Below are 51394 nucleotides of genomic sequence, written 5' to 3'. Positions count from 1 at the left end.
GCGCTCTATAGCATCAATACCTGCGAGCTGGTGCAAGATTCTCGCGGCAACTGGTATGCCTGTATTACGGTTAAAGATTTTCCAACGACTAAATGCGGTACTGGTAAGGTTGGTATTGATTTGGGCTGCAACGGGACGTTAATGGAGCAAAAAATATACTCGCGGGCGGGCTTGGTCGTCTTTAGTAGGAATCCCCTTCACTTTTATGGAGGGGAGGATGTCAAATAAAATATATGTTGCCCGACTAATTAGCCAAGCCAGTAAGTTTATTAATATATATCAAAACGTAACTATAAATAATTTTTAATATTTATTTTAAGTTTTATAAATTATAAAAGTAGCAATATTAGAGTGAAAAGTGGTCTATAAAAAACGGCAAAAAAAAGCCCTTTTTAGATAATTAAAAAGGGCTATCAATTATTTGATAATTTCTAGTTATAACGTATAAGTCTTTCACCATTGATCATGTGGTTTGCGGCTACAATAATTTTATCAATAACCGCGTCCGTAGCTTTAATCATATTTGATAGATGGTAGTGCATTTCATTATAGCTATCGCTCTTATGCACTTTTACAGCAATTAGTAGATTATGTTTATAGCTAACATGACCAGTGTGAGCATCGATTAGACGCGCCAGCTCATTATATATTTCAACTTTGGATAATGTTTCTTGAATATCGTCTAATAGCAGATCATGACAAAATTGATTGCTTGCCTCAAATTCTTGTTCCGTAAGATCACGCTTACCACCTGATGTCTGCTTAACTTTATAAGGGGTGTCTTGGTTCTTATAGAATACTTGGAAAAAGGCGTCAGAACTTTCGACTGTTACTACAACCAAATGGTGGTTACCATCGGCACACCCTAGTTTTAGGTGGCTTGGATTTACAGTTTTCAAGTGCTTCATTAGTGATATTTTCATGCCAACCTCTTCGTATTTATATTTTCACAGGACCCTCTTTGTCTAGGGCCTTTATATTATATCTAAAATATGAGAATACGATAAGTTTATGTTGTGAAATTAATATAAAACTAAGTTAGCGTGTAACCAAAGTACATATGCAAGCTCTCTTGTGAGTGAGCTATGCTGAAGAAACCGTACAGTTAAACTTGGTAAACTAATCGTATTAATCGAAGTTTATCATGGTCAAGAAAATCAGAACCTATAGCACAGAATTTAAAGCTGAAGCCGTCAATAAGATAGCAGACAATAATGGCAATATCTCAGCGACCGCAAAGCAGCTTGGCATCGCCATGCAGACCTTATCTAATTGGCATAATAAAGCCAATCAAGGCAAGCTTATCGGCACAGAACAATATGACCCTGAGCTTATGGCAGCTATTCAGAAGATAAAGCAACTCAAACGACAGCTTAAAGTAGCCGAAGAGGAACGAGAGATATTAAAAAAGGCCACGGCGTACTTCGCGAATGAGGAACGTTAAAAAACAGTTTGGGAGACTGTTTTAGTGACGCAAGTCGAAGGGCTATGCTCGCAGTGACAGTTAGTGAGGTACGCCTTTATCAAAAACAACGATTTTTTCTTTAGCATCACTACTATGTGTCGTGTACTAAAGGTTAAGCATTCTAGCTACTATGACTGGCTGAGTCGTGATATTAGTGAGCAACAGATACACCGTAATCAGTCTGAGCTACTGGTCAGAGCGGCACATAGTGAAACAAAATCACGTTATGGTGCTGATCGACTGCATGCAAAGCTGATAGAGCAAGGGCACGATATTAGCTTGTATATGGTCAGAAGCATTAAAGAAGAACACGGCATCAAATGCCGTCGCCACAAACGTTTTAAAGTCACCACGGACTCCAATCACAATAAGCTTGTCTATCCAAACATACTAAATCAGCAGTTTAATGCTAAGCGCCCTAATGAATCGTGGGTCAGTGATATTACTTATATCTGGACCAATGAGGGCTGGCTGTACTTAGCAGGTGTTAAAGATTTATACACCAAAGAGCTTGTTGGATATGCCATAAGTAAGCGCATGACCGCCGATTTAGTCTGTCGTGCACTCAATATGGCAATCAAAAATGAAAGTCCAAGCCAAGGATTGATTGTGCACTCTGACAGAGGCAGCCAGTATTGTAGTCATGCCTATCACAAAATCATCAAGCAGCATCATTTTAAAGGCTCAATGAGTGGTAAAGGTAATTGCTTTGACAATGCGCCAATAGAGAGTTTCTGGGGCATATTAAAGAATGAGGTTGTATACCATCAGGATTATAAAACAAGGTTTACAGCGACCAATGAGATCACACAGTATATAGAGCTGTACTATAATCAAACTAGAATTCAAAAGGGTTTAGGCTATCGATCGCCAAGGCAGGTGTGGTTTGACTTTTACCGTCAGGCTGCGTAACTAAAATCTCCCAAGTTTAACTGTACGGATTTGACGGCAGGGATCAAATGTCTACTAATTTAAAATCAGAGTTAAATTTTTTTGATATAGATTTTTATCTTTTTTTTCTCTAGACTGTCCTTCTGAACATTTTAGTATGGTTCTTGTCATACTAAAATAATCTGTGGTGTGCATAAAAATTATGCTACCTATGAAAGTCAAAATAAGAAGAGATATCTTGAATAAGTTATCGCTAGCCCTGACGACTCCATTAGTACAAGTTAATGAACTGGTGCTTTAGCGAAAAATCTAAGGAGTCCATACTTGGTTATCAGACTCTAAAAGACTTTCAAGGTATCTAAAGTTATTTAAATATTGATCAGCATACTTTTTAATACATCACCAAGTAGTCAACTCCCTTACTCAGTTAATTATATATTACACGTCATAAGAGAGACTTGATAAACCATCATACATAAATTGTATTTATAGGGAAGTAATATGATTACCAATGGTTTTTCATACGTCGCAATTATCGTGTTTTTTGCAGGTTTAGTTATTTTTACAGAGAAAAGCACTAAACTTAAATTTTTTGAGTATATCCCCGCTATTGTTGTTATCTACTTTGGCGTCATGATTATGTCTTCAATTGGTCTTTGGGAGCGATCAGGAGAAATCGCAGATTCTTACGATGCACTAAAACATGCCATTCTTCCTGCCATGATTTTTTTAATGCTACTCAAAGCAGATTTAAGACAAATCGTCAAACTTGGACCAAAGATGCTTATAGCATTCTTTGCTGCTTCAATTACTATCGGTATTGGTTTTATTGTTACTTACGCCATATTCAAAAGCATGTATCCGCCTGAGGCTTGGAAAGCATTTGCAGCCCTTTCAGGAAGCTGGATGGGTGGTACTGCTAATATGGTAGCAATTCAGGGAGCGCTTGAGATTAATGATGCCGATATGGGTTATACCCTGCTCATTGACTCTATTGATTATGCTGTCTGGGTTATGGTTCTTTTAGCCTTAGTCCCTTACTCAAAAGTGTTCGATAAGTTCACAAAAGCGGATAGCAGCACGCTTGATCAGGTTGCTAAAAACCTAGAAAAAGAAAGTGCAAAGCATAGACAGGAGATCGAATTTTCTGATCTTATGATGCTTACTGGTACAAGTCTTATTATTGCTGCTGGTGCATGGTATCTTGCTGACTTACTCCCTAGCACTAGCTTTTTGAGTGGTACGACTTGGGCGGTCATCATTGCCTCAACTATCGGTATTGCATTGGGTATGACCAAGTTCGGAAAACTTCCAGGTTCGAATCAGATTGCAAACGTCATGCTTTACACCCTAGTTGGTCTCATTGCTTCAGGAGCAAAATTCTCTGAACTGACAGAAGCGCCACTTTACATTTTATCGGGCTTCATGATACTTGGCATACACTTGGTATTGATGATAATTGTCGCCAAAATCTTCAAACTGGATCTGTTCAGTTGCGGCGTCGCCAGTCTGGCAAACGTAGGCGGGGTTGCCTCTGCGCCCATACTTGCAGCCGCTTATGGAGAGGCATTAATTCCTATTGGAGTCCTGATGGCGATGCTTGGTTATATTGTAGGTACCGGTGGTGGACTATTGGTAGGTAGTATTCTCTCAATAATATAATCAAAAGGCATCGTTATGATAAGTTTGTATGATAGAAACACAGTATATGTAGTAGGAAACGGCAAAACAAATCTTGATAATGCTATTACCGAGAGATATAAGATATTTTTTATTGGTTTTGTCATCGATATTACTGATGACAAAATCATTGATCTTGGTTGTTCTACTACCGTTGATATTACCTCAAGCTTTATCAAAAGCATTTTTATAGGGAAAAGCTTTGATGGCTACGATTTTGAGATAGAAAAAGACATAGTGACGAGATATTTTGGAAGCTCGCAAAAAGCCATCATTATTGCCTATAAAGATGCTGTGAAAAAATACACTAAGATAAAAGCTAATATATGAATTCAGCATAGCTAAATAGATATGTTGAACTTATTTATCAAGCACTTGTAAGGAAACGCAATGAAAATTACAGATATAAAAATAGGGTATATATCAGTACCCTTAACTACACCATTCAAAACCGCACTTAGAACCGTTAAAAGTGTCAATGATGTTATCGTTGAAGTACACACGGATATAGGAAATATAGGCTATGGTGAAGCCGCTCCAACAGGCGTTATCACAGGTGATACTACAGGTGCCATCGTTGGCGCTATTGAAGACCATATAAAAAAGGCGCTTATAGGTTTAGATATAGAAGACCTAGAAACTATTATGACCAAGCTTGATAATTGTGTCATTAAAAACTACAGTGCAAAAGCGGCAGTTGATATCGCTATCTACGACCTATTTGGTCAACTCTATAATGCACCCGTGTACAAACTACTTGGTGGCCATAGAAAAGAGTTAACCACAGATATTACGGTCAGTATCAATGAGCCTGATGAGATGGCACAAGATAGTGTTAAAGCGGTTAAATTAGGCTATAAAACGCTGAAAATAAAAGTAGGTAAAGACGGTAAAAAAGATATGTTAAGAATGCAATCTATACGTGATGCCGTCGGTTATGATATCGACTTGAGGATTGATGCCAATCAAGGCTGGAGTCCAAAAGAAGCAGTTAGAGCCCTAAGGAAGATGGAGGATGCTGGACTCAATATAGAGCTTGTTGAACAGCCTGTTGTGGCGCATGATTTGGCAGGATTCAAATACGTAACCGATAATATAGATATTCCAACGGTGGCAGATGAGAGTGTGTTTGGGCCTTATGACGCTTTGAAGATTATGCAACTGGGTGCAGCAGATATCATTAACATAAAGCTTATGAAAACCGGTGGTATCCATAATGCGCTAAGGATCGTCTCTATGGCAGAAGTCTACGGGGTCGAATGTATGATTGGTTCTATGCTTGAGTCAAAAGTCAGCGTAACGGCAGCCGTTCATCTAGCAGCTGCCAAGAGTGTAATCACTAAGTTTGACCTTGATGGACCTATATTATGCAGTGAAGATCATGCTCATGGCGGTGCTATATATGACCATTATAAAATCACGCTAAGTGATGCACCAGGTTTTGGAATTACGGGCATTGATGGCATAGTCTACCAAGACTGAAGAAGTCAAAAGAGCTGGGCAACTATTTATTTAACTTTTAACAATTGACTGATTAAGGTGATGAGTAGTTGTCAATTTTTTAGACTACTAGCCTTTAAAATAGGCTGTCTTAGATTCATCTTTTATTTTGGGTTAGTCAGTGTCTTTATCTCACTTGAGTGTGATTGATTACTCTACATAACCCAATTAAGGAAATATTATGCATATCAGTGCCCATTTCGATAGCGGTAATATCGAAGTTATTAATTCAGATGATAAAAATAACATCCAGTTAGCTATTCGTCCAGACGTCGGTGGTGAGTTCTTTCAGTGGTTTAACTTTCTTATCCAAGGTCAGGTGGGTGAGCATTATGTGCTCAACATCGTTAATGCTGGTGGAGCCTCATACCTTGAAGGCTGGGAGAGCTACCAAGCGGTTGCCTCATTCGATCGTGATTATTGGTTTCGTCTGCCCACCTCATATAAAGACGGCACCTTGACCATAGAAGCGGATATGGAATACGAAACGATGCAGATTGCCTATTTTGCCCCTTACAGCTATGAGCGTCATCTGGACCTGTTGGCATCAGTGCAGTTGCATCCGCTAGTGACTTTAGAGCATTTAGGGGAGACGCTTGATAAGCGTGATCTGACAGTGGTAAAAATTGGCGATGGTGATAGTAATAAGCGGAGTATTTGGATTACAGCGCGTCAGCATCCAGGCGAAACCATGGCTGAATGGTTAGTCGATGGACTGATTCATAGCTTACTTGATAATGATAATGCTAGCGCTAGGTTATTATTGGACAAAGCTAACTTCTATATTGTGCCTAATATGAACCCTGATGGTAGTGTGCGCGGACATCTGCGCACCAACGCAGTCGGTACTAATCTTAATAGAGAATGGTCAAACCCAAGTTTAGACAAAAGCCCTGAGGTCTTTTATGTGATCAATAAAATGCAGCAGACTGGTGTTGATCTATTTTATGATGTACACGGTGACGAAGCCTTGCCCTTTGTATTCCTTGCAGGCTCACAAGGTGTGCCAAGTTATAACGACCGCCTATCACGTTTGAGGAAGAGGTTTTCAGAAGTGTTAAAGTTAGCTAGTGCCGATTTTCAAACAGAAAAAGGTTATGAAGTTAATGCACCGGGCAAAGCGAATATGAGCCTCGCTACTAACTGGGTGGCTGAGCGTTTTAATTGTTTGGCTAATACATTAGAGATGCCTTTTAAGGATAATGATAATGTACCTAATGTAGCTACAGGCTGGTCACCAGAGCGTTCAATTAAGCTAGGTGAAGCCTCGTTAGTTGCAATGCTGTCGGTCGTGGATGATTTACGTTAGTTAATGATTTAGACCAACTAATTTAGGTAGATTCTTAAGCAATTAACAATTCAAACCCTAGTAAATACTTCTTGCTAGGGTTTGAATTGTTATAGGACGAAACTAAACTACGAAGTTTAATTCTATTTGGTGATGTTTCACTGCTTACGACTTTTTGTGCGTTATCTATCACTAGCTATGATGGTTACGATAAAGATGAAGTTGTATATAGAGTTGGTGATATCAGCAAGAAGGATGTAGGTGCTAAAATAGGTATGTCTGGAGAGCAAGTGCTAAATAGGACTTACTGGGGAAGACCAGATAACACCTATATTGAGATTGATATGAATAACAAATTTGAATTATGGAATTCTCAGATATATGGAGAGAGAGAAACGGAGTAACACAGAGTATGGGTCTCATTTTTTTCATAAATGGAAAGCTAACTCATATAATAGACCTCTTGCAAAAGTATCAGAGAATTTTACAATAACTCATACATTCACAACTGGCTAGGAACCATGCCAAACACAGATAAGCTTCTCAAACAAAGCAATGCAGGCTTTAAACGCTACACGGGCATTCATAAAGCCACCTTTTATGAAATGCTTGAGGCCATGAAGCACAAAAGACCAAATCAGGTAGACCAAGCGCGCTTAGTCTTGAGGAACAGATATTACTGGCACTTACTTATTGGCGTGAATACCGAACGCTGTACCACATCAGTATGGACTTTGGTATTCATGAGTATTCTGCTAGCCGTATTATTCGAAAAGTAGAAGACATACTGGTTGATTCAGGTAAGTTTGAATTGCCCAAAAAGCTCCCTAGTAGAGTCGATGACGACATCAATTGGTCAGTCGTCATTGTCGATGCAACCGAAGCCCCCATTGAGCGTCCAAAAAAAACCAAAGAGACTACTACAGCGGCAAGAAGAAACAACACACCTTAAAAGCGAAGGTTATCGTTCATTGGCAAACCGGTTTGATATTAGATGTTCAAACGTCTAAAGGCTCTATTCACGATTTTAAGTTGTATAAAGACACTTGTCCTTATTGGCTTACTGACAATGCTAAATTACTAGCAGATAGTGGCTATCAGGGCATTTCAAAGTTACATGAACAGAGCTTCACCCCCCTTTAAAAAGCCTCGTGGGGGTCAGCTGTTAGACCTTTGCAAACAAGCCAATCACTACCTGGCTAAGTTTCGCATTATGGTTGAGTATAAAATAGGCTTAATCAAACGGTACAAAATCGTGGCTCATAAATATCGTAACCGTCGACAGCGCTATGATCTTAGGATGAAGCTATTCGCCAGTATTGTTAATTTCGAGCTTGGTTTATGACTTTTGCATGAGGTCTAATAGTTTTGAAGTTATTAATTATGAAACTGAGGTTAGATTGAGCATAGATTCTCATTTACCTACCTCAGATAATACAATGATACTAGGAGAGCCTGGCTCTGGCAAAATTACATTATTGCGTTATCCTGTATTAGACTTATTATCTACGCATCCCAAACTTGAAAATATAACCAAGAAATGGGGTGACTTACTGAGACCATCCTAAACTCTGTGTGACTGCCATTTAGATTAAATGCCTGCTGATGCGGTCATCAAACATAATCATAAAGCGATGAAGAGCAGACGTCCAGTTACGAATGGGCACTGACCACTTTTTGGACGCATGCTGTGTTGCTAGATAGACCGCCTTGGATGCCGCCTAACTAGACGGGGAAAAGCCGTACAAAAAAGAGGTGATTACACAAGAGTAATCACCTCTATTATTCTACTCATTTCAAACAAATAATCTATCTCACAACTCCGTCGAGGTAAATGCTCCGTAGCTATGAGCAAGTTCATTATCGGGAAGCACAGGCGCAATCGCATCCCACAACTCAACCACATAGCCGTTCTCAACACGCCACAGCTCGCAGAATGAATGGCGCTCACCGCCGATAGAGCCTTCAGAATGTGTCAATATAAAGTTACCGTCGGCAACAGTACGATGCAACGTGTCATAAGTCAGTACGCCGTTGTCCTGTTTAAGATTCTCCAAAAACTCAATCATGTTCGTAACACCATCAGCGATATCACCGGAGTGCTGCGTGAATGTGCCATCTGGTCGAGCAAATCCGATCATAGATTGATAATCTTGTGAGTGGAGGAAAGTGTGCCAAACTTCCTTAACAAGTGTACGATTAGTCTCAGTGTTTGCTGATCTATCGACCTCAGTCGGTCCGTCTAATTGTGTGTGTCCAGAATCATTGGGAGTTGTCTCGGTAACCAGTCCATCCCAATGTTCAACGATCTTGCCATCAGCAACACGGTAAATATCGAAGCCGACGTACAACTCATCTGGATCTAGCCCTGGGTAAGAGCCGTGTAAGGCGACCAACCCATTCGCCTCATCCACTAATACACGCGCCACGTCATGGCGCATATTTGGAGCGCCAGCAACAAGATCTCTCAAACCTTGTAATCCATTAGCAACGAGCGGTGAATGCTCAACGTAATCAGGCGAGAAGTTGCGATCTAGAGTGGTCACATCGTGTTCAGTAAATAATTCTCGGTCGGCAGTAACCACGAGTTCACGAATATCAGTCATGTCCGTCATGTCGATTTTCTCCTTCTATATAATATTCTATATCACATTTGCAGTTATTCCATTGAACTCATGACGTGCTTGAGTCGGGTATACTCCTCTACACCATACCTAGACAAATCCTTGCCGTAGCCAGAGTTTTTAAAGCCACCATGAGGCATCTCTGCGACAAGGGGTATATGGCAGTTAATCCAGACACATCCAAAATCTAAGTCTCGCGATACTCGCAACGCTCTAGCATGATCCTTCGTCCATACTGAAGACGCTAAGCCATACTCTACGTCATTGGACATGCGTACCGCCTCTTCTTCCGTCGAGAACGTCTGCACTGTGATAACGGGCCCAAAAATTTCGTCCTGAATGACCTCGTCGTCCTGACGCAAACCATCGACCACAGTAGGCTCAAAGAAGAAGCCTGACATATCTTTGGCTCGCTTACCTCCAGTTACTATCTTAGCATGGTCAGGCAGACGCTCTAATAAACCCTCAATCCGCTCAAGTTGGCTTGCATTATTGAGAGGCCCGTACAGAATATCTTCTTTCTCAGGTGTTCCGTAAGCCGTAGCTTCGGCGGCCTCGACTAGCTTAGCGAGGAAGTCATCATGGATTGATTCCTGAACGAGGATTCGGGTGGACGACGTACAGTCTTGACCAGCGTTGAAGAAACCAGTCTCAGCGAGTTTAGTGGCGGCGGCGTCAAGGTCGGCGTCATCAAAAACCACACACGGAGCCTTACCGCCCAACTCCAAATGCACTCTAGTCAGATTCTTCGCTGCAGCTGCAGCGACTGCCATACCTGCTTTGACTGAACCAGTAATTGCTACCAGTCCAGGCACCTTCGAGCTTGATAATAAAGCACCGGTCTCGCCATCACCTAGTACTACGTTAAACGTACCTTCGGGCAGGAACTCTGCTGCAATCTCCGCCATCAATAGCGTGGAATCAGGCGTAGTATCTGACGGCTTTAGAACAATCGTGTTTCCGGCCGCAAGCGCAGGCCCTATCTTCCATATTGCCATCATAATTGGATAGTTCCATGGAGTAATCTGCCCAACAACGCCGATTGGTTCGCGACGAAGTGCTGAGTTAAAGCCTTCTAAGTACTCACCTGATGGAGCACCATTGAGCATACGTGCTGCACCCGCAAAGAATCTTAATTGGTCAATACCAGTATCTACTTCCTCCGAAGCAACCAAATACTTTGGCTGACCAGTATTGAGCACTTGAGCCTCTACTAGGTCATCACGACGTGCCTCTAGAGCATCAGCGATTTTTAGCATTGCTGCTTGCCGTTCCGAAGGAGTAGTACGTCCCCATGTGGCTGTAGCAGCTTCAGCTGCAGCGTATGCTTCCTCGACGTCTTGTTTATTGGAAATCGGAGACTTACCAATGCTCTCTCCGGTCGTTGGGTCAATTAAATCGAAGTTCACTGAGCTATGTGACTTAACGTATCTGTTGTTTACGAAGTTCTGACGCTGACTCATTATGTGCTCCTGATATATATGATTAATAACATCAAAGCTAGCACGGTTCATATAGAGTTGCAAACGATAGTCAGACATACTAAACCGTCCCGACTATTTCGGAGGCTATTTATTTCAGTTAGGCCACTTGGGCTAACTGACTAAGGTTATCATAATACTGTCTTTCAAATTCAAAAGGTGACACATAACCAATTATTCTATGCAGTTGTATTTTATTGAATCTGAAAAGTGTTAAAAATCGATTTAGCTTTGCAAAACGAAGAATGATCTCAAATAGGCCGCTTAAAACAATCAGCGTACTTTTTAATGTGAAATGACTCTATTCTTACTGTTTAACTAGTAGCTAAAAATTATTGAAAATAAGAGTGCCCTTAAACCACAATGTTCACGCCGATTGCTATCAACACTAAACCGCCCAAAGCTTCCGTCCAACTGCCTAGCCATGTTCCTGACTGGCGTCCTGTATAAGCGCCTAAAACACTTACAACAGCCATTGTGAGTGCGATAATTAAACAGTCAACATAAACATTAACAGCCAGCAGGTTTAAAGTAAACCATGCTGCCATGGCATCGAGACTCGTTGCTATAGCCAACGACAGCAATGTTTTATGACTTAAATTGATCCGAGTCTCATCATCGTTAACAGAGCGCGACTCATAGAGCATCTTGATACCAAGCGCTACCAATATAATAAAAGCAACCCAAGCGAGCCTTTTCCAAAAAGTGTGTAACTACTTATCTCGCCGAACTATTTAATTTATAAATTAAACCTGTACGATTATTAACTTGTTTTTTCTCATACATATTTCTCAAATGTTTCTTTACAGTATTAATAGTAATAAATAACTGATTTGCAATTTCTATATTCGAGTGTCCTTTTACAATCAACCGATAAATTTCCAACTCTCTGTTCGAAAGTATAGTTTTCGGTTCTGCGTCCGAATTAACTAGCACATTAACAGTGGCAATGTCTTTGATGCGCATCGAATTTATAACTAAGTGCTGCATATGTGTAGATAGTGTCTGTAGAACAGCTTTATCATTTCTCGTAAAAACTCTTTCTCCTTTAAATCTGACAAATCCTATTCCTGCATAAATAGCAGTTGCCGTAGAAAGGTACATAACCATCTGATCGATAATTTCATGACGCTCGATAAACTTATGATAAGAAGAGCTTATCAGCTGCTTTGGTGTTGCCACCTCTCCTATTAGATATACAGACTCTTTGCTACATTTTAAGTTAGGCAAATGCTTTTTAGGATGCATCACATCATTCATGCTGTGAGTCTCTTTATAATCAAGAATCAGTTGTTCGCTGAAATTATAGAATTTCAAGCTATGCATATTACACTTTTCGTCTGCATACCAAAGTAACGAATGATGGAATTGAAAGAGCTCAGAAAATAACGGTTGAATCTGCTTGTGATCGGAGAGAGAGCTATTAATAAAATGTATGATGTTCCGATAATCTGCTTTCTTTATATTCATAAGTCATCCTCACATCTTGTTATCAGGCTACAAGTTTGCTCGTTAATATCGATGCTTCCAGTGCAAAAGAGCTGAAAACCTATCTTTTAAAATTATCCTTTTAGGTAATATACAGTAGCCTAATAATTTGGAATGATAGGTTTCAACATTCATGCTACAGAGCTTAAGACAAGGAAGTCAAATGAAGAAAACAGGTTTTATTTATGATGAAAGCTATTTCTGGCACGATAACGGCTCAGGTGCATTGCATTTAGCGTCAGGTGGTTACGTACAAAGTCACGTATACGGAGAAGATCCTGAAACGAAAAGACGTTTTAAAAACTTGATGGATATCTGTGGTTTGACTCCTCAGTTGGAGTCGATAGCTCCGGAACGCGCTACAAGAGAAGATATCGAGTTATTTCACCTGCCAAGCTATATTGATAAAGTGAAAGAATTAAGTGACGCAAACGGTGGTGATGCAGGACAAATTGCTATTGTAGGTAGAGGCTCTTATGAAATTGCTCTCCTATCTGCAGGTGGAGCAATGACTGCTGTGGATTCTGTTATGGATGGGAATGTGCAAAACGTTTACGCATTAACAAGACCACCAGGTCATCACGCTGAAGCACAAGAAGGGATGGGATTTTGCTTATTCAATAATGTAGCAATCGCAGCAAAGCATGCTAAACGAAAGTATAATTTAGAGCGTATTCTTGTACTTGATTGGGATGTCCACCATGGTAATGGTACAGAACAGGCATTTTACGAGGATGACAGCACATTATTCATCTCCTTACATCAAGATCGCTTATTCCCTGCTGAGCGCGGTTATGTTGAGCACACTGGTGAAGGCAAAGGTGAAGGCTATAATGTCAATATCCCATTGCCAGCTGGTACTGGCAACGCTGGATATATGAATGCATTTGAGAAGGTTGTTGGTCCAATTGTTGATCAATTTAAACCTGAGCTTATCATAGTATCCGCAGGACAAGATCCAAACTTCTTCGATCCATTAGCACGAATGATGGTGACAGCAGACGGTTTCGGACGCTTTGCAAATTTTATGAAAAATCTTGCTGAAAAACATTGTGATGGCCGTTTAGTATTGTGTCATGAAGGAGGATACAGCGCTGCATACGTTCCTTTCTGCTCATTGGCTATTGTAGAAGCAATAAGCGGAATAAAAACAGATGTAGAAGATCCATTCATGGAGGGCTTCGGTTGTCCAGTTGAGACTTTATTTCCCCATGAAGAAGATGCTGTTCAAGCTGTTATTAAACAACAATCAAAATACTGGAAATTTGAATAGCGTAATATCTTCTTATGTTCACTTGGTACTAAAATATACATGATTATTAGTGCATATATAGATTGCTCTATAATGAAGAAGTCGTTGTAAAAATCGGTAAGTATTCGATTTATTTTATTTATTAGAGGCCTTATGGTTAGGATGATTACCGAGTTATTACCTGTAGAGACTATCATTTTTCTTTAATATATTTATTTTCTTTTTTAAAATATTTATATAAATAGATGATGCTTTCCGATTCACTTCGGAAAGCATCATATTTCGTGCTTAGCAATATTTTAATGCTGCAAATGGAATTCAGCAAGAGAGTCAAAAAAAACAACCAAGGAGAGGGATTTTATGACTTATCAAAAATTAGACAATGAGTTGTCCGCAAGCCAACAAGTAACTAATTGGCTGCAAGATTTTGATCAAGCTTTGAATACAAAGAATATAGACAAAGCAGTTGAGTGTTTTGAAACAGAAGGCTACTGGCGTGATTTAGTCTCATTTACTTGGAATATAAAAACGTTAGAGGGGCAAGATGACATTAAAGAGATGCTTTCACACACCTTGGAAACTACTGAGCCGTATGAATGGCAGCTTGATGGAGAAGCAGTAGAAAATGATGGTGTAGTAGAGGCTTGGATTAGCTTCAACACTAAAGTAGCTAGAGGGTACGGCCACTTGCGCTTGCGTGATGGTAAAGCTTGGACGTTATTAACCACTATGACTGAGCTTAAAGATTTCCCAGAAAAGCGTAAGAAATTACGCTCAAAAGGTGCTGAGCATGGTGTTAATCCTGATCGTTTAACGTGGCAGCAAAAACGTGAGCTTGAAGAGAGTAATCTTGGTTATAGTGAGCAACCTTATTGCCTAGTTATTGGTGGCGGACAAGGTGGTATAGGTCTAGGAGCTCGCCTACGGCAACTAGAAGTGCCTACGATTATTATTGATAAGCAACCAAAGCCAGGTGACACTTGGCGTAACCGTTACAAATCATTATGTTTGCATGATCCTGTATGGTTCGACCATATGCCGTATATTCCATTTCCTGAGAATTGGCCAGTATTTACGCCAAAGGATAAGGTTGGTGATTGGTTAGAAATGTACACTAAGATTATGGAGTTAAACTACTGGGGATCGACTGAATGTATCAGTGCTGCTTTTGATGAAGAATTACAGCAGTGGAATGTAGAGGTTAATAGAGCGGGTGAACGTTTAGTATTACATCCTAAACAATTAGTCTTAGCAACTGGTATGTCAGGATTACCAAATGTTCCTAAAATTCCTGGTATGGAGGATTTTTCTGGAGAGCAACAGCACTCTAGCCAACATCCAGGTGGTGAAGCTTATCGAGGTAAAAAGTGTATTGTACTAGGTGCAAACAATTCGGCGCATGATATTTGCGCTGCCCTTTGGGAAAATGGTGCAGATGTCACCATGGTACAACGATCATCGACGCATATTATCAAATCAGATACCTTGATGGATGAGGTATTGGGTGGTTTATATTCGGAAGAAGCAGTTGAGAAAGGAATTACCACTTATAAGGCAGATCTAACTTTTGGCTCTATTCCTTTTAAAATCATGCCACAATTTCATGAGCCTGTTTACCGTAAAGTAGCAGAGTTAGATGCTGACTTTTATCAGAAACTAACCGATGCAGGCTTTATGCTCGACTTTGGTGAAGATCATACCGGTCTATTTATGAAATATTTGCGTCGAGGTTCTGGTTATTATATCGATGTCGGTGCTTCTGAACTTGTAGCAGAAGGGAAAATAAAGCTTAAACCAAAAGTAGGTATTGATCATATTAAATCTCATTCAGTGGTACTAACTGATGGCACAGAACTAGAAGCTGATCTAATTGTGTATGCCACTGGATATGGGTCCATGAATGGTTGGGCCGCAAAAATAATTTCACAAGAGGTAGCCGATAAAGTCGGTAAGTGTTGGGGCATGGGCTCAGATACAGCCAAAGATCCAGGCCCTTGGGAAGGTGAGTTAAGAAATATGTGGAAACCAACGCAACAACAGGCGTTATGGTTCCATGGCGGTAACTTACATCAATCTCGACATTATTCTCAATACTTGTCGCTGCAGCTCAAAGCGAGAATGGAGGGTATAGAGACCCCTATTTACGGTTTGCAAGAAGTTCATCACTTAGAGTAAGTTTAATATTACTGCTGTGAGTAACTTATAAAAAACCATAAATTTAATGGCCGTACTGGTTTTGTTCAGTACGGCCATTTTTGTATTAGCAACTTTATGAAGAGTTTTGAAATAAATATCTGGGACTTGATATTATGTACCAAATCTCACATTGTCATAATGAATATATGAGTGAGAGGCAGTTTGGACCTCCCCGACTATATCGGAGGCTGATTTACTTTAGTCAGGCAGCGATGCCTGACAGGGTTAAATTATCATAATATCGTCTTTCAAACTCAAAAGGTGACACATAACCAATCATGCTATGCAAACGCTTTAATCATGAACAATCTCGAATTATAGAACCTTAACTCTAGTTCTCATCATTTGTGCTATATTTCTTATTATTAAACTCAAATTTGAGCTGTATCCACTCTAATTGAAAATGTTTGCACCTCAATAAATATAATCAGATGCATGGATCAGTAGTAGCTCACTTCAAAATTTTAAAGCTTAGTATTAGGGAGTTATGCTGATATTTTGGTTTAAAACGCAGATAAACTGATAAGATTCGAAGTACTTAAAATAGGATGTACTTATGCTAGAAATGCACGAAGCCCAAAGTATCGACAGTGTGACTACTGAAGAGCAGCGTCTAGATATTAGTGATAAAGCTCTTTTTGACTCAGAATTTTTCCAGACTGCCAAAAATAAGAATAAGCTATTAAGAGTCGCTCTATTAAACAGTTACTTGAAAGGACAGAGCCACCTTATTGAGGTAGATAGTAATACTATCCTTACTGGTCGTAACAGCGCAGGCAAGACTACCTTGATGGGCGCTATCGTACCTTTTTTTGGTACCAAGCTTAGCAGTATCTCTAAAAAGTCAGAGGTGCATAAAAGCTTTGTGGAATTCTATCTGCCTTATGCCAACAGCTATATTGTTTACGAATACATAAGAGATGGTCAAAAGAAGTGCGTATTAATTAGGAATAGCGGCGGCGTTCAGGTTTTTAACTTTATTGATTCGGAATATCAAGAGAAATGGTTTGTCAGTCTTGACGTGCAGGGTAAGCGCTGCTTTCATCAGTTTGAGGCTATAAGAACAAACATTGAATCAGATGGAATCTTTATCTCTAAAAACGTACGCCAATTGTCATACGAAGCCATTATTAGTAACTGCCCTCCTCATCGTGTTAAGGCATCTATACGCTCAACTGACAGCCTCAGAAGTATATCCGCCCTACGCAATGACTTTTCATTAGCGACAGGAAAAGGGAGCTTTTATGGTTTTGCTTCAATTGCCAGCAACATACTACAAACCAAGCTAGAATTTAATGAGATATGTGAGTTTTTAGTAGAAGCGATGAAGGCCGAGAACAAGGTTAGAGACAATGAGATTATTATCGACTCTAAGGGTGTTGATACCGCTAAGTGGGTACGCCAACGTGATACTTGGGGCAAGATAGAAGTACTAAGACCACAGTTTGACCGCCTATCCTTAGCAGTCAAGATGAACGCCTCCAACCAAAGTGAATTATCTGCAGATATCAGCATCATGACCGGTCTACTAACTGAATTTAATAACAAAATAAGTAGCAACAAAGATTTATTGAACCAGTATCAAAACTCTATTAATCTGCTTAAAAGTGATATCGAAGAGGTAACGGCTCAGTGGAAGCGAGATAAAAGTGATTTAGTAACCCAAATAAGCCATCTAACTTCGGATATTAATAAGCTTGAGACGCGCAGACTTGAATTTGAAAATGGCATTACTGGCAATCACCTACCTATAAATGAGTTAAAAGAGCTGTCATCCCAGATACAAGCTCTCAATACTCAAAAAGAGCATCAAGAAAGCCTGTTAAATGATTATGAAGATAAAGAGCGTGAGGCTGCCGCAGTCATCAAACAAATAGAGGCCATACTACAGAAAGAATTGTTGGCAACTGAAAACACTTTGGCTCAGAAACTTGCCAGCATCGAACATGAGATTACTAAGGCAGACGGTGTTTACGAGCATGCCTATTCTGAATTAATGAAATCAGAATACGCTCATATAGAATCGATTCACAGCAACGCCAAAATTCAGATAGATAATATCCGTGACAAGCTACAACAACTAAAAATAGATAAAGCCCTTCTTGATCAGTCTGTCACCAGTATTGATATCAGCCCTAAATATAAGCAAGATTTGGCGCAAGTTGCCAGCGAGATACGAGTTAGACGAGAGCAGTTAAGTCAAGATATAGAAAACGAAAGCGTAGCTAAAGATGAAGGACGCGCCGCACAAGCAGAAAATAGCACCCTGCAAAGTGAGCTTGTTGAGATTTCACGAAGTATAGAGAAGTTTCAAGCGGATCATAAAAACCTTCAGGACTTATTAAAAGGCGATACCTTATTTAGCTTTTTGCTACAAAGCGAAGAGAATCCGGGTTTAGTTGCTACCGTAGATCAAGTGAGACGAGCCATAGATCCTGCACTACTTAATCGTACCGACCTAGAACCTTCATGGTTAGATATAGATATTAAAGACAGGCATATCGAAACTAATGATTCTTTATATGGCCTGATTATAGACACATCAAAAATAGACAACTCAAAAAGTCAGTCTCGCCGTGAAATTACTCAGCAGATGCTCAATATTGATACTCAGATCTTAGACAAACATGAGCAGAAAAAAGTAATTGAGTCTGAGCTACTTGTCAGCCAGAAAAGAATAAAACTCGCAAGAGATGAGAGCTATCAAGCTAGCGTCAATACGACTAAAACTAAAGAATCTATAGAGAGTCTTGAGCAAAGTAGTAAACAGCTAGAGCTACGGGCTAAAGCAGATATTGAGGATAGAAAAACTAAGCTTGCTCAGCAAGTAGCGGATTTAAGCAGCGAGATTGCTGGCAAGCAAAATGAGCTGACTAATATAGAGCGCGATGTTCAGCAAGATATTGATGATATCAAGCAACAGGATAAGATTAAGCTTGAGCAATTAAAAACGACTAAAGCCCAAAGAAAAGAGCAACTCGATCAAGACAAAAAGGCCGCTACCGATAAGGCGCAACAAGAGAGTACTAATGCTCGCCAGCGCCGAGACAATGCTCTTAATGCTAACGGCTATGACGATAGTGTGATCATTGGTGTTAGGGATACTATCAAAGATATTAACGCTCAGCTCAAACGTGCTGAAGCTGCAAAGTTGCGCGTTGGCTTATATAAAGATTTTCTAACTGAAGAGTACACACAAGCTAACGCCTTTATGCTCAAACGCAGTGAGATTGAGTCTATTATTATCACTAAAACTCAGTCCTTTGATGAAGCTATTGAGGGGAAAACCAAAGAAGCTACTCGTTTGTCGGAGGAAGCCTCTAGCATCGAGCAAGACTTAGCAGCAGCTAACTCTGATTTTGAGCGATTAGAAATCACCCTTAAAGCCGCTAATAACACCTTTATAAGTACACTCGTGCCAAATCAGCCAACACCCGCAGAGTTTGCCTCAAAAACCCTATTTGAGCTACATGATACTGCTCTATCCGTACTTGATAAATCAAAAGAGACCATTGAGAATACTAGGAATACCATAAAAGAAGGTATCGACATACTCACCGCTGTAAAATCACCTTTTATTAATAATGAGAGCATGTTTGAGACTCTACTTGCTAATGACAGTACGATAGGACGTCCTGATGACTATAACTGGTTCATACAAGCGCGTATTTTTACTGAGTATTTAAACAATGAACATGAGACTAGAAAAGAGGTCATCATCAATCACTATCTGGTCGAAGCTCATAAAATTCGCGATTTTAAATTCAAACTCGACCAAGCGCATCATAGTCTAACCACATTCTCAAACCGTATTAATCGTAGCTGTAGAGAAGTCTGTGATAAGTTAGGCGCTTTGGCTATTGAGAATCTGAAGATTACGCTAACCTCTAGTATTAGAGATAACGAATGGTATTCGGTACTCAATACCTTTACTGAGGCATTCGAAGAATGGGTTAACAAGGATATTCATGACAGGTATCGCATGCCTGATGAAGATCTTTTAATGAAGCTCGACCAAGTACAAAGCTATATTGGTCAAAATAAAATGAATATCAAACTCTCAGAACAGTTCTTTGTCAGCTTAACAGTGAAACAAAGAGGTAAAGAGGAGCAGCATACCGACCGCGCCAAGTCTTTCCCAGACATCGGCTCAAATGGCACCATGCGTATTGCGCAGTTGATCATTTATATTGCCCTACTTTCAGTCATATCTACCACCGACACCAGTGAGCTCAAGTTCTTTATTGATGAAGTGGGTGTGCTTGACCCTACTAATACCCAAGAGCTACTAGGCTTACTACAAAAACTTGGTATTTCAGCCATGTGCGCTGCTCCAGAAAACCCACATGATGCTGTGATTCCCCTGTTCTCTAACAACATTGGCTGCGCTTATGATGTTAATACCTTTAGGTATGAGCTATCACAGACAGATGATATGTACTCGCTAACTCAGGACCATCAGTTAGAGCAATATGGAGTATTCGAAGAATGAAAGAACATGACATATTAAGAATGATAATGCAGAACAAGCTTATCTGTCCTGTCAGCGAACCTGAAGCCTACAAGTGGTTAAAAGATAGTGAAGATAATTTCAATCGTATCTCAAACCATCTTAAACCCTTTGGCGTTAAGCTTATTTCTATGTGTGATGGCGATGTTTTTGCTGGCTTGAACACCGTACCATCTGAGTCTGACAAAAAGGCAATCTCTAAACAGTTCCATGATATATACAACAACATTGGACCAATTATTGAGATGCTGACTTGTCTTGCCAGCGCTGATGAGAATAATAACGCCTTGGTAATGGGTGACAAACTTAAACAAGCTGAGTTAGTACTGGCTGCTAATGACAATAAACATTTTGAGAGTATGCTTAATCAAGTCTCTGAAATTACGGGTGCTACCAAAAAACCCAATGATCAACAGGTAGAAGCACTGCTTGAGCGACTAAGGAAGCATGACATTGTCATCTTGTCCAATAGCGCTCAAAAGATATACCGTGTTACTGGCATGATTAGTTATATTAGCAAAATCTTTGAATACATCACCGAAAACCTTTTTGATGATTTTGATGAAGAAGAGATTGAACTGCAGCAAGGGCTCGGATTATGAGCGAGGGTATAAAACTTACCGAGGATAAGATAAAAACCTTGGGCCGAGCAATTACGGATAAAGCCGATGTGCTCTTTGAGGCTTACTCTCCTGAAGGGTGTTACGGTGCCGTAAATACAAGCTCCAAACAGTATAAAATTCTTCGTGATAGTGGCATCATAAGCATTAATGCCAATAGTATTACGCTTGGATCTAGTTTTAGGGATATTTTGAGAACGGCTGATCAAAAGTCTTACCGTACTCACACTATGCCAGACGTAGAGGACTGGAAGCAAAATATTCACCATTCTATTCAAATGGCACAAGCTGCGTCAGACTCATTTGATGAAACTCATGATGAGATGATGCACTTAGCGAATATCCGAGATGAGGCCAATATGCTATCAGAGGCTTTAGGCCGCGAGATGGCAAATATAGAGTACATAATTAACTCAGATCTAAATAATACCCCTAACATAAAAGCTAAGCGTATTATCCTTGAAAGTTTAAATAAAAAAATTAAATCACAGATTCAAAAAACAGCTATTTTGGGTCGTGAAGAGCTTTATAAACTTCATGGCGACTATACTAAAGCTGCTGTCATACTAGATGAGTATCTATCCGACTCTATCGTTAGATTTAACCATGAAATGGGCGTTCATCTAGATAAGACTATCCTGCTTATCGACAAACTAAAAAAAGATCAGAACCGCCAGAATAAGATACTTTGGCAACTGCATAAAGCACTCAGAAACGAGCAGTTTATCCCAAAGCAGATGGGGCTTGAGTTAAGAGATATTGAGAGCATAGGCTTGGCATTTGGTGGTATAGACGTCAGTGATAATCTTTATAACATTGAATTAAGCGACGACAGCTACTTACTCGCGACCATCATGGGTAAACTTGCCAGCAGCAAACCCATTACTCAAGGTAGAGATATTAAGGTTTATGATGGCGAATATGTTGAATCAATAGATAGGGTTGAACAACAAAAACCCTCACCTGAAAAGCTTTGGGTCTTAAAATATCTCTCCAATAATAATACTGATGATCTAAGCAAATCTTACTCGGTTAGAGAGTACTGGCAAACTGCAGGCTTGAGCCATGTCGTGGAATACAAAGCCTTTTTAGCTTTAGTGCTTAAAGTCTGTGGGAGCAACTTCAAGAACGATCATATTATTAAGAAAAAAGACACTTGCTACTGGAAGCTTTATCTAAAAAAGAGATGGCTGTCCGATACTTGTGACACTCTGTATATAACAGATGCCAAGTACGTCAGATGCCATACCACCTCTACCGAACCTAGTGAAAACGAATTATGGACGCCAAACTCGCTCAGCGCTTAGAGAGTAGTAAGACTTTGCTTGATATACAACAAAAGCTACAGGCTGGCGAGGATACCATCGCTTTTAGGACACCTAGCAATGTCTTTGCGCTACTGGTCGTTTATGATGCAGATATAGGTCACAAAATAGGACGCACTATACATATAAAGCCGGGTGGCTGGAACCGTATTGTTAGCCTAATAAAAGCACATACCAAGATAGACATCACGCACGACGATATAGCAGCAATGAAAACCAAAGATCGTGTCGACAACAGCTTGACTATGTCCAATGAAAAGATGCTGAGTAAAGCCCCCACAGAAGGATTCTTCGAATTACGACTTTTAGGTTCTGACGATGATTTGGTCATTGCTACCCAGAATTATATCCATAGAGCCTCTAAACAAAATGCCTATCTCGGTGTTCACAGTGATGATTTGATGCAATGGAATATTGATAATCTTATTGTCATAGAGAACTTCACTAGCTTTTGTCGTTTTACTGAGCAAGACTTAGCATTAATAGAAGGCTGGCATGGTCAAACTACCGCTTTAGTCTATAGAGGCCATAAGGCTGGTAATGCCGCTTTAATTTATGAGAGCCTTAAAAATATTAAGTGCTGTAAATATGTATTTGCTGACTACGATTTTGCTGGTCTAAGTATCGCGCAATCCATCGGGGAGGCAGTTTTAGCTAATGGCGTTATTCTACCTAAAGAGCCTTGGTTAAAGAACAATGAAATGCTAGATATGAATAAAAAGCAAACTAGGTTGGTGCAGGCTCATATCACCGTTAGCCACCCTGCTCTGCAGCCCTACTATAACCATCTAAAAGATAATTTCTTAGCAATAACTCAAGAAGCCTTAGTCGCTAGATCGATACCTTTAACCGTTGTTAGTGTTTGAATTGAATTAAATTATAACTATATTGTTAATTTAAACTATAACCTATTAGGTAGTAGCTCCCTCAACATTATGCTGTTCGAAACATCATTGATATCTAGACTTGCTACGAATTTATTTAACTCTGATGAGTCGAAAAAGCTCTATATTCTATTAGGGCGTGTCCTCATTTTGAAAATAAGGTGATAAAAATGAGGTAAATTGCAGCCAAACAAGAAAAATAGTGCAGTTGATATCGAGATATGAACCAGCTATTTGACGCAGTTTGGCAAAGATTTAACCGTTTTTAGCCCATTTAAAGTTTCATGCTCAGATTGAAGACACGCCCTAGTTATATAGTGTATAGGGTTGAGGTATAAACTCTATTTTTCTCATGTGGCGTCGTCAATATCGGGGGTTTGATTAATTTTACAGGTGATTATGATCAGAATAAAAATGTTCCCCGCTAAGAACGGTGATTCCTTCTTGATTCAGACTGGAACCATGCAGAACGATTATATTCTTATTGATGGTGGTTACAGTTCAACCTTTACTAACTATATTAAGCCAGAGTTAATGAAGTTAAATGAACAGAACTACAAACTAGGATTAGTAGTCAACACTCATATAGATGAAGATCACATTAAGGGAATAATTAAGTTCGTTCAAGACAACGGAGTTAGCACTCATACTAGTGTTATTCCAATTGAAAAATTTTGGCACAATAGCCTTAGATCTATAACTAATACTATTAATTCGCCAAGTCAATACAGTAAACCCGATAAAGAGTTATTAGCTCAAATATCTACTATGGGTTATTCAAATCGCGATGCAGATGATAGTGAGATTAGTGCCAGACAAGGCAGCTCTCTTGCAAAATTCTTGGTTCAATATAAGTATAACTGGAATTCAGGAGAAGGCTATCAAAGTATCAATACTCAAACCATGCCTACATTCTCACTAAAAGACAATGAAGAAGTGAGCATTAAAGTGCTTTCTCCAACTCCTGATGCGCTTGAGCAATTAGGAAATAAATGGAAGAAAGACTTAAAAAAGCTAGGTTTTGCAGGAAATGCTTTAAATCAAGAGTTTGATGATGGTTTCGAATTTTTATTATCTAAAAATCAAGCTAACAAAATTTCCAACCTAATTTCATCTAGTGAAAAGGAACTAGAAGATATATATATACCTGATACATCCATTACAAACCGTTCTTCTATAAGCATTATTATTGAGTGCGAAGGAAAAAAGTTGCTATTTCTTGGAGATTCTTGGTCAGAAGATATTGAAAGCTCATTAATAGCTTTATATGGTCACGACAAGCAAATTATCTTTGATGCCATTAAAGTCTCTCATCATGGTAGCTTAAATAATACAAGTCCTAGACTTCTATCTTTAGTAGACTCCCCATTATATTTCATATCTACTAATGGTAAAAAGCATAATCACCCTGATATGCCCTTGATGAAGGCTATCATACAAAGGCCTTCAGATTTTAATAGAAAAATATATTTTAGCGAAAAAAATAAAAATGCTCAATCTCTATACCCACTTCAAAAAGAGTTTGATTTTGAGGTCATTGAGCAAGCTAACGAATGGATTCATATCTAAGGATAATTATGCTTGAAAATATCTTACAACAAATAGTCTGTAAAATCGTATGCGGTACTGATAACGGTACAGGCTTTCTAATATCAAAAAATAAACTGCTCACTGCTAGGCATTGTATTTCTGACTATATCGATGAGCAAAAAGAAATTGAAATATTTTTAAATAATGAAAAGATAGACACTAATGTTCATCTACTTTACAACGATGCAGATATTGATGTTGCCATACTCGAAGTAGATTCAAATTTTGACGTTGAGCAAATTTGCTTATCGGCTATCAAACCTCGACAAAAAAAGCAGTGGACTTCATGGGGTTTTCCTGATGCTAAAACTTATGGTCAGTTCACATACGGTCAAGTAGCCGATGTACTATCAACTACAGTTGCTCGGTCTGATATCGATTTAACAATAAACCCTGAATACTCTCTTTCTGATTACTCCGGTTTATCAGGAGCACCTGTTATTGTAGATAATAAGATTGTTGGTATATTACGTTTGCAGACAGATAACTCTCTTAACGCTTTAAGTATTGATAGCTTTAAAGATGTTTTGACTAATCTCGATATTGAATTCGAAACTGACTCCGAATCTGAAGAAGTTAGTGATGGTATTGTTGTTCGTAGTGACTTTCAAAATGAGTTTGAAACTAAATTACTGTCTTCAAACATATCTTATATACTACTATTAGGTGTTCATGGCATAGGCAAGACTACGTTTTGTCGAGAATTCGCACCTTTAAACACCTCTATTTTATTTGGCGGTACTTACAGTCTAACGTCAGAGAAAAACGGTAAGAGTATTCTCGTTAAGGCACAACCTCAAGAGCTATATGACTGGTTAAATGTCAAAATAAGCACTTTACTTGGTTTAGCAGTGCCAGCGGAATCTAATAGCCTGAATCTTTCTAAGATTCAATCTAATATCTTTGAACTTTTACAAAGACTCTCAAAACACTGTGTAGATGAGAATAAAAAAGCAGTTTTTTTCATTGATGCTATAAATGAATTAGCACTTAAGGATTCACAGTCTCTAAATACTTTACTAGCAGTATTACCAATTAGCTTACCTGATAGTATTCAGATAGTTTTTACTTCAAATAGCTATGAGACAGTATCGAATCATGTGTCTGATTATGTAATCAAGAATTCAATATTAACTTTACCTATTTTAACTCAACAGCAGGTTGCTGATTATTGTTCTTACTATATCGATGATGACTTATTGGACAATGACTTAATAGATAGAGTGATATCAGTTGCTGAAGGTCATCCTCTATATCTAACATATATTACTAGTTATATTAATACGTCAAAAGATACGTCACTAGCAAACTTCCCTGTGTTTTCTGGTACGATTGAAAACTATTATGAAAATCTTTGGGATAAGATAATTAGTGAACCCGAGTCATTGTTTTTACTAGGCACTATTTGTAGGCTTAGAGAAGAGATTCAAAGTGACTATCTTAAACTGACGCTTGATGATAGCCAGCGGAAGCAATATATTTCAACGGTTAATCAAATTAGCCATTTACTTATTAAAAAAGATGGCTTTATTGCTATTTACCATAATTCGTTTGCAGAATTTTTGAAGTCCAAAACCGAGGACATAGCTGATTCGGTAAATAAGCAGTTAGCTGAATTTTGCCTGAGTCATCCAGATATTAAATACGCAAAATTAAATCTTATTTATCACTTACTACGCTCTGAACAGTATAAAGAAGTTGCTGTTGATTCATGTAACCAGCAATGGATAGATGAGTGTGTCACATTAGGCGTACAACCTGATCAACTTCTATTCGATATCAAGCAAGCGTTATCTTCTGCTTTAAATATTGAGGAAGGTCTTGCTGATACCGTAAGCACTATTCGGTTACTACTTTTATTAGATAGAATTGAATTTAGATATAACTCTACGTTTATGAGTAATATTAGTTTAACTGCGAATGCTCTAATAAGTCTTGGGAAACCTGATGAGGTTTTGAACCAAATCATAAGGTATGATCTACTCCTTACAGACCCTTATCAAACGTTCGACATTATTAAGTCTTTAGACGATTCTGGATATAAAGAACAAGCTGTACGGATAGTTGAAGTATTGAATGAGGATATTTATGACAAATTCAATCAAATGCAAAACACATCTATCGAACTTCATGAGTGCATATTAGTATATAAATGCATATTAATGGTACAGGTTATATCTAGCTATATACTAAATGAAAATCGCTTAAAAACTTGTGAAACTATACTTCAGTCATTAAGAAGTATATTAGAATCTGCTCAAATGGAAGATTCAAAACAATTGGCATCTGTAAGTAGTGTTACAGGAGCTATGATTTCTAGCAACCTACTATTAAGCCCCGTTTATCCTGACTTTGATTTTGAAGATATAAGTGACTCAACAACGCTATTGTTACCAGTTTTTAATGCTCTAGCTGACCTATATACGCTTTCAGACAATAATATATTAACTGTTTCTTTAGAAGGCGCTTTTAAAAATACTAGCAACTTACTAACTATAGAAAACTCAATTAAAGAATATTTTAACGATAGTATAGTTAACATATTTTATGAACTCAATGCACCTAATGACCTAATAAATCAATTTGTCGTTATTTATAGCTATAGTGACTCCAATGAAAATATACAGTTGAAGTTATTACTTGATAATAATGTTGACATTGATACTGAAAACATTCATAAATATTATATTACAAAATCTATCCTTTATTATATAAATGCTCAACTAGAAGAGCCTCAAATACGCCATTTTGACGGTAATGAGTATGATGATTATTTTGAGTCAGTTATTGAAAGTCTAGCCTATCATAATGGTCGCCTCAAATTTGCTACAGAGGAAAATGGTCAAACACAAATACAGTCTATTACTAGTAGTCTATCTACTTTAGTAGACGCTTTATTGTTCACGTTAGAAGACCGCACTGATTGGAGTAATTCATATTCAATACCAGAAAACTTAGTTCCTACTCTTTGGAGATATATTAGTATTATATATAAGCGTTATCTGCCTAATCATATTGTAACGCTATTAGAAAAACTTAATAGTCAGTTTGACTCACAATTTGGCTTATACAATGAAGGGTTTAGAAGGTCACTAAATAATGTCATTACCAATTTGATCATTGATGTGGAGCAAGACTCTGAAGCTGAAGACGAGTTGTTTGAATTGCTTGATAAATGGAAAAATTATGTACTAGAAGGATTAGAAAATAGGCATGAGTTGATCCCTGAGTTGTTTCAGCTTATTATTTACTTTAATCAAATTGATGCCACTGATATAGCCAAGCAGATATATCAAGAAATACTCGCTCATTCAATGGGACCTAGTTGGTACAAAGACGACCGCTTAACCATTCTAACCGATACTTTTAATCTTATAGATAATTCAAATACGATTCCTAGCTCACAGATTATAGAAATCGCAAATTGTCTAGAGCGAGCATCGGGCGAAATGACATTTCAACGCTATGTGAGACAAGCTAAAAATAATTTTGTTGGCATTTTATGTTCAAAAGAACTTTATCAAACGGCTTTTAATTACTATAGACGCCAAATTGCTGGCGATATTTCACAGTTAAAAGAAGATGTTCAAAAAGGAAGCGTAGACTATGTAACTCCCATAAAAGGCATGAACTATCCAGGTGGTCAACTCATTGAGCAAGACTCTATTCTTCAAATAGTTAGTAATTCTACTAATGTTCATTGGCGACTAAAGTGGGCTTTACTTGAAATATTCCAGTGCGGTGATGAGAGGTACTTCGATAGATTTACTATTGAGTTTGCTAATTTGTTCAATAGCGATGTAAATGAAATAGATCGGAAATCAATGCTTTCTAGATTGAAGCTTATAGTAGATACGGAACTATCGCTGTCTAATAGAGATAAATTTTTGAAAACGTTTACAGATAATGTTAGTGAAGAGAGACAGGCTGTACTATATAGCTTTTTTAATTTTACACCTTCACTGATTGAACCAGAAAATGAACTTCAAGCAGTTATCGATAACAACGAACAGGTTACAGATACAGATACAGATACAGATACAGATACAGATACAGATACAGATACAGAAAGCATTACACCTGATAATAATATTTTCGATCCTTTAGATTCGCTTATACCAGGGGAAATAGGTAAATCGAAAGGACATAGTGAAGCTAAGACTTTAGAATCTACTATTAATAGGTATCTTAAACGAGGTAATAGTAAACAAGCGAAACAAGAAGCTGTTAAAACTTTAAAGACGTACCAGAGCAACGAATGGGGAATATGGGGAAATAATATATCGGATACCCAAACATTCGCTGAGAAAGTCATAACATCAGATATGCATAGTGATGAAATAACAAGCCTATTCAAAGAATTAATTGAATCGGAAAATTATGCTTCACCTTGGCGAATTGCTGAAAAACTCATAAGTATAATTAATAATCAATTTAGCGACCAGCAAACAAATGAGCTAATGAATGTTGTTTTGAAGCATATCCAATTGATTCTCGGAAATACCAACCAAAGTATTAGTTCGTTCAGCGAGAGCTTAACTGAAGAAAGTAGTTGTCACTCACCTGATAATAACTTTTTACACTTCCTATTTTGGTTACTATCACATCCTGTCTATTTAACTGCTACTAAAACGGCGACGTTGCTACATTGGACATTGGGTAATCATGATCAATTCCTACCAGAAGCTATTAAAACTGCATTCAGTGAGGACTGTAGTTTTAAAGGTGATGTTCTCGCTGGAATAATCGATGTACTTTCAAATAGTAAAAAATCAACGATTCAGACGGTAATCTTAGAAAATATCAATATTGATGAACTAGAGCACTTATCACGATTGATTATATTGCGCAGAATTTTAAAACGTCGCTCTAAAGAGTTAGATATTAAAGGTGCTATTCAGTCTATCGATAATAAGTTTTTATCTAACAATCAAGTTAGAAAACAACCTACCTACAATTATAATCTCAATCAATATCTAGAGTGCTTAAATTTTGAGATAGATCAACTAGGTAATATTGGACTATGGAACGAAGATATTGAATTTGAAGTAATGACTCTATTAACTCAACAGTTTCTACCATTAGATATTGCTGATGCATTTGAGCTTGAGAACATGCTTTGTGATAGCTTCAGACGGCCACGAAAAACCCTAACTACTAGATGGGAAGGTTATGTTAGAGGTATAATAAATAAAGCTTTGCTACCTCATGTCACTTTAGAAAACGCACAAAGGGTTGAAAGTATTTTACGTCCTTATAACCCTTACGCCATGGACAGTAAAGTAACACACCTACCAAACCCTCTATCTGAAAACGTTCTTAAAGCGTTAAGTCTTAAAGAGAATCCTTATTTACTTAGAATGAATAATGAGCTGATCTTAAATTACATAGAGTCTTGTATACCAGACGACAGTCTAAATGAACTTACTTACAACCCTCATCGTATTGAAGTTAAAGCAATAATTATTCAAAACAATCTAATGAATTTAGATGATATTTCAAAGCGTACAGAATATACACTCTTTGCAAAAGACTATCTTCAACATATAGAGACACATCCTTTATCTATTTGCACCAGTGTAGGTCCTAGTTCTACCTTTTTAGGCAGCTATACTCCGAGCCTACCAACACCACAGTTCATGGAGCTTACAAATACTAATCAATCCAACTTTAGTAGAAAAGTCTGGAGAAACGGTAGAACAAATGACTCAGCTAGTTTTGGGCGTCCTTATTCCGAAGGCTGTATGTTAACTTTGAAAGATTCAAATATAATGCTACCTTCAAGTATGCAACTAGCATGGATGATTGAAATTAATGGTAAGTTGGTTACTATTGTAAATCAGTATAATCAGAGTATAAAAATATGAGCATTAGAAGCATGAAAACACCTAAAACTCGTGAAGAGTTTGAGTATGGATTTCAATTATTAAGAAATTCTCTAAATAACAATAAGATGCATTTTTCACCACAAGCTATGGCTGGTGTTGAAGGACTTAAAAAATTAAGATACCTACCGAATGGCAGAATAGACTTCCTTTCCGTAAATGAGTCAGCTCGCGTACAAGCCAACATGCATGCAACAATGTTAAATAATATTGATTTTCCTACTTTTAATCGGGATGCGGATGACTAAGACCTGTTAGACATCCATTATTTTAACCGGAAATAAGCATGTGCAGGAACTACTGCTTTCTTGCAGGTCTGTTTGAATTTATCAACTCTAGTTTTAACTGCATAGAGGCTGGTCGCTTGTCCTGCCATATTGATGTGCTTTATATATTGCTTTGATATTTTTGAAGATCATCTTACTTTTTATTATATTACTTGAATGCTATTAGGGTTAAATCAGGGTAAAGTGCATGCTTAAATTGATAAACTGCTTTTATTGAACAATATATAACAATTAATTTTGAGATAAAACTCACTGCAATATTGACTTGCTATTAAATCTACAATTCGATTTATTTGTTAGTATAATTTAAAAAATTATTGAATGAGTTATTTTGAATCCAATAACTTAAAAACACTTTATATTTGATATTGGGATTACCAAATTTAAACCCTTACAGCCATTGGCTTGCAAGGGTTTATATTATCTTGTTTTTAATGAAATATAACAATATGAAAAATATTTGATACTATCTTGATACTCTGACCCTTGTAGTAATTGAAGTATGATTACTACTATAATAGAGCACTTATAGATATTGAACCGCCCCAGGATTGTTGGAGACTCAACATTCTGAGAGAATACGACAATGAAAAGACAAACTTATACTCCTGAGATTAAAGAGCGCGCCGTTCGCATGCTGATTGAAGCAGCAAGCGACTATCCCTCTATATGGTTAGCCATTCAAGCCATAGCGTCAAAGATTGGTTGTACGCCTGAGACCCTGCGATTTTTGCATAAAAAACATATCGAGCAAATTATTCCTACATCATTACAACCTCAAAGCTAAGAGCAGCCTATCAAAGAGCTTGAACGCGAAAATAGAGAGCTCAAGCAAGCCAATGAGATAACTAGGAAGGCTGCCGCTTTTTTCGCTCAGGCGGAGCTCGACCGCCCACCCAAGTGATGGTCGATTTTATTGGTGACCATAGAGATAGTTATGGGGTCAAGCTGATTTGTAGAGTACTACTAGTTGCTCCATCAACCTATCATCGTGAAAGATGTTTAGCTAATAATCCTGAAAAGCGTTCACTGCGCAGTCAGCATGACGACTGCTATCTCAGCGAGATTAAATGTATTTGGCAGGTCAGAAAATGCCTTTACGGTGCGCGTAAAGTATGGCAGTAGATGAAAGCTGACGGGTTAAAGTTTACTCGATGTACGGTTGAGCGTTTAATGAAGCAGCATGGCCTAAAAGGCGTCTGGTGTGGCAAAGGCAAGATTACCACTAACAGCCGTGATGACCAAAAGCGGGCTGATGACCTAGTTAATCGTAACTTTAACGCTTACTGCCCTAATCAGCTGTGGATGGCGGACTTCACTTATATTAAGACATTCAGTAGTTGGGTGTATACCGCCTTTATTATTGATGTGTTTACCCGCGCTATTGTCGGTTGGAAGGTGTCTAATCGTATGAACACTGATATGGTGATGGGCGCTTTAAATCAAGCGATAGCAGACAGAAATAACACCAAAGATGTTATTCATCATAGGGATAGAGGCGTTCAGCATTTATCCATTCGCTACACTTCTAGGATGATAAATCTGAGGTTATTGAATATCTAAAGAACAATGCAATGGTGTTAACGATGTTGAATTAGCGACCCTTGAATCGGTGGACTGGTTCAATAAAACCCATTTGCATAGCACGATTGGTTATGTGTCACCCTTTGAATTTAAAAAGCGGTATTATGATAATTTAATCCTGTCAGGCATCGCTGCCTCAAGTAAATCAGCCTCCGATATAGTCGCAGCGGTTCAATCCACATTATAACTTAAACATAAAAAAGCCACTTAAATATAAGTGGCTTTTTTATGTTTAAGTTATAAGATTTTTTAATAGTTCAAACAATATTTAAATCACCGAGAAAATACAGATTTTAGTCTAAAGTTGGCATAGAAAACTGCTTATCTTCTCTTGTTGCTGCACTAGGCCAACGTTGAGTTATAGTTTTTCGGCGAGTGAAAAACCTTACACCATCTGGTCCGTACATAAACAGATCTCCAAACAATGAACGCTTCCATCCTCCAAAGCTTTGCGACGCTACTGGTACTGGTAAAGGAATATTTACACCAACCATGCCAACCTGAATATTATCAACGAAATAACGAGCAGCTTCCCCATCTCGGGTATAAATACACGTGCCATTACCATATTCATGTTCATTTATAAGTTCTATCGCTTCTTCCATAGTCTGCACACGCATAATCTGAAGTACTGGACCAAAAATCTCCGCCTCATAACTATTCATTTCTTTTGTAACATTGTCTATCAGAGTAGGACCAACAAAGAACCCCTTTTCATTACCTGCTGGTGCTGCATTAGAACCATCAATTATCACATTTGCCCCTTGATTTGCAGCATCTTTGATATGTTCTAAAATTTTAGTCTTATGGGCTTGAGTAATAACAGGGCCAAAATCGTTTTCTTTGTCCGAATAAGCACCTAGTTTTAGTTTATGTATCGCGGGCTGCAATGCCTCGACCATTTTATCAGCAATATCATCACCTACTGCTACTGCAACAGACAAAGCCATACAACGCTCACCTGACGAGCCAAAAGCGGCGCCTAGCAGTGAGGTGACAACATTATCTAAGTCAGCATCTGGCATCACAATGGCATGATTTTTTGCACCGCCGAGAGCTTGGCATCTTTTACCTTGTGCTGTGGCTGTGGTGTAAATATATTCTGCAATTGGCGTGGAACCTACAAAGCTTATGGCTTCAACATCTGGATGATGCAAAAGAGCATCAACGGCTTCTTTACCCCCATTCACGACATTGAGTACACCATCCGGTAATCCTGCTTCTTTTAGAAGTTTTGCAATAAACATTGACGCGCTTGGATCACGCTCAGATGGCTTTAAAATAAAAGTATTTCCACAGACGATAGCCATAGGAAACATCCAAAGGGGAACCATCACAGGAAAGTTGAACGGGGTGATCCCAGCTACTACTCCTAGTGGATGAAACTCACTCCAAGAATCTATATCTGGACCCGCATTACGACTATGTTCGCCTTTTAGCAGCTCTGGCGCCCCACAAGCATATTCAACGTTTTCAATCCCACGTTGTAGTTCACCTGCAGCATCATGTGAAATCTTTCCATGCTCTTCACCGATTAATCGACAAATTTCATCAGCGTTTTTTTCTAAGAGTTCTTTGAACTTAAACATGACTCTAGCGCGTTTCATCGGTGGGGTTTTACGCCATGCAGGAAAGGCAGCTTTTGCAGCGATGACTGCTTCATCAATAGTTTTAGTACCACCTAAAGCAACCTGTTTACTTACTTCGCCAGTAGAGGGGTTGTAAATAGGTTGTGTTTGGCTCTCATCATTAATTGCCTGACCGTTAATAAAATGTCCGATAGTTTGCATGATATATATTCCTTTTGTAGCATTCAATTTATAAGTAGATTAAAAGTAAAACTTAACTTTATTAGCTTGTCGAAACATCATCTGAACTGCTTTCTGCCCATAACAATGTATAAAGTTGAATCATCTCTTCTAAGCTAGGGATTCGAGGATTATTGTTAGGCGATCCTGAGGCAAATGCCTGTTCACACATAGTCTTTATCAGTTCATCAAAGTCAGCTCTTTGAACACCAAATTCTGCTAATGTGGGAACTTTAAGTTCAGTATTCAGCTTTTTGAGGTAAGCAACCAAATTTATATTAGCTTGAGCATCTGTGTCGCTAAATTCAGCAACCCCTAAAGCACGAGCACAGTCTGCATAGCGGTCAGGCATACTTGATATGCCAAACTCCGTAATAGTTGGCAATAACATCGCATTGGATAAACCATGTGGTACGTGAAAAAACGCTCCGATTGGTCGGCTCATTCCATGCACTAATGCCACTGATGAATTACAGAACGCAATCCCTGCTAGCGTAGAACCTAACATCATTGCTTCACGGGCAGCTTCGTCTTCCCCGTCATGATAGGCTTTTTGTAGATTTGGCCCAATTAAACGTAGTGCTGCTAAAGCTTGTTGATCGCTATATGCATTACGCTTTTGGCTGACATAAGCCTCAATAGCATGAGTCATTGCATCAACGCCAGTATCAGCAGTGGTTCGAGGTGGCACACTCATAGTAAGACTATAATCAATAATGGCAGCTATTGGCATGAACCCCATACCAACACACAATAGCTTTTCGTTATTTTTTTCATCAGTAATGATAGTGAATCGAGTGGCTTCTGAGCCTGTTCCGGCAGTAGTAGGTATTGCAATAATAGGTAAACCAGCTTCATTTACCTGACGAGGAAACTTATAGTCGCTAATAACACCGCCAAACTTACCTAAAATTGACATCGCTTTTGCACTATCGATAGGGCTTCCTCCACCTAAGGCAATTAACCCGTCATAATCTTGATCTTGTACCTGTCTTACTCCTGCCTCGATAGAGCTTTCAGTAGGCTCTGGCACCGTATCCGAGAACACATCAGCAGTGATTTGAACGTCATTTAAAATGGCTTGTATTTTATCTACATAGCCCAGTTTCACCATCATGTCGTCCGTAATGATGAGAGGCTTTTTTATACCCAAGCTATCTAATATAGTCGGTAGCTTTTGACACGCATCGCGGCCGACCTCCATTATTCTTGGTAGAAGAATACTATGTGACATATTTACCTATCCTTGTGTTAATCACTATGTGTTTACTACTGTGCTAGAAAGAGCCCATTAATGTACCTAAGGTAATTACTGCTATGAGTGCAAGCACAGGTACTGCAACAGCTACCACAAAAATATCTTTATAAGACTCTCTGTGAGTGAGCTGACAAATTACAAGTAAAGTTATAACTGCACCATTATGAGGAAGAGCATCTAAGCCACCTGACGCTATAGAAGCGACACGATGCATTAACTCAGGATTAATACCAAATTGAGATGCTAACTGAAGATAATTATCTCCCATGGTATTGAGAGCAATACTTAATCCGCCAGATGCAGAGCCAGTAATACCGGCCATAACGTTTACGAAAACAGCTTCCGAAATCAGAGGATTACCTGGAGATAATCCTAATAGGAATTCTTTTACAATGATAAATCCTGTCAGAGTAGCGATAACCGAACCATAACCTACTTCAGATGCCGTGTTAAAAATAGGCAGTAATGAACCAAGGGCACCCTCGCTAAGTGATTCTTTTAGATTTTTCCAGCGTTTCCAATTCAGCAATATCATCGATCCACAAGATATTACTAAAGCTATGACAATAGCCCAAATACCGAGGACTTTAGCTAGTGGAACAGCACCAAATTCCTCACTTGCTAAATAACTGTTATCCATACTAGGTAATAACCATTTGGTACAAATAAAGTTGATTAATATGACCAATATAATTGGTAATAGCGCTACAAATAAGGAAGGCTTAGAGCTATGATCGACTACTGCTAACTTGTCATTATGATGTTGACCATAGCCCTCTCCTGCATTAAAAGCCTTACTAGTACGATAGTTAAGCCATATCATTCCGCCCACTAGCATAATCAAGCCACCGATAGCACCAAGTCCAGGCGCTGCAAATGAGTCAGTTTTGAAAAATGGCATTGGAATAGCATTTTGGATGGCCGGCGTACCTGGTAAAGCTGTCATTGTGAATGTCAAAGCACCTAATGCGATTGCACCAGGTATGAGTCTTTTAGGGATATTTAATTCGCGGAATAAAGCAGCAGCGATTGGGTATACAGCAAAGCCCACTACAAACAATGACACACCGCCGTACGTTAAAATCGCACAGGCCATGACGATAGATAAAACAGCCTGCTTCTTACCGAGCTTGGTAACTAATGACTCCGATATGCTAAGTGCGGATCCCGAATCATCCATCAACTTACCAAATATGGCGCCTAGTAGAAAAAGCGGGAAGAAGCTGATGATGTATCCACCTAAACCCTTCATAAATACTTGGGTATAAACGCCAAGCATCGTATTAGCTTCACCACTTAAAAGCACAGCAAGCATTGCTAGCAAAGGCGCTAACAAAATGACGCTATGACCACGGTAGGCCAAATACATCAACAACCCTAGAGAAAGAAAAATGGGTAATAAACTTATCATATGCACTCCTTGTGCTATACCAAATCCATTTGATAAAAATACATAACGATAAATATTCTATCGATATATAAAAATAACAGAATAATTTTATAATAACAAGCCTCAAACGCATAAATATTATCGTTATAATGATTAGAGTTATTTCATGTCATATCGTTAGGGAGCTAAGAAGCCGTGAGTGATACTAAAAAGAAAGGCTCAAGTGTTGAGCGCGTTTTACAAATAGTAGAAGTCTTAGCCAGCTCACAAAGACCTATGAGTGTTAGCGATCTAGCAGAAACTTTAGAGGTGCCTATACCGAGTATGTATAGACTGTTGGATCAACTACAAAATCTAGGATTCGTCTATTTAGATTTACATGGGAAAGTAGCATGCGGGAAACGAACATATAAGTTAGCTATGAACTTATGGCAAAACAGCCATTTTAAAACCGAAAGGCTAGCCATATTACAGCAGCTTTCAGCGCAAATAGGAGAAACAGTAGGTATCGCGATTATGCAAGATTTAGACGTGGTTTATGTAGATCGTGTTTTATCTGAATGGCCGCTTCAAATATACTTACCAGTTGGAACTCATGTGCCAATTTGGGCCAGTGCAAGTGGTAAGCTACTTTTAGCACAGTTATCGAATGATAAATGTGAACGTATTATCGATAAGATGTCGATACATGCACTGACAACCAATACCCAAACAAATAAAAAGCAGCTCATGCAAACGATCGCTAAAACTCGAGATACCAAAGTAGGCATAGATAATGAAGAGTTCATTCCAGGTATGGTAGCGTGTGCCGTACTAATTCCCAATAATGAACATCAAGCATTCGCCACCGTATTCACCCATGGTCCTACTGTAAGAAAGTCTTTAGAAGAGTTGTTAGAGTATGTACCTATCATGCGGAAAGCTGCTGATGAGCTATCAGTTATTTTTAATAGAGACTATGAATAAAATCATAAATAGGTTGCCTTAATACTCTATGAATATAGGGAATGAAGGGTTTAGGCTACTTTCTTCATTCACCTTACTCATTTAAATATGGCTCTGCCATATCATCAAGCCTGGCCTTCACTTCTTTCCTACTAGGCATCACCTGCCTTAGTAATGGCCAAAAGTCTTTACTATGGTTATACTCGGCAATATGACACAGCTCATGCAGAATGACATGCTCAATGCATCTCTTTGGTTATTTGAGTCAGCTTATATAGCTGTCCAACCACCATCAACCTTGATGGTTTCGCCGGTTACAAAATTAGCAAGATTCGATGCCAAATATAACACCGCACCTGAAATGTCTTCCGGCTGCGATAGACCATCCAGTAAGATTCTACTATCGACATCTTTTTTAAACGCTTCATCTATAAACATTTTTTCTGTCAGCTCAGTTTCTATGAATGTCGGTGCCACAGCATTAACGCGTATACCCTGCTTTGCCCATTCTACAGCTAAAGCTTTTGTTAGCTGAACTAGACCTCCTTTACTTGAACAATACGCTGCACGCTTTACATAACCCACAAATGCCATTTGAGAAGAGATATTGATAATGCAACCGTTGTTTTGTTTAAGCATATATTTAGCGGCTGCCTGACTTGCAAAAAATGCTGTTTTTAGATTCAAGTCGAGTACCGTGTCCCAATCCTCTTCTGTCACTTCCATTGCCGGTTTGGCAATATTAATACCAGCGTTATTAACCAGTACATCGATGGTGCCAAAGTGGGAAGCTGCCTTTTCGATCAGATTCCGTACTTCAGAAATATCGCTTAAATCACCAGAGACTGCGATGCAATTCGGGTTGTACTTGTGCATTTCTTTTAAAACTGAGCTAAGAGTCGCTTCGTCTCTTCCAAAGATCACCACATTGGCTTCTAGTTTCGCAAAAGTAAGCGCAATGTTTTTACCAATGCCTTTGCTGCTTCCTGTAATCACTACGGTTTTATTTTTCAATTCAGAAAAATAAGTATTCATTTTTATATTCCTGCCTTCAAGTCATTTTTTAGGAAATAAATCAGTGTCTGTTCCCGTTCTTCATTCATTTTTGCCGAAACATCCGGTTCCCACGAATAAAAGCCTCCTCCTCTTTCTGACCTCTGCAGTCAAATCCCTACAGTTAAACTTGGGAGATTTTAGTTACGTAGCCTGACGATAAAAGTCAAACCACATCTTTCTTGGTGTTTTATAGCCCAAACCCTTTTTGGATTCTAGTCAAACTGTGAGCATAGATCTTGCCTTACGTCGGTGCGAAGCAGTGCTTCGCTTTATCCCTCCTCATTTAGAATATCTCGCTCTTCCTGGGAAACTTTGAGATTACGTTTATGGCGTTTATTCTCTTCAGTATAGCCATGAGTTCAGAGTCATACTGCTTAGTGCCGATAAGTTTGCCTTCATTTGCTTTGTTCTGCCAGTTAGATAGGGTCTACATAGCAATACTGAGCTGTTTTTCGGTCGCTGAGACATTGGCATTATTTTCAGCTATCTTCTTGACGGCTTCAGCTTCAAATTCGTCACTGTAGCTTATTACTTTCTTGGTCATGATAAAATCCGATTAATACGCTTAGTTTACCAAGCTTACCTCTACGGTTTCTTCAGCATAACTTATGTAATTTAGTGTTTTCATTGTCGCATTCTCTCAGAATTTTGAGTCTCAGACAATCTCAGGCGGGTTCAGTTTTTTTGTGGCTGGCACGTTTAGCTACTCTACAAGCATAGGTGAGCTACCCCAAGAAAGCAAAGACCTGGCGACTTGTAGAACAGCGCTGATTAATGAAAATATAAGTGTATAAGTGTATAAGTGTATAAGTGTATAAGTGTATAAGTGTATAAGTGTATAAGTGTATAAGTGTATAAGTGTGACATAATCCTGAATATTACGTTTGGTTATAATATAATGGTTTTATTGATCATGCGATAAGTCAGTCACTACAACCTACCATAAATAATTAAAGCTATTTTCACATTGTTATCATCAAAAACCCAATCATTTTATAAAGTCTAAACTCAATGAACCTTTCTGAGTCTGATGTTTTTGAATTTGTTGATGGTACAGATATTGATACTAACGATAAGCCCATCACTAGAGGCCGGTTAAGATTCATAAGTGCACCCCTAGAAGATTTTGCCGTTAAACTTCGCAAGGCAGTTGGCGTTGACACAAACATTGATATCTTTAACGAGATTGAACCTGCTATTACTGTTGGAATATCAAGCAGACTAGCTTAGGTGGTTGGCAATTGATAGGCTACTTAAATAAAAATTTTTCACGACATTACAGAACCGCTAGTGCAAGAATTTATTGATTATCATAATCAATAACTAAGTAGCTTTGTGGTAAATTGATAGGTCATGTGAGTAACGATGTAGTCTTTTCTGTGAGCGAAAATTCTCTAGGCGCATAGGTAAGTTACCCATGAAAAAAGCTCCGGTTACATGTAAAATGAGATAGACAATAACTCTATAAGTATATGATGATATAAGTATAGTTTACGCGAGAGTTACAGTAGTACTCTAACCACTTCCAACAATAATGTAATGTCGGCTGCTGAAGCCAAATTACCATCAAGCGAGTGGTATATTAGTATTGAAGCAGCGATTAGCAATTATGCGCGCCTCAATAATATTGATGAAGCAGATATGAGTGGTGGCCAGTCTATGCTTATATACACATTAATGTGGTTTTTTGCATCAAGTCATTCAATAGTATGTGCGATAGTGGTTTAATGGATTTTATTTACTAGAGCAAAAAAGCCATTCGTGAAGAGCTGGGTGTTAAGCGCATATCTTCAAACATTACAGATAAAAAACGAGTTAGCTACTTTGACCGATTGGGCTGATAGCACTATATATGTGGTATTGATTTTTAAAGATGGCGAGCATTTATGCTTACTGAGTGGTATTTACTCAGTGAACGATAAGTACACCAGTGAGATAGCACTGGAGATGACCTGCAATTATAGTGACGATATAGCCGCTTAATAAGCAGTGGTAGTTATCAAGATAAAGCCGTGTCATTTAGGACATGGCTTTTTTGTACGCGCTACCCTAAGAGCATGGATTGGCTACCACATGAAAAGCAAAAGACCTGGTAACGCGTTAGGTCGGTTTGAGCATGTAAGGATACGAGCATATAAGTACATGAGCATATAAGCAGATGAATATATAAGTACATGAGTAAATAATTATATGAGTAAATACGTATAAATAAGTATTTAAAGTTATGTTTGGATATGCTGACATATTTATTAATGGTTAGGCACAAAGCCAATTAGTACAATCAACCACAAAGGATTATCACCATGACTATTATGAAAGACAGCAAATCAATAAGCCTTTTAAACGAACAACGCTCACTTATGGTGGTAGATACATTATGTGTCTTTTATTAGTTGTTAACCAAGCAACCTACTGATTGTGAGATTGATTGGCAGAGTTTTGATATTGCCATATTCAATGAGGTTGTTACAAACACCTATCCATATTTTCTATCAAGCAATGATGCCGTATATTTACCCGATGCGGTGGCCAATAAGATAGAAATATATGCGATCTGAATATCAGCTACCTACATAGGATCGTCGATATCAATCACCGGCGTTATCTTAGCTATGGTGTTGATAGCGATAGCAGCTGCCTATTTGTACGGTGGCAAGCTGTCACAATCTATTAAAACTTCCAAGCAAGCATTACTCAAAGACGGTCATGTATTATCACTGGCAGCCACATCTCATGCGATTGCTTGTATCGTGCAGATACCACTACTAGCCGTAATGCTTTATAGCACAGACAATTCAATTATTGCTGCTAAGGTGTCGGTTTATTATATGGGGTAGGGCTCATGCTTGGCTCAACGTGCATAACATTAATCACACAGTTTTTGATATGAGAGTGAGGAAGAGCATGACGCTGGCATGATGGTAGCTATTACTACTATTGGAAGTGTTTTAGGATCAACAATCATACCTATCATCCTTTTACTTACCTTATATCGGTCTTATGAGCAGCTTGGCTGCTGTTTATCAGCTGATACACCGCTAAAACAAATCCTGTCATTAGAAGTTGGTATTTGGCAGCAACAAGAAAAGGCAAGGGCGGTCTACTAGGGCAGTGATTTTGCTGAGCAACAAGCAAGCATGCTCATACAAGTTTATCGTAAGGGTGTTGTATGGCGCATATCAAATGTGGCACAAGGCTTTAATGGTGGGCTTGCATTTATCGTTGAGCACTTCGGCGGCGAGGTTGAGGATAGTACAGCACAGACAAGCAGTAATGCCGCTAAGGTGTCTCTTGAAAAGATTATGCTAGATAAAGCACCCAAGCTTGTGAACCTTGCTAAGAAAGCCACTATGTCGCTTGAGAAGCGCCAACTGCAAAACTTAACTGCTAAGGTGGCATTGGTATCAGACGCAACCGGTTCAATGAATAGGCAATATAGAGAGGGTGACGTTCAAGAAGTGGTGAACCGAATACTGCCTTTAGCGGTCAGTTTCGACGACGATCAGCAGCTAGATTGTTGGTAAAAAAAGATCAGTATTTAGGTGAGATTGGTCTTAATAACTATGAGGATTTTATTACAAAAGCTCATGGTGGCTGGCGAGAATGGGATTTAGGATCACGCGTAAATAATGAGGCTAGCGTGATAAAGTCTGTCACTGATTTTTTTGACCTCCTCCCCTCCCTAAAGTGAGGGGATTCCTACTGCTAGACGCTCAAGCCCGAGCGCGAGAATGTTTTTTGCCGCATTAATATCGCGGTCATGAGTGACACCGCACTCGCAAAGCCATTCTCTGATTCCAAGACCTGCTCTACCTTTCGGACTGTTTTGGCGTGAGCCACAACACGAACAAGTTTGGGTGGTGTAACTTTCATTTACCTCATCATAGTAGCAACCTGCGTTCTCGCATTTATAGGTCAGTTGCCGCTTAATTTCAAACCAACCAGCGTCATAGACGGATTTGGCGAGTTTGCTTGAGGTGAATGATTTTGAGTGAAGCTTACCTACTATGATCGCATTATTATCTTTGATAAGTTTCGATGTAAACTTATGGATCAAGTCTTGGCGGGTGTTTTTAATCTTGGCGTGAATCGCCTTAACTCTTTTTTTGTTTTTAGCTCTTTGAGCAATCCCTAGTTTTGGCGCGTATTTATGGGTCAATTTGGTGGCTAAGACCTCGCCATTGCTAGTTGTCGCTGAATCTTTGCAGCCCAAATCAATACCAGTTTCGCCTGTACCGCACTCAATTTTTGGGTACTCTTTAACGGTGATGCACGCATACCAAAGACCTCGACTGTCCTGCACAAGCTCACAGGTATTAATGGTGTAAAGGGCTAGATTATAGCTATCCCACACGTCGATGGTCAGCTTTTTGCCTTTAGCAAGGCTGAATTGAATGGTGGATTTAAGACTTTTCTTTCCTGATTTTTTGACACCTAAGTATTTGATTGCTGTTTTTTTAAACGGAATCCAACCGAGTGACTTGCGCTTAGCTTTGGGGTTGTTGGTACGCCAATTTAGTTTGGCTTTCTTGAATTGTTTACGAGATTTGGCATGGGTTTCGGTGATCGCTTGCAAAGTTTGACTGTGCAAATTCAAAAACTCACCACTGCCTTTTACATAAGTTGCAATATCATAAGCTGAAAAGAATTTGCCTGTTCGTTGCAAGTGTTTGAAACTCAAATCATTAACGTAATTCCACACAAAGTTAACTGCGCCAGCCAATTTATTTAGCTGGTTTGCATGTTTGTCTTTGATGCGACACTTGAGGGTTTTCATAGAGTGATTATGGCCTCAATGAGTTTGGTTGACAAGGCTGTTTTAAGGCTGAGCGACACTAGCTGACGCCTGATATCTACGCCCTAGAAGTGACGTGGTTTTACGGCGCTTTTTGATAAAAAAGACGGTTTTGATGTGTCGGTCTATATTCTCTTTATCAGTGACGGCGGTGTTAGTGACGCTCGTGGCATCACGAAAATTATTACCGATGCCGCCAAGCTACCGATTTTTTGGCAGTTCGTAGGTATTGGTGGCCATAATTACGGTATATTAAAGAAGCTAGATGATATGGACGGAAGATTGGTTGATAATTGTGATTTCTTTGAGCTAGATAAGCTACATGATATCAGCGAAGAGCAACTGTATGAAAATATGCTTGAAGAATTCCCTGACTGGCTTAAAGAGATTAAAAACATAGGAATGCTACCTCGCTAGACAAAGCGGCCTTATTTTTGAAATTCAATATCAATAAAGGCCTAAGTCTATTGGTAATAATAAAAGTACCAAATTCAAAAGCCATTAAGACTACAAGCCAGTATTCTTAGAAATCTAGAATGCTGGTTTTTTTTGTGCGTTTTGATTGGCTGGCACGTTTGACCACTCTATAAGCATAGGTGAGCTACCCCATGAAAAGCAAAAGACCTGGTGAGGAATAAATGGAGATAAAAGGGCTTTACGTAAGTATATGAGTATATGAAAACATAAGTAGATACATACATGAAAGTATCTAAAATTACGTTTGGGTATATAATAATTTTTATTGATTAGGCGATAAGCCAGTTAGATTAATCAATTACAAAGGATTTGTCATGTATAATCTCTTAGCAGCTGTCTAATTTTATTATGCCACTACGTACCGTAAGCCACATAGTATGGAGCGTAATATCGCGGCAGCTATAAAACTGTACTCTGGTGATAAGCCTCTTGGGCTCTTTGTAGATAAGCTTGAGAAAAATCTAAATGAGATGAATAGAGTATTTGCAGAGACAGTAGAAGTATTTGTCATTGCTAGTGTACAAAACTTTGAAGCGCTACCCACTGATGAGGCGAGTCAAGCTAAGTTTGCCAAGCTACTTAATGACTACCTAGAAACTGCAGAAATATAGGGCTTTGTATGAGATCAACTAACTTACGAATTTGATGATAGCAATGTCAGCTTAGATTTCGACGAACAGGCTTACTTGGTGCTCGCAATGCGCTATAAAGAGCTGTTTTCAGGCGGAGGTTCAGGTGGTGGTGATGGTGACGTTCCATTTGATATTTCAGGCTACTTAACGGAAATTAATACTGATAGAATCGATACCGACTACCTGAATGCACGTTTTGATAAATACCTTGAACTGATTGACTTAGAAGGTGCTGATAAGGCTCTACATGAGCTGCATCAGGCCTTTCCATCGCTTAGTCAAGCAGAGCAAAAGTATGCCAATATATTTTTAAATGATGTACAGCGTGGCAAAATGAAAGTCGAGGTCGATACGACTTTTAAAGACTATATCACTAAGTATCAAGCTCAAGCTGAAAGCGATGAAATACATCAGCTCTCAGATGATTTAGGACTTAATGAGGCAAAACTGCGTGAGCTTATGAATAGAAAGGTTACGGAAGCCATAATCAATGAGTTTGGTCTTTATGACGAACTAAAAGAGACCGTCAATAAGACCAAAGCAAAAGCACACTTTGAATCTATCGAAAACACGACTATACCCGCGTTTAAAGTGAACATAAGAGTTGATAGTTTACTGAGACAGTTTATTTTGGATAGTTACGACCTGATTATAAAACTCTGAATAAGTGAAAAACCTTGCCGCTCTTAGAAAAACAAAGTAACAATCAGGCTGTAATTATTAGCTAAAAACACGAGGTTTTTAGTATTACTGGGACGATTACTGAGTAACACTAAATGTTTATTGAGAATCATAAAGCTGCATTATTGAATATTCAAGACGATATAGGGCGTTACATGAATAGTGGGGTGGTGGTAGACAATGATGGCTATCTATCTGTAATGCTACCGATTGCTAGAAATACTATTGCTATAAAGTTTACAGAAAACGACTCCGTTATTGCAGAAATGGTAGCTCATGCGCTTACTATGTTTGAAAAACTTTGTACCGGCGCTGAGGCATATGCTTTTTATAATGAGATGATGGAGTCCGTCAAGCTGCATGATCGTGTGATGCAATTTGTTGCAATGATGATCTTGATTGATGAGCCACAGGGTACGCTTGCCATAAGTAAAGCAGTGGATAAAAAGCATGGAAAACTATTAAGCGATATTCGCTTAGTTGGTGTTTATTTTGGATTTTACGACAAAAAAAGTAAGGCTTATGCTGACGGTATTACGCGAACGGAACATCTTAATGGGACAACCAAAGAGCTAACTCTTCCACCTGAAATTATATTGCTACTTATGTGCTATTACATAAATGGCCAGCGTGTGGTGGCTATGATGCCGTGGTAATGGTCATTGTTGACGAGCAGCATATATGTCTTGCAGCCATGAAATTCATATCTGATAAATTGCTGTCACTCTTTGTGTTCAGTATTGAGATTATTTTCATAAAATAAAATACAATACTCATTTACTCATATGAGTAAATGAGTATTGCTATACAAAAATACTATCTAATACAATAAAAAAATTCAAGACTGTCGTATTGTAATCCAATTTACTAATGATGATGCTTTAAAGGCTTGGGTGCAGCATCAAATAGGTGGGTGCTTATCATGGATAATGAAGCTATTGATACGCATGGGTATTCATTTTTTGATTTAATAATCATCCATATGTATGCATGAGTCGTTGAATTAAGAGTAACCAAAGTGAAAGCGGCTATCAATCTTGACTGACAATCTCACTTCATTTTAAAACTTGGAACAAATGAAAAGGCTTTGTGCTATCAGCAAGTTGAAACAGTAATGGAGTTATATCAGCTTTTCTAAGATTAATTTTTTTAGCAATATCATCTAGACTAATTCCTTCTGAATTTAGTTCACTGGTTATCGTATTGAGTACTTGAGAGGTCTCTCTATCCATAGGATGAGGCTCTGACTTTCGATAGTTATACTTTGCAATTGCTGGACAAAGCACTCTTGTATAAATCCATTCGCTTATTAACCCTAATTTATGCATTCTATATGCCAGTGCTACTAAAGATACACCGAACACTTTTTTCAGCTCAATAAGATTGTTTAAAGTAGGGTTTACATGTTTATATTCCATTAATGCAACTTCGGGCATCAAGAACGCAGACGCAAACTCATCTGCACATCTTTCAACTGCTTTAGAATCTAAGTCTTCCTCAAGCGATTTGCCGAAACTTTCAGACATTTTCATGCTGTAAATATCTCTAACCAAATGACCTAACTCGTGACATGCATCAAATCTACTTCTCTCCATAGTTTTTTGGTTATTAAGAAAGATAAAAGGCTGGTCATCATACCAAACGCTAAAAGCATCAATATATTCCGATTTTACAAAAATCGAAAAAATACGTATACCTTTCGACTCTAACAGAGCAATTAAGCTTCCAATAGGTTTATCGCCTAAACCCCAGTCATAACGGAGCGTATTAGCCGCTTCTTCAGGAGATAAATGGGATAAATCAGGAAGTTCTGACTGAACGAGCTCAAACTCTTCTTCAAACCAATCATTAAGCATAAAACCGGTTATGCCATAAGTTAAAGCTTCGGCTTTGACTTTTTTGGTCATTCTAGAACGAGATCTGAAACTAACGCTATGTTCATCAATGATTGGTAAATCACTGCCTTTAAAAAAATCGATAGGTAAGCTTAGTACCCTTGAAAGATCAACTAAATTAGGCTCAGTATTTCCATTTAGGTAATTTGTTAATGTTCTAGGAGTAATATTTAGCTTTTCTGCTAATTCGGCTTTGCTCACAGCCCGCCTATCGATTGCAAACTGTAATCGATTTGGATTAAACATATATTAGCCTTAAGGTAATTAAGCTTTTTTCTTACGCTTCACAGGAACTACACCTACTTCTACTTTATCTTTCATACGTGGTGTTGTAGGAATGTTGAATTTGATATCAGGAAGTTTAATACGCGTACTCCAATCATCAATCCTACCTTTTGCAAATGATTTTGGCTGTGAAAGCTCTAATCTCATTAACTCACCAAATCGGTAATGAATTAAAGTCCAAATGGTCGTTCCCTTATCAGAATTTAGTAAAGGATAAATATCATCTTTAAGAGTACTACCTTTAATCGATTTATTGCTTACGCTTCCATCTCTTAAGCCTACATACTTATTACCTGCAAAGACACGGATTGCATGCTCCTTACACGGCGATATTACATATGCGACTCCTCCCTTACCATCAACTTTGGTCCAACCAAAAGAACATAATTTCTCTCTAAGAAAGCCTGAAATATGAAACTGCCACATCGCCAATAAAGCATTTGTTGGAAAGGATGTTCCAACATGTTGAGTTTTTTCATTAGCAGCCAGAATCACCTCGTAAACTAGTTGAGTTGTAAGACTGGGGTGAATGGCAGCAAGAGCACTAACGACCTCAGAAGTTTCATCAATAAATTTATCTGAAGTAGTATCAAACGACGGCTGTAATGAAAACATAGTATTTCCGATATATTGGCATCAAGTTGATGTATGATAATAGGAAATAGCATATAAGTAAATAGCTAAGCATCAATAAGATAAATAGAACGAACTGAATCCAGCTGCGTTTAGTATTATGCAGAAAATTTAACCTATTTAAGACTTTCGTCTCTAGCTGTGTGCTATCCCCAGTAATATATTCGGCGATTTTTTTACCATAATCACCGTTATCTGAATAGTCGCACTTTTTAGAGGGATTACCAGGTCATCTGTAGATTCAAACATGATTATCTGAGTGCTGAAGTTCAGTCATTCATATATATCATATAAAATATTTTTTGGTTAAACTGCCCATAACATATTTTATATAACATACTCTTAATAAGTAAAATGGAAAATAATATCACTCTTTTTATGTTAAACAGGTCTCGACTCCCAAAATATTCCATGTATAAGTCTCGCCCTTTATTAGAAAGGTTTACGAAGGAGGATACTTTATATATGCATTGCAATTATATTGAGTAGATTTCAATTTTTTAGTTAGCTAAATACTATTGCTATCATTCATCCTTATTTTGTGAATAATATCCCATTAGTTGGGCTTTTGCCTCTTCAATAGTAGCAATTCTACCTTCAACGAAATAGTTAAATATATAACGAGTGTCTGGATTAATAGGGCTATTGTCGACGGCAATACTGCCGAGAACCAACCTTTGGATATTGCGACGCTTGGCTATTTCTTCCTGACTTACTTGAGTCCGTTGTGATGACTCTAAGTTGCTTTCTTTTTTTTCAACACTAAGTTTTTTTGTAATCATATCCTTGAACTACCCTTGATAATATCTGAATATTTATAGAGTTAACCTTCTATCTCTTTAGTGAACCGCTCCGGGATTGTTGATCCTCTCAGCAGCCAGTATTGCAGTCATGCCTACCACAAGATCATCAATCAGAATCAGTTTACAGGCTCGATGAGTGGTAAAGGCAACTGCTTTGATAACGCTCCGATAGAAAGCTTCTGGGGTATATTAAAGAATGAATTGGTGTACCACCAAGACTATAAGACAAGGTTTGTAGCGATCAGCGATATCATTGGCTGTATTGAGCTGTATTACAACCAAACGAGAATTCAAAAGAGTCTAGGCTATAAATCTCCAAGACAGGTGTGGTTTGATTATTATCGTCAAGCTGCGTAACTAAAATCTCCCAAGTTTTTTTTATGCGGATTTGACGGCAGGGGTCAAGCTATCAGGAATGGATTATTAGGAAAAATCGATTTCAATTGTCGCCAGTCATTTACATCAAAAAAGACTATCATGCTAGTGGCGCTTTAAGAGCTAATTATGGTCTTTTAAGCAGTAAAATAGCCGTTTTTAAGTAAAAAATGAGCGTAAGATCAGGAAAAGTTGAGTTCAATTGTCGCCAGTCATTTACATCAAAATCATGATGCTTTTGGCTGTCGGTCTAAGAACTCTTGGACTTTTTTAAACTTATTAACTTGGTCTTTATCACCAAGTAGCGGTTTCCAGCTTTCAAACACTTGGGCGTAGGTGGCGTTTGAGCTTGCCCCGCCAGCCTTCAGCATATCAGGCGTATTATTTGCCTCAACGAATTCTTTCACACTTTCAGAATTATAGCCAATCTTACCTATCTGCTTGACGCTCAGCCCTTTGGTTTGCCATGAAGGAACTGTGGACTTGGCTATGGGTTTAGGGATATGGAAACTGAATTTGTAGCCATAAACACTCGTTCCCTTCTTCACATTTTGAAACTTAACGGTCAAATCAGTTAGGCTATTAATTTCATCAACCGCTTTTTGCAACACCTTGACCTTAAAATCGCCTTTTTTGTGCCTACCATCCTTATATCTGTATTTATCGTCATCAACCCCTAACTGACCTTTCAAACGCTCGTACTCGCAAACAGGCGTAAGACCCTTGCTTCGCCACTGGATCAGGATTTCATACAATCTTATCGAGTATACATTTTCTAATGGAGCGGTCTGCTCAAGCGTGTATTCGGTATAAAAATTTATCTTTCCATCTAAGCGGGTGATTTCTTTGACCACGGCGGGCGAGAATATAAGCTCAATTGAACCTTCACCTTTCAGATAATTTACTTGTGATATCCAGCGTGATTTTACCCTGATCCCTTGATCATTAATATAACTAAACTTGCGCTCGAACAACTGCTCTTCCGCTTGCTGCATGAGCTGATAGGCGTTTTGCAGGGTAGTTTTAAACATCTCTGCATACCGTGAGCCGGAAATGCGCAGCGGCGTGTCAGAGGTTAAGCCTGTATTGGTTTCCCTAGCATCAATGACTGCCAGCTGTACTAAGCGGATTTCAGGCAAGCTCAATACATGAAGCTGAACGTGTTCATTCAATCGATTCGACTTAACAACCTGATTATTTTTTTTATTTTCCATAATTTACGGGTAGTTACTTAAAAGATTTCAATATATTAGCAGCTATTGTCGAAATATCTACAACATATTCGACAATTAGTAAGTGACTGGCGACAATGATGTAAATGGTTGGCGACAATGATGTAAATGGTTGGCGACAATGATGTAAATGGTTGGCGACAATTGCCAGCTATAGGCTTTACGCAGCAAAGTCTATAGAGGACTGTAAAAGCTTTAGAAAAACCCCTAAAAACTTGAAAACCCCTGCTTCATTTTGTAAATAATTTTGTATCTGTGGATAACTAATATAGTTCGACTCATAAATAATGATTTATATCTCACCTATGTATACTTTTCAACAAAGAGGTGCCTAGTATGTCAACCTACAAAAAGACAGTTAGTATCTATTCATGGGCAGTAGAGTAAAAATCAAACGTTGTTAGCATAAAAAAAGATTAGGCTGGCATGATCGGCTTCCTAAAAATATAGATTGGCTACTACATGAAAAACAAAAGATCTAGCAACAGGCTGAGTTGAGGATATAAGTAAATAAGTAAATAAGTAAATAAGTAAATAAGTAAATAAGTAAATAAGTAAATAAGTAAATAAGTAAATAAG

At 38.4% G+C, this 51394-nt stretch carries 36 protein-coding genes, 8 pseudogenes and 1 other annotated feature; of the genes and pseudogenes, 28 read left to right on the top strand and 16 right to left on the bottom strand.

All coding sequences use genetic code 11. The features are described 5' to 3' along the window. Nucleotides 1-228 (top strand): hypothetical protein (locus AC2FA3_RS12815; RefSeq protein ID WP_490509901.1); only part of this gene is annotated, 228 nt, incomplete at its 5' end. A 203-nt stretch (nt 229-431) separates the two neighbouring features. Here the strand turns inward: AC2FA3_RS12815 and AC2FA3_RS12810 are convergent. Beyond that, entirely contained in the window at nt 432-923 is a 492-nt protein-coding gene (locus tag AC2FA3_RS12810; RefSeq protein WP_490509900.1) for a hypothetical protein, read from the bottom strand. Nucleotides 924-1144: 221 nt separating this feature from the next. Between AC2FA3_RS12810 and AC2FA3_RS12805 the strand changes: the two are divergent. From AC2FA3_RS12805 to AC2FA3_RS12775, 7 genes and pseudogenes are all read left to right on the top strand, one after another. After that, a pseudogene (locus tag AC2FA3_RS12805) lies at nt 1145-2377 on the top strand (IS3 family transposase). 480 nt (nt 2378-2857) lie between these two features. Then, entirely contained in the window at nt 2858-4018 is a 1161-nt protein-coding gene (locus tag AC2FA3_RS12800) for a DUF819 family protein (protein WP_490509899.1), read from the top strand. A 15-nt stretch (nt 4019-4033) separates the two neighbouring features. Then, nucleotides 4034-4366, top strand: coding sequence for a DUF3870 domain-containing protein (locus AC2FA3_RS12795; RefSeq protein WP_490509898.1), 333 nt, complete (start codon nt 4034-4036; stop codon nt 4364-4366). Nucleotides 4367-4426: 60 nt separating this feature from the next. Further along, nucleotides 4427-5518: a dipeptide epimerase gene (locus AC2FA3_RS12790; RefSeq protein ID WP_490509897.1), complete on the top strand. Its 1092-nt coding sequence runs from the start codon at nt 4427-4429 to the stop codon at nt 5516-5518. A gap of 199 nt (nt 5519-5717) precedes the next feature. Further along, nucleotides 5718-6845: a M14 family metallopeptidase gene (locus tag AC2FA3_RS12785; protein WP_490509896.1), complete on the top strand. Its 1128-nt coding sequence runs from the start codon at nt 5718-5720 to the stop codon at nt 6843-6845. 643 nt (nt 6846-7488) lie between these two features. Next, nucleotides 7489-7776, top strand: a pseudogene (locus tag AC2FA3_RS12780) (helix-turn-helix domain-containing protein); the annotation flags it as partial. 8 nt (nt 7777-7784) lie between these two features. After that, nucleotides 7785-7967: pseudogene (locus tag AC2FA3_RS12775) on the top strand (transposase); the annotation flags it as partial. A 671-nt stretch (nt 7968-8638) separates the two neighbouring features. Here AC2FA3_RS12775 and AC2FA3_RS12770 read toward each other — a convergent pair. From AC2FA3_RS12770 to AC2FA3_RS12755, 4 genes and pseudogenes are all read right to left on the bottom strand, one after another. Next, complete coding sequence (locus tag AC2FA3_RS12770; RefSeq protein WP_490509895.1) at nt 8639-9439, bottom strand: nuclear transport factor 2 family protein; 801 nt, start codon at nt 9437-9439, stop codon at nt 8639-8641. Between the two features lie 44 nt (nt 9440-9483). Then, nucleotides 9484-10962 (bottom strand): gamma-aminobutyraldehyde dehydrogenase, encoded by a 1479-nt coding sequence (locus tag AC2FA3_RS12765; RefSeq protein ID WP_490509893.1) that lies wholly within the window; start codon nt 10960-10962, stop codon nt 9484-9486. A gap of 320 nt (nt 10963-11282) precedes the next feature. Further along, nucleotides 11283-11606 (bottom strand): annotated as a pseudogene (locus AC2FA3_RS12760) (manganese efflux pump); the annotation flags it as partial. A 40-nt stretch (nt 11607-11646) separates the two neighbouring features. Further along, nucleotides 11647-12399, bottom strand: a complete 753-nt coding sequence (locus AC2FA3_RS12755) for a helix-turn-helix transcriptional regulator (RefSeq protein ID WP_490509892.1) — start codon at nt 12397-12399, stop codon at nt 11647-11649. 181 nt (nt 12400-12580) lie between these two features. On the opposite strand from AC2FA3_RS12755, the gene AC2FA3_RS12750 reads away from it, so the two are divergent. From AC2FA3_RS12750 to AC2FA3_RS12705, 10 genes and pseudogenes are all read left to right on the top strand, one after another. After that, complete coding sequence (locus AC2FA3_RS12750; RefSeq protein ID WP_490509891.1) at nt 12581-13690, top strand: class II histone deacetylase; 1110 nt, start codon at nt 12581-12583, stop codon at nt 13688-13690. 339 nt (nt 13691-14029) lie between these two features. Next, nucleotides 14030-15844, top strand: a complete 1815-nt coding sequence (locus tag AC2FA3_RS12745; RefSeq protein WP_490509890.1) for an NAD(P)/FAD-dependent oxidoreductase — start codon at nt 14030-14032, stop codon at nt 15842-15844. A gap of 577 nt (nt 15845-16421) precedes the next feature. Further along, nucleotides 16422-20357: an ATP-binding protein gene (locus AC2FA3_RS12740; RefSeq protein WP_490509889.1), complete on the top strand. Its 3936-nt coding sequence runs from the start codon at nt 16422-16424 to the stop codon at nt 20355-20357. Beyond that, a complete protein-coding gene (locus tag AC2FA3_RS12735; RefSeq protein WP_490509888.1) occupies nt 20354-20977 on the top strand; it encodes a hypothetical protein in 624 nt (207 codons plus the stop codon). The genes AC2FA3_RS12740 and AC2FA3_RS12735 overlap by 4 nt, the downstream gene beginning before the upstream one ends. Next, entirely contained in the window at nt 20974-22302 is a 1329-nt protein-coding gene (locus AC2FA3_RS12730; protein ID WP_490509887.1) for a hypothetical protein, read from the top strand. Before AC2FA3_RS12735 ends, AC2FA3_RS12730 begins: the two co-directional genes overlap by 4 nt. Beyond that, complete coding sequence (locus AC2FA3_RS12725) at nt 22275-23186, top strand: DUF7281 domain-containing protein (protein WP_490509886.1); 912 nt, start codon at nt 22275-22277, stop codon at nt 23184-23186. The genes AC2FA3_RS12730 and AC2FA3_RS12725 overlap by 28 nt, the downstream gene beginning before the upstream one ends. A 417-nt stretch (nt 23187-23603) precedes the next feature. After that, the gene (gene avs1a / locus AC2FA3_RS12720) at nt 23604-24773 is read left to right on the top strand and encodes an AVAST type 1 anti-phage system MBL fold metallo-hydrolase Avs1a (protein ID WP_490509885.1); all 1170 of its coding nucleotides are present in this window, start codon (nt 23604-23606) and stop codon (nt 24771-24773) included. A gap of 8 nt (nt 24774-24781) precedes the next feature. Further along, nucleotides 24782-30661, top strand: a complete 5880-nt coding sequence (gene avs1b, locus AC2FA3_RS12715; protein ID WP_490509884.1) for an AVAST type 1 anti-phage system protease Avs1b — start codon at nt 24782-24784, stop codon at nt 30659-30661. Nucleotides 30662-30672: 11 nt separating this feature from the next. Continuing rightward, nucleotides 30673-30927 carry an AVAST type 1 anti-phage system protein Avs1c gene (avs1c, locus tag AC2FA3_RS12710; protein WP_490509883.1) on the top strand — a complete coding sequence of 85 codons (255 nt, stop codon included), beginning with the start codon at nt 30673-30675 and terminating at the stop codon, nt 30925-30927. A 625-nt stretch (nt 30928-31552) separates the two neighbouring features. After that, nucleotides 31553-32737: pseudogene (locus AC2FA3_RS12705) on the top strand (IS3 family transposase). After that, nucleotides 31828-31944 (top strand) — a sequence feature (AL1L pseudoknot). Its footprint overlaps the pseudogene before it by 117 nt. Nucleotides 32738-32843: 106 nt before the next feature. Here the strand turns inward: AC2FA3_RS12705 and AC2FA3_RS12700 are convergent. From AC2FA3_RS12700 to AC2FA3_RS12690, 3 genes are all read right to left on the bottom strand, one after another. After that, the gene (locus AC2FA3_RS12700) at nt 32844-34340 is read right to left on the bottom strand and encodes a CoA-acylating methylmalonate-semialdehyde dehydrogenase (RefSeq protein WP_490509882.1); all 1497 of its coding nucleotides are present in this window, start codon (nt 34338-34340) and stop codon (nt 32844-32846) included. Nucleotides 34341-34401: 61 nt separating this feature from the next. Further along, nucleotides 34402-35592 (bottom strand): iron-containing alcohol dehydrogenase, encoded by a 1191-nt coding sequence (locus AC2FA3_RS12695; RefSeq protein ID WP_490509881.1) that lies wholly within the window; start codon nt 35590-35592, stop codon nt 34402-34404. A gap of 43 nt (nt 35593-35635) precedes the next feature. Further along, nucleotides 35636-37027, bottom strand: a complete 1392-nt coding sequence (locus tag AC2FA3_RS12690) for a GntP family permease (protein ID WP_490509879.1) — start codon at nt 37025-37027, stop codon at nt 35636-35638. A gap of 174 nt (nt 37028-37201) precedes the next feature. On the opposite strand from AC2FA3_RS12690, the gene AC2FA3_RS12685 reads away from it, so the two are divergent. Then, entirely contained in the window at nt 37202-37972 is a 771-nt protein-coding gene (locus AC2FA3_RS12685; protein ID WP_490509878.1) for an IclR family transcriptional regulator, read from the top strand. A gap of 73 nt (nt 37973-38045) precedes the next feature. On the opposite strand, the gene AC2FA3_RS12680 is transcribed toward AC2FA3_RS12685, so the two are convergent. From AC2FA3_RS12680 to AC2FA3_RS12670, 3 genes and pseudogenes are all read right to left on the bottom strand, one after another. Further along, nucleotides 38046-38195: a M48 metallopeptidase family protein gene (locus AC2FA3_RS12680; RefSeq protein ID WP_490509902.1), complete on the bottom strand. Its 150-nt coding sequence runs from the start codon at nt 38193-38195 to the stop codon at nt 38046-38048. A gap of 26 nt (nt 38196-38221) precedes the next feature. Then, a complete protein-coding gene (locus AC2FA3_RS12675; protein ID WP_490509877.1) occupies nt 38222-38986 on the bottom strand; it encodes an SDR family NAD(P)-dependent oxidoreductase in 765 nt (254 codons plus the stop codon). A 299-nt stretch (nt 38987-39285) separates the two neighbouring features. Further along, nucleotides 39286-39551: pseudogene (locus AC2FA3_RS12670) on the bottom strand (transposase); the annotation flags it as partial. Nucleotides 39552-40018: 467 nt separating this feature from the next. Here AC2FA3_RS12670 and AC2FA3_RS12665 point away from each other — a divergent pair. The 4 genes from AC2FA3_RS12665 to AC2FA3_RS12650 all read left to right on the top strand — a co-directional run bounded on the left by AC2FA3_RS12665 (nt 40019) and on the right by AC2FA3_RS12650 (nt 42531). After that, on the top strand, nt 40019-40237 hold the full coding sequence (locus tag AC2FA3_RS12665) for a hypothetical protein (protein ID WP_490509876.1): 219 nt from the start codon (nt 40019-40021) through the stop codon (nt 40235-40237). Nucleotides 40238-40831: 594 nt separating this feature from the next. After that, the gene (locus AC2FA3_RS12660) at nt 40832-40990 is read left to right on the top strand and encodes a hypothetical protein (RefSeq protein WP_490509875.1); all 159 of its coding nucleotides are present in this window, start codon (nt 40832-40834) and stop codon (nt 40988-40990) included. A gap of 629 nt (nt 40991-41619) precedes the next feature. Beyond that, nucleotides 41620-41844 carry a hypothetical protein gene (locus AC2FA3_RS12655; protein WP_490509874.1) on the top strand — a complete coding sequence of 75 codons (225 nt, stop codon included), beginning with the start codon at nt 41620-41622 and terminating at the stop codon, nt 41842-41844. Between the two features lie 300 nt (nt 41845-42144). Then, nucleotides 42145-42531 carry a VWA domain-containing protein gene (locus AC2FA3_RS12650; RefSeq protein WP_490509873.1) on the top strand — a complete coding sequence of 129 codons (387 nt, stop codon included), beginning with the start codon at nt 42145-42147 and terminating at the stop codon, nt 42529-42531. Nucleotides 42532-42689: 158 nt separating this feature from the next. Here the strand turns inward: AC2FA3_RS12650 and AC2FA3_RS12645 are convergent, their stop codons facing one another. Further along, complete coding sequence (locus AC2FA3_RS12645; RefSeq protein WP_490509872.1) at nt 42690-43784, bottom strand: RNA-guided endonuclease InsQ/TnpB family protein; 1095 nt, start codon at nt 43782-43784, stop codon at nt 42690-42692. A 135-nt stretch (nt 43785-43919) separates the two neighbouring features. Between AC2FA3_RS12645 and AC2FA3_RS12640 the strand changes: the two genes are divergently transcribed. From AC2FA3_RS12640 to AC2FA3_RS12625, 4 genes and pseudogenes are all read left to right on the top strand, one after another. Continuing rightward, entirely contained in the window at nt 43920-44219 is a 300-nt protein-coding gene (locus AC2FA3_RS12640; RefSeq protein ID WP_490509871.1) for a VWA domain-containing protein, read from the top strand. A 437-nt stretch (nt 44220-44656) separates the two neighbouring features. Continuing rightward, the gene (locus AC2FA3_RS12635; RefSeq protein WP_490509870.1) at nt 44657-44890 is read left to right on the top strand and encodes a hypothetical protein; all 234 of its coding nucleotides are present in this window, start codon (nt 44657-44659) and stop codon (nt 44888-44890) included. 39 nt (nt 44891-44929) lie between these two features. Beyond that, nucleotides 44930-45574, top strand: a pseudogene (locus AC2FA3_RS12630) (type I restriction endonuclease subunit R, EcoR124 family); the annotation flags it as partial. A 113-nt stretch (nt 45575-45687) separates the two neighbouring features. Beyond that, a complete protein-coding gene (locus AC2FA3_RS12625; RefSeq protein ID WP_490509869.1) occupies nt 45688-46248 on the top strand; it encodes a hypothetical protein in 561 nt (186 codons plus the stop codon). A 399-nt stretch (nt 46249-46647) separates the two neighbouring features. Here the strand turns inward: AC2FA3_RS12625 and AC2FA3_RS12620 are convergent, their stop codons facing one another. From AC2FA3_RS12620 to AC2FA3_RS12610, 3 genes are all read right to left on the bottom strand, one after another. Next, nucleotides 46648-47733 (bottom strand): ImmA/IrrE family metallo-endopeptidase, encoded by a 1086-nt coding sequence (locus AC2FA3_RS12620; RefSeq protein ID WP_490509868.1) that lies wholly within the window; start codon nt 47731-47733, stop codon nt 46648-46650. 18 nt (nt 47734-47751) lie between these two features. Continuing rightward, nucleotides 47752-48387 (bottom strand): hypothetical protein, encoded by a 636-nt coding sequence (locus AC2FA3_RS12615; RefSeq protein ID WP_490509867.1) that lies wholly within the window; start codon nt 48385-48387, stop codon nt 47752-47754. A 542-nt stretch (nt 48388-48929) separates the two neighbouring features. Further along, the gene (locus AC2FA3_RS12610) at nt 48930-49187 is read right to left on the bottom strand and encodes a hypothetical protein (RefSeq protein ID WP_490509866.1); all 258 of its coding nucleotides are present in this window, start codon (nt 49185-49187) and stop codon (nt 48930-48932) included. Nucleotides 49188-49280: 93 nt separating this feature from the next. On the opposite strand from AC2FA3_RS12610, the pseudogene AC2FA3_RS12605 reads away from it, so the two are divergent. Further along, nucleotides 49281-49565, top strand: a pseudogene (locus AC2FA3_RS12605) (IS3 family transposase); the annotation flags it as partial. A gap of 245 nt (nt 49566-49810) precedes the next feature. On the opposite strand, the gene AC2FA3_RS12600 reads toward AC2FA3_RS12605, so the two are convergent. Continuing rightward, nucleotides 49811-50797 (bottom strand): RepB family plasmid replication initiator protein, encoded by a 987-nt coding sequence (locus AC2FA3_RS12600; RefSeq protein WP_490509865.1) that lies wholly within the window; start codon nt 50795-50797, stop codon nt 49811-49813. Nucleotides 50798-51394 lie beyond the last annotated feature (597 nt).

Source organism: Janibacter sp. CoH_79_TC_3 (genome assembly GCF_058197955.1).
Note: the sequence above shows the minus strand (reverse complement) of the source record. Positions and strands in the feature narration are given on the sequence as shown.

Coding starts and splice junctions, on each gene's coding strand:
- AC2FA3_RS12810 (WP_490509900.1), bottom strand. CDS start 923: ATGAAAATATCACTAATGAAGCACTTGAAAACTGTAAATCCAAGCCAC.
- AC2FA3_RS12800 (WP_490509899.1), top strand. CDS start 2,858: ATGATTACCAATGGTTTTTCATACGTCGCAATTATCGTGTTTTTTGCA.
- AC2FA3_RS12795 (WP_490509898.1), top strand. CDS start 4,034: ATGATAAGTTTGTATGATAGAAACACAGTATATGTAGTAGGAAACGGC.
- AC2FA3_RS12790 (WP_490509897.1), top strand. CDS start 4,427: ATGAAAATTACAGATATAAAAATAGGGTATATATCAGTACCCTTAACT.
- AC2FA3_RS12785 (WP_490509896.1), top strand. CDS start 5,718: ATGCATATCAGTGCCCATTTCGATAGCGGTAATATCGAAGTTATTAAT.
- AC2FA3_RS12770 (WP_490509895.1), bottom strand. CDS start 9,439: ATGACGGACATGACTGATATTCGTGAACTCGTGGTTACTGCCGACCGA.
- AC2FA3_RS12765 (WP_490509893.1), bottom strand. CDS start 10,962: ATGAACCGTGCTAGCTTTGATGTTATTAATCATATATATCAGGAGCAC.
- AC2FA3_RS12755 (WP_490509892.1), bottom strand. CDS start 12,399: ATGAATATAAAGAAAGCAGATTATCGGAACATCATACATTTTATTAAT.
- AC2FA3_RS12750 (WP_490509891.1), top strand. CDS start 12,581: ATGAAGAAAACAGGTTTTATTTATGATGAAAGCTATTTCTGGCACGAT.
- AC2FA3_RS12745 (WP_490509890.1), top strand. CDS start 14,030: ATGACTTATCAAAAATTAGACAATGAGTTGTCCGCAAGCCAACAAGTA.
- AC2FA3_RS12740 (WP_490509889.1), top strand. CDS start 16,422: ATGCTAGAAATGCACGAAGCCCAAAGTATCGACAGTGTGACTACTGAA.
- AC2FA3_RS12735 (WP_490509888.1), top strand. CDS start 20,354: ATGAAAGAACATGACATATTAAGAATGATAATGCAGAACAAGCTTATC.
- AC2FA3_RS12730 (WP_490509887.1), top strand. CDS start 20,974: ATGAGCGAGGGTATAAAACTTACCGAGGATAAGATAAAAACCTTGGGC.
- AC2FA3_RS12725 (WP_490509886.1), top strand. CDS start 22,275: ATGGACGCCAAACTCGCTCAGCGCTTAGAGAGTAGTAAGACTTTGCTT.
- avs1a (WP_490509885.1), top strand. CDS start 23,604: ATGATCAGAATAAAAATGTTCCCCGCTAAGAACGGTGATTCCTTCTTG.
- avs1b (WP_490509884.1), top strand. CDS start 24,782: ATGCTTGAAAATATCTTACAACAAATAGTCTGTAAAATCGTATGCGGT.
- avs1c (WP_490509883.1), top strand. CDS start 30,673: ATGAAAACACCTAAAACTCGTGAAGAGTTTGAGTATGGATTTCAATTA.
- AC2FA3_RS12700 (WP_490509882.1), bottom strand. CDS start 34,340: ATGCAAACTATCGGACATTTTATTAACGGTCAGGCAATTAATGATGAG.
- AC2FA3_RS12695 (WP_490509881.1), bottom strand. CDS start 35,592: ATGTCACATAGTATTCTTCTACCAAGAATAATGGAGGTCGGCCGCGAT.
- AC2FA3_RS12690 (WP_490509879.1), bottom strand. CDS start 37,027: ATGATAAGTTTATTACCCATTTTTCTTTCTCTAGGGTTGTTGATGTAT.
- AC2FA3_RS12675 (WP_490509877.1), bottom strand. CDS start 38,986: ATGAATACTTATTTTTCTGAATTGAAAAATAAAACCGTAGTGATTACA.
- AC2FA3_RS12665 (WP_490509876.1), top strand. CDS start 40,019: ATGAACCTTTCTGAGTCTGATGTTTTTGAATTTGTTGATGGTACAGAT.
- AC2FA3_RS12655 (WP_490509874.1), top strand. CDS start 41,620: ATGGTGTTGATAGCGATAGCAGCTGCCTATTTGTACGGTGGCAAGCTG.
- AC2FA3_RS12650 (WP_490509873.1), top strand. CDS start 42,145: ATGCTCATACAAGTTTATCGTAAGGGTGTTGTATGGCGCATATCAAAT.
- AC2FA3_RS12645 (WP_490509872.1), bottom strand. CDS start 43,784: ATGAAAACCCTCAAGTGTCGCATCAAAGACAAACATGCAAACCAGCTA.
- AC2FA3_RS12635 (WP_490509870.1), top strand. CDS start 44,657: ATGGAGCGTAATATCGCGGCAGCTATAAAACTGTACTCTGGTGATAAG.
- AC2FA3_RS12625 (WP_490509869.1), top strand. CDS start 45,688: ATGTTTATTGAGAATCATAAAGCTGCATTATTGAATATTCAAGACGAT.
- AC2FA3_RS12620 (WP_490509868.1), bottom strand. CDS start 47,733: ATGTTTAATCCAAATCGATTACAGTTTGCAATCGATAGGCGGGCTGTG.
- AC2FA3_RS12615 (WP_490509867.1), bottom strand. CDS start 48,387: ATGTTTTCATTACAGCCGTCGTTTGATACTACTTCAGATAAATTTATT.
- AC2FA3_RS12610 (WP_490509866.1), bottom strand. CDS start 49,187: ATGATTACAAAAAAACTTAGTGTTGAAAAAAAAGAAAGCAACTTAGAG.
- AC2FA3_RS12600 (WP_490509865.1), bottom strand. CDS start 50,797: ATGGAAAATAAAAAAAATAATCAGGTTGTTAAGTCGAATCGATTGAAT.